Source organism: Micromonospora sp. ABR4_055, from assembly GCF_056160425.1.
Genome location: NZ_JBSWXD010000047.1, coordinates 1 through 40,600 on the forward strand (window position 1 = coordinate 1; position 40,600 = coordinate 40,600).

The following is a 40,600-nucleotide window of genomic DNA, read 5'->3' on the forward strand; positions in this document are numbered from 1 at the left end:
ATATAGAATCTACAACTCCCTCCCCCTCCACAACACTCTGCCCACCCCCCCCCCCCCCCCCCCCCCCCCCCCCCCCCCCCCCCCCCCCCCCCCCCCCCCCCCCCCCCCCCCGGACCCGTCAGGCCACCGAGATGGTCTCGCCGTCGACGGTAATGGTCTTCTCCTCCAGCGGCGCCGACGCCGGGCCGGAGAGCACCGAGCCGTCGGAAATGGAGAAGCTGCTGAAGTGGCAGGTGCAGTTGATGGTGCCACCGTCGAGGTTGGCCACCGGGCAGCCCTGGTGGGTGCAGACGTTGCTGAATGCCTTGAACTCTCCCTCGGCGGGCTGGGTGACCACGACCCCCTGGGCGGCGAGGATGACGCCGCTGCCGACCGGCACCTGGCCGGTGGTGAGCCCGTCGCCGCCGGACCCGGTGTCGCCGCCGCCGTCCGTTCCGCTGTCCGTACCGCCGTCCGTGCCGGCGGGCTGGCCCGCGTCGACCGGCGCGTTCGCACCGTCGCCCAGGTCGTCGTCGGTACCGGTGCCGCAGGCGGCGAGCGCCACGGTCGCTCCGACCCCGCTTGCGCCGATCAGCAGCGCCCGGCGGCTGGTCGGACCGGTGTCGGTCGTCGTCTGGTGCTCAGTCATTCAGCTTGCCTCCTGTCAGTTGCCACGGCTGGTCGTCCGTGGCCACGCCAGTAGAAACGGCGACGCGTCACGAACGGTTCATCCCGGTATGACGGTAGGACCATGATTCATACGCAGCCGTAGACGCCGCTGTACGGGAGCTGTGTCAATGCTGTGCGACGGCTTCGGCCGCCCGGCGCCCACCAGTGCCGCGCTTGGCTCTGGCCGTCGGGCTCTTCGTCCGGCCGGGCGTACCGTTGGCCTTCGCGGCCCGCGCGGACGCGGCGGCGGCTCCACCGGCGTCGCCGGCGCGGCCCAGGACCGGGCGCAGGAACGCCCCGGTGTGGCTCTCGGCGACCTCGGCGACCTCCTCCGGCGTGCCGGCGGCCACCACGGTGCCGCCCCGGTGCCCGCCCTCCGGCCCCATGTCGATCAGCCAGTCGGCGGTCTTGATCACGTCGAGGTTGTGCTCGATGACCACCACGGTGTTGCCCTTGTCGACCAGACCGGCCAGCACGGTCAGCAGCTTGCGGATGTCCTCGAAGTGCAGCCCGGTGGTCGGCTCGTCGAGCACGTAGACGGTCCGGCCCGTGGAGCGTTTCTGCAACTCGGAGGCGAGCTTGACGCGCTGTGCCTCGCCGCCGGACAGGGTCGGCGCCGGCTGGCCGAGCCGTACGTAGCCCAGGCCGACGTCGACCAGGGTCTTCAGGTGCCGGTGGATCGCCGGGATGGCCTCGAAGAAGTCGGCAGCCTCCTCGATCGGCATCTGCAGAATCTCGGCGATGGTGCGGCCCTTGTAGTGGACCTCGAGGGTCTCCCGGTTGTACCGGTCGCCCTTGCAGACCTCGCACGGCACGTAGACGTCCGGCAGGAAGTTCATCTCGATCTTGATGGTGCCGTCGCCCGAGCACGCCTCGCACCGGCCGCCCTTGACGTTGAACGAGAACCGCCCCGGACCGTAGCCGCGCACCTTGGCCTCGGTCGTCTCGGCGAACAACCGGCGGACGTGGTCGAACACCCCGGTGTAGGTCGCCGGATTCGACCGTGGGGTACGGCCGATCGGCGACTGGTCGACGCCGACGACCTTGTCCACGTGGTCCAGCCCGGTGATCCGGGTGTGCCGGCCGGGCACCAGCCGGGCGTTGTTGATCTGGTTGGCCAGTACGGTGTAGAGGATGTCGTTGACCAGCGTCGACTTGCCGGAGCCGCTGACCCCGGTGACCGCGATCAGCTGGCCGAGCGGGAACGTGACGGTCAGGTTGCGCAGGTTGTGCTCGCGGGCGCCGTGCACCACCAGCTCCCGGCCGGCCGTCGCCGGCCGCCGGGTGGCCGGCACCGGGATCGCCCTGCGACCGGACAGGTACGCCCCGGTCAGCGACTCGTCGCTGGTCAGTAGCTCGTCGACCGGCCCGCTGTGCACGATCCGGCCGCCGTGCTCACCGGCGCCCGGCCCGATGTCGACGATCCAGTCGGCGGTCCGGATGGTGTCCTCGTCGTGCTCGACCACGATCAGCGTGTTGCCCAGGCCGCGCAGCCGCACCAGGGTTTCGATCAGCCGGTGGTTGTCCCGCTGGTGCAACCCGATCGACGGCTCGTCCAGCACGTACAGCACCCCGACCAGGCCGGAGCCGATCTGGGTGGCGAGCCGGATCCGCTGCGCCTCGCCGCCGGACAGGGTGCCGGCCGGGCGGTCCAGCGACAGGTAGTCCAGTCCGACGTCGACCAGGAACCGCAGCCGGGCGTTGATCTCCTTGAGCACCCGCTCGGCGATCATCTTCTGCCGGTCGGTGAGCACCAGCCCGCCCAGCAGGTCGGCGCACTCGCCGACGGACAGCCCGGTCACCTCGGCGATGTTGCGCCCGGCCACGGTCACCGCGAGCACCTCGGGCTTGAGCCGGGCGCCGCCGCACGACCCGCACGGCACGTCCCGCATGTAGCCCTCGTACTTCTCCCGCGACCATTCCGACTCGGTGTCGGTGTGCCGCCGCTCGATCCACTGCACCACGCCCTCGAAGCCGGTGTAGTAGGACCGCTCCCGGCCGTACTTGTTGCGGTAGCGGACGTGCACCTGGTCGTCGGCGCCGTACAGGATGGTCTTCTGCGCCCGGCTGGGCAGTTTGCGCCACGGGGTGTCCAGGTCGAAGTGCTCCGCCTCGCCGAGCGCGGCCAGCAGCCGGGCGAAGTACTCCTGGGTCTGCCCGCCGGACCACGGCTGGATGGCGCCGTCGCGCAGGGAGCGCTCCACGTCCGGGACGACCAGCTCCGCGTCGACCTCTTTCTTGGTCCCCAGACCGACGCATTCCGGGCAGGCACCGTAGGGCGCGTTGAACGAGAAGACCCGCGGCTCCAGGTCCTCGATCGCCAGCGGATGATCGTTCGGGCAGGCCAGGTGCTCGGAGAAGCGTCGCTCGCGGGCCGGGTCGTCCTCGGCGAGGTCGACGAAGTCGAGCAGCACGATGCCACCGGTGAGGCCGAGCGCCGACTCCACCGAGTCGGTCAGCCGACGCCGGGCGCTGGCCTTGACGGTCAGCCGGTCGACGACCACCTCGATCGTGTGCTTCTCCTGCTTCTTGAGCTTCGGCGGCTCGGTCAACGGGTGGACCACGCCGTCGACCCGGGCCCGGGCGTACCCCTTGGCCTGCAGATCGGCGAAGAGGTCGAGGTACTCGCCCTTGCGCCCGCGCACCACCGGGGCGAGCACCATGAACCGGGTGCCCTCGGGCATGGCCAGCACCCGGTCGACGATCTGCTGCGGGGTCTGTCGGGAGATCCGCTCGCCGCAGACCGGGCAGTGCGGCTCGCCGACCCGGGCGAAGAGCAGCCGCAGGTAGTCGTAGACCTCGGTGATCGTGCCGACGGTGGACCGCGGGTTGCGCGAGGTGGACTTCTGGTCGATGGAGACCGCCGGAGACAGCCCTTCGATGAAGTCGACGTCCGGTTTGTCCATCTGGCCGAGAAACTGCCGGGCGTACGACGACAGCGACTCGACATAGCGCCGCTGTCCCTCGGCGAAGATGGTGTCGAACGCGAGGCTCGACTTGCCCGAGCCGGACAGCCCGGTGAACACGATGAGCGCGTCACGTGGCAGGTCAAGGCTGACGTCGCGGAGGTTGTGCTCACGCGCGCCACGGATGATCAATCGGTCGGCCACGGTCCGCCTGCTCCCGTAGAGGCTCACAAGATCTGCGTTGGTCGGGTGTCTGAATCGTCATTTTCGTCGCTTCTAGCCAGTGGTCTGTAGCTGACCTGGCCGACGCCCCGGCAACTGTAGCCCCAGGCTCCGACAACTCTGCCCGACACACGTCGTCACCCGATCGAGGTACCCCGGAACCAGTCCCGCCGATACCGCCCGGGCGGGCCGGATCGGCCGGCATACTGCACATACTGGTCAAGTCACCCATTGACCTGGCGTGGAGCAGGGGGTTCCTCCACGTGTCAGCGGGCCGGCCCGTCCGATCGGGGGGTGGGACGGGTCGGCCCCCGCTGCCACCCGGCCGGCAGGACCGACCAAGCCGGCAATGTCGGGCCGGTCAGCGGCACCGTATCCTCTGGTCCCATGTCCGACGCTGTCTCCGACGCCACGGTCGACGCGAACGCTACGCCCGATGCGAGAGTCATGCTCGATACGAATCTCAAACCCGACGCGGCCGTACCCGAAACCGACGGGTCGCCGCCCGGCACGACAGGGCAGCAGCCCTCCCGCCGCCGTGGCGGCCGCTGGCTGCGTCTCGCCCTGCTCGTCACAGGGCTGTCGCTGATCCTGGTGGTCGGCGGTACCGCCGCCGCCGGGTGGCTGTACGCCCGGTCCGTCGAGTCGCACGTCGACAAGGTGGAGATCTTCACCGCACTGCCCGAGGCGCAACGCCCGGTCAAGGCCGTCGAGCAGGCGAGGAACTTCTTGATCGTCGGCAGCGACTCGCGGGATCCGGACACCTCCGGTTCCCGCACCGACACGATCATCCTGGCGCACCTGCCGGCCGACCGCGGCGGCGTACAGATGATCTCCATCCCCCGGGACACCTGGGTCCGGGTGCCGGACCCGGACGGCGGCGACGGCCGCCAAGACAAGATCAACTCCGCGTACGCGACCGGCGGGACGCCGCTGCTGGTGCAGACCGTGGAGGGATTCACCGGGGTCCGGATCGACCACGTGGTGCTCATCGACTTCGCCGGCTTCGCCGAGATCATCGACGCCGTCGGCGGAATCGAACTCGCCGTCGACGAGTCGTTCACCTCGGTCCACCCGCCATACCGGCAGTTCACCGCCGGGCTGCAGCAGATGGACGGCGACACCGCGCTGGACTACGCCCGGCAGCGCAAGCAGTTCGCCGACGGCGACTTCACCCGGGTGCGGCACCAGCAGGAGATCATCGCGGCGGTGCTGGACCAGGCCAGCGGCAGTGGGCTGCTCACCAGCCCGGGCCGGCTCGACGACTTCCTGCGCGCCACCGCCGACGCGGTCACCGTGGACGAGGGCACCTCGGTGTTCGACACGGTGTGGGCGCTGCGGCAGCTGCGCAGCACCGACCTGACCATGCTCACCTCGCCGTCGGCGGGCACCGGTCAGCAGGCCGGGCAGAGTGTCGTGTTCCCCGACGACGCGGCCGCGGCCGACCTGTACGCGGCGGTCCGCGGCGACACCGTCGACGACTGGCTGCGCGAACACCCGACCGGCCGCTGACCCGGCGTCACCGCTGCCGGTTACGTGCCCGGTTCTCCTTCGAGATCCGCTTCCACCTGGCCCGCTCGGCGGCGGCCAGCCGCGCGTCCCGGCGACGCATCTCATGCGCGACCTCCCGCTGCAGGCGCTGCCAACTCTCCCAGCGGCGCACCGGCAGGTCGCCGGACTCGATCGCGGCACGCACCGCGCAGCCCGGCTCACCGCTGTGCGCGCAGTCGGCGAACCGGCAGGCGGCGGCGAGCTCGGCCACGTCGGAGAACGCCTCATCCAGGCCGTCGGCGGAGTCCAGCAGACCCACCGCCCGTACGCCCGGGGTGTCCAGCACCGCCCCGCCGCCGGGGATCGGGATCAGCGCCCGGTAGGTGGTGGTGTGTCGGCCCTTGCCGTCGACCCGACGGATGGCCTGCACCCCCATCACCTCGGTGCCGGCCAGCGCATTCACCAGCGTCGACTTGCCCGCCCCGGACGGCCCCAGCAGCCCCAGGGTGCGGCCGGGCGCCGCGAGCCGGGACACCTCGTCGATGCCGTCACCGCGCTGCGCGCTGACCGCGATGACCGGTACGCCCGGTGCCACGGCGGACACCTGGTCGCCCACCGCCGCCGGGTCGGCCACCGCGTCGCACTTGGTCAGCAGGACCACCGGCTCGGCGCCGGACTCCCAGGCCAACGCCAGGAAGCGTTCGATGCGGCCCAGGTCGGGTGCCGGGTGCATCGGTTCGACGACGGCGGCCGTGTCGACGTTGGCGGCGAGCACCTGCCCGGTGGAGTCCTTGTCGGCGGTACGGCGCACCAGCGCGGTCCGCCGGGGCAGCACCTGCTCGACGGTGGTCCGCTCGTCCGGCCAGGTCCGCACCAGCACCCAGTCGCCGGCGCAGGGCAGGGCCACCGGGTCGGACGCGGCGGCGGTGAGGACCGCGCCGGCGACACTGGCCCGCATCGGTCCGTCGGCCACCAGTACGGTGCACACCCCGCGGTCCACCCGGGCCACCCGGCCGGGCTGGTGGTCGGTGTCGGGAGCCGGCAGGGCACGGTCGTGGAAGGCGTCCCAGCCGAGGGACGCGAGATCGAACGTCATGGGAACCCTTGTCAGGTCGTGGGGTGCCCGCCGGCCGGACCGGCCGGACGACCCCGGTGGGAAGGAGAGGCGGACGGACCGCAGGGGACAGTCACGGTCACCACCACCTCCCTCCGGAGAGCTCTGCCTGACGCGTCACGGCAACGGTAGCCTTCTGACGGCAGCCGGGGAAAGCCAATTCCGCCCAGCCACGACCAGCAGGAGGTTCCGGTGCCCTACCAGGGAGATGTCACCGTCGGCGGCGCGCCGGACGTCCGGGAGCTGACCGGGCTCACCATCACCAAGATCGCGGTCGGGCCGATGGACAACAACTCCTACCTGCTGCGCTGCACCAGCACCGGCGAGCAGGTGCTGATCGACGCGGCGAACGAGGCACCCCGGCTGCTGGAGCTGATCGGGCCGGCCGGGCTCGCCGCCGTGGTCACCACCCACCAGCACATGGACCACTGGGTCGCGCTGGAGGAGGTGGCCGCCGCGACCGGGGCCGCCTCGCTCGCCCACCCGGCCGACGCCGACGGGCTGCCCCTGGTCACCGCCACCATCACCGACGGCGACCGGGTCGCGGTCGGCGACTGTGAACTGGAGGTCGTCCACCTGGTCGGGCACACGCCCGGCTCGGTCGCCCTGCTCTACCGGGATCCGCGCGGGGTGGCGCACCTGTTCACCGGCGACGCGTTGTTCCCCGGCGGGGTCGGCAACACCCGCGGCGACCGGCGCAACTTCCTGTCTCTGATCGACGACGTCGAGCGCAAGCTGTTCGACCGGCTGCCCGACGACACCTGGTTCTACCCCGGTCACGGGAAGGACTCCACGCTCGGTGCCGAGCGTCCGGCGCTGCCACAGTGGCGGACCCGCGGTTGGTGACCCGTCACCGGCGACGCGGCGACGCGGCGACGGTCAGATCGTGCGGCGACCGCCGGTCACGGCGAGCACCTCGCCGGTCGTGTAGCTGGACTCCTGCGAGGCGAAGAAGACGAACGACGGGGCCAGCTCCGCCGGCTGCGCCGGCCGACCGATCGGCGACGTGGTGCCGAACTTGCCCACCGCCTCCGGCGGCATGGTCGCCGGAATCAACGGCGTCCAGACCGGCCCGGGCGCCACCGAGTTCACCCGGATCCCCTGGTCGACCAGGTTCGCCGCCAGCCCTTTGGTGAAGTTCACGATGCCCGCCTTGGTGGTCGCGTAGTCCAACAACGACGGCGACGGATCGAACGCCTGGATCGACGACGTGTTGATGATGCTGGACCCCGGCGGCATGTGCGGCACGGCCGCCCTGCAGATCCAGAACAACGCGTACAGGTTGGTCTTCAGCACCCGGTCGAACTGCTCGGTGGAGATCTCCGCGATCCCCTTCTCCTGCGCCATCTGGTACCCGGCGTTGTTGACCAGAATGTCGATGCCGCCGAGCTCCTCGACGGCGCGTCGCACCAGCTCCACGCACTGATGCTCGGTGGTGATGTCGCCCGGTACCGGCACCGCCCGCCGGCCGGCCGACTCGACCAGCCGGACCGTCTCCCGGGCGTCGCGCTCCTCCTGCGGCAGGTACGACAGCACGACGTCGGCACCTTCCCGGGCGAACGCGAGCGCCACCGCGCGACCGATCCCCGAGTCCCCGCCGGTGATCACCGCCCGCCGGTCGGTCAACCTGCCGGAGCCGCGGTAACTCTCCTCGCCGTGGTCCGGCGGCGGGTCCATCCTGACCCCAGTGCCCGGTGGCGGCTGCTTCTGCACCGGCTGCCCCCGCCGCTGACCGTACTGCTCCGTCGGATCCTGCCGGCTGTGCTGGTCGGCCATGATCGTTCGCTCCTCACGGTACGGGCGCAACGGGTGTGAACACCGCAGCCGTACCCACACCACCCCGGACCGAAACCGCCTGCCGGTTCCCGAACCCAATCGCCGACCGCTCAGTTCTGCAGGAAGCCCTGGGCGACCCGGGCCTCGGCCAGCAACCGGGAGCAGGCCGCCGGGTCGGACTCGGTGATGGTGGGCACCTCGTCCTCGCCGCTGAGGCTGCGCAGGAACGCGAGTTCGGCGGGCCCGATGTGCCGGACCTTGCCGCTGTCGTGCACGACGTAGATCGGGTTCGGGGTCTGGATGGTGCACTGCACGAGGTACATGACGGTGTCTCCCGGGTCGTCGAGGTCGTCGATAATCCATCGTGGTCGGGGTGGTACCGGCGGTCGGATCGCGGTGACGATCTGCGCTGCTCGGGCGACGATCGTCGGTTTCTGAGCGACGATTGCCGGACCGGGACACTGGCTGTGTCCCCAGTCGAAGCCGTTCTCGGCACCCATGCTGTGGTGGCCCAGTCCGCGTTCGCGCGGGCTGTTCGCGTTGCGGACCGGCACGCCGTGTTCGAGGTGTGATCGGGCCAGCAGTTGGGCGTTCGCCTCCAGCTGGGGTGCGGTGAGCCGGTCCGGCAGGAACCCCTCGTTCTCGATACTGAGCCAGGTGCGGTTGCCCGCCCGCTGTGTCCACGCCCGGATCTCGGTGTCGACCATCTGCGCGATGCGCCCGTCCTTGGCCACGACGAAGTGCGACGACACCCGCGACGCGGGGTTGCGCTGCCAGGCGATGGTGCCCTCGAAGTATCCGGCGGCGATGTGCACCACGATGCCGTGGTGCGCGTCGAGGCGGTCCTCCGGCTCGTTCAACGCACCGGTGCCGTTGCCGCTGTTCACGGTGGGACCCCGCCAGGTAGCGAGATCGGTCCAGATTCCCATGTGGTGGTGCCTCCTTTCCCAGCCGGCGGATGGGTGGGTGGGTGGATCGATTCCGGTCGACGTCGGAGGAACGTGGGACCGTGGACCGGCTCGGCCGCCGCCTGCCGGGTGGCCCCGCTCACCGGGGCGGTTCCGCTCGCCGGTGCGGGCGCCGCCGCGACATCAGGTCCACTGTGCGCACCAGCTGGCCAGGCCGGTGACTCACCTCGACTGGCACGTCCGGCGACGACTCGACTCCGGTCCTCCCGGTGTCGTCAGTCCTGGTGACCGACGCCCTCCCGACGGTGCCATGTATCGAGAATAGCGTGACTAGCAAGCTCCTGACCAGGGCGAATAACTCTGAGTATTGGCAACGATGCGCAGGGTGTGAGTCGCTGCCGACTCTGGCCGGATGACACCGGCCCGCCGCCGGAAGATCCTCAGTCCTGTGTGACCGGCAACCAGACCACCGACGGCCGCTGCGGGTCGTGGAAGATCCACCGTTCGCTGCTCCGCAGCCGCGCGGCGGTACCCAGCGGCTCACCAGATCCCGGGTTCCTCGCCCACCGCGGATGCGCGCCACCGCTGACCTGCACCCGTAACCGCTCTCCTGCTGCCAGCCGGCAGGCGGTCGGCCAGAGGGTCACCGGCACCCGGACCACCTCGCCGCCCGCCTCGCCATCCACCCGGGACAGACCATCACAGATGTTCCAGGATCTACCGCGCAGGTCGACGCGGCACAGCCGGACGAACACGTCGAAGTACGCGACGCTGCAGCGGACGTACACCTCGGCCGTCACCGGGCCGATCAGCTCCACCGGCCGGTCCAACGGCCCGCTCGTGTAGGTCAGCACGTCCGGGCGGGCCTCCAGCCCCCGGTTGTCGCGCACCCCGGCGTGCTGGGCGATCAGCATCGGCCCGCCCACCGCCGGAGTCGGTGCGGCCGGGTCGTAGCGGTGCCGGTCCGGCGCCGACCGGGGCGGCACCGACCGGCCCAGCCGACCGCCCGGCCACAGGTACCACCCGGTGGTCGTCACCGGCGGCGGCCAGTCGGCGAGGTCACGCCACCCGGCCCCGGCGACGTGCACCCGCACCGGCCGGTGCCCGGACGCGGCGGGCCCCTCGCCGAAATGGGTCGCGAAGAACTCCGCCGCCTCCCGGTACGCCGTGACGAACAGTCCGGGACTGCCGTGCGTCCACGGCCCGACGATGAGCCGGGGCCGCCGGCCGGCCGCCCGCAACGCCGCGTAGTCGGCCAACTGGGCCGGCAGGAAGATGTCGTGCCAACCGGTCACCATCGACACCGGGGCCCGGACCTGGGCGACCTCGCGGTGGAAGGTGCGGGGCAGCCAGTACGGTGCCGCCGGACGGTGCTGGGTGAGCCACTCCTGGAAGAACGGCACGGTGGCGCCGGTCGCGACCCGGTCGGCCTCGGCCAGTGGCAGGTGCGCCAGACCTGCGGTCAGCCGGGGCAGGCCACGGCGTAGCTCACGCTGGCGGCTCAGCCACGGCACCTGCTGGGCCGACATCAGCTCCGCCCAGGTCAGCACCGTGTCCAGCGAGAAGCCCCCGCCGGCGTACGTGGAGTCGCGGGTCTGCGCGGCGGTGACCACCGCGACCATCGCCCGCAGGTCGTCGCCGGCGTGGGCGGCCGTGGCCCACTGCCCGAAGCCCTGGTAGGAGATGCCGAAGGTGCCGAGCCGGCCGTCGTACCAGGGTTGCCGGCGCAGCCACTCCAGGGTGTCCAGCCCGTCGGCCTGCTCGTGCAGCAGCGGCTCGAACAGCCCGTCGGACCCGAACGTGCCCCGGCAGGACTGGACGACGCAGTGCCAGCCACGGCGGGCGAACAGCAGACCGAGCAGCCGGACCGGACCGCCTCGACCGTACGGGGTCCGGATCAGCACGGTCGGCGCGGTGCCCGCACCCACCGGCCGATAGTGGTCGGTCCGCAGCCGCAACCCGTCGCGGGTCCGCACGGCGAGGTCGCGCCGGATCCGCACCCGCGACGGACCCCCGGTTCCGAACCGCCGCAGGCCCGGGATCCCGAACCGCCGCAGGCCGGCGACACCGTGCCGCCGATCGGGCCGGCCGCCGGCTACGCCGTCAGCGCCCACGGCCACCGTCCCGGGCGGCCGCGCGCACCTCGTCTCGGTGCTCCCGGGTTGACTCGCCCATCGCCGTCAGGAACCGGCGGACCGTCTCCAACTCGTCGTCGGTGAAGTCGGCCATCACGGCGTCGGTACGCCGGCCCAGCGGGGCGAAGAACTCGCGGGCCAGGGTGGCACCCTCGGCCGCGTACCGCAGCCGCACCTTGCGCCGGTCGTCCGGGTCCCGGTCGCGGTAGAGGTGTCCGGCCCGCTCCAGCCGGTCCACCAGTGCGGTGACCGAGCCGGAGGTCAAGTTGAGGTGTGCGCCCAGGCCGCCCGGGGTAATCGGTTCGCCGCTCTGTTCGGCGTCCATCACCGCGATCAGCGCCTGCAGGTCGGTGGCGTGCAGGTCGTGCAGCGCGGCGAAGGCATGACCGACGTGGCCGGCATCGACGGTGTAGCTGCGCAACCGGCGGATGATCTCCGCCACCACCGCTGGCCGACCGCTCGGCCGGGTCCCCCATACACCGGCGCCCACCGTGTGCCCTCCGATCCATGTCCTGACACGACCCTATCCCAGCCCGGCTATAGTCTTGATGAACGAGATACTGGATGGCCGTGAGATTTGGTACCCGCCCAATCGGCGACGAACGAGGTGCAAACATGCCCACACCGCTCGGCACCCGGCTCACCGGCATCATCTGCGGCCGGTGGACCGCCTGGCTGGTCCTGCTCACCGCAGCGGCCTTCTCCGCCGTGGTGATCGGCTTCGCCGGTGACCCCCGCACCGGTGACGACCCCACCGGGGCGCTGCCCGACTCCGCCGAGTCCGTCCAGGTCGCCGAACTGCGCCGGCAACTACCCGGCGGGCAGCTCAACCCGGCCCTCGTCGTCTACTCCCGCGGCGGTGCCCCGCTGACCGCCGACGACGACGCCGCGATCACCGCCGACCGCGCGGCCTTCGCCCGCGACGCCGTCGGCGACGTCGGCCCACCGGTGTACGCCCCCGACCGCACCGCCGCCCTGGTCGCCGTCCCACTACCCGCCGAGATCGACATCGAACGCCTCGGCGAAGTCGTCGACCGGCTCCGCGCCGAGGCCCGCGCCGGACTTCCCACCGGCGCCAAAGCCGAACTCACCGGCGGTGCCGGCTTCACCGCCGACGTCGCCGCCGCCTTCGACGGCGCCAACGTCACCCTGCTCGCCGCCACCGTCGCCGTCGTCGCCGCACTGCTGCTGATCACCTACCGCAGCCCTTGGCTGTGGCTGGTGCCGCTCGCCGTGGTCGGCACCGCCGATGTGGTCAGCAACGGACTCATCGCCATCGTCAGCCGCGCCGTCGACCTGCGGATCGACCCCTCCACCACCGGCATCGTCGACGTCCTCGTCTTCGGCGCCGGCACCAACTACGCCCTGCTGCTGATCGCCCGCTACCGCGAGGAACTGCGCCGCGAACCCGACCGCCGCCGAGCCCTGCGCCGCGCGCTGGGCTCCGCCGGGCCGGCGATCACCGCCAGCGCCCTGACCGTCGTGCTCAGCCTGCTCACCCTGCTCGCCGCCGTACTCGCCAACGACCGCGCGATCGGCGTCGCCGGCGCCGTCGGCATCACCACCGCCATGCTGTACGGCCTGATCGTGCTGCCCGCTGCCCTGTCCGTCTGCGGACGTGGCCTGTTCTGGCCGTTCGTCCCCCGCCCCGGCCAGCCCGACCCCACCCGCAGCGGCATCTGGGCCCGGGCCGGCGCCCTGGTCAGCCGCCGACCCCGCACCGTGCTCGCCGGGTCACTGCTGCTGCTCGCCGTGCTGGCCACCGGCCTGCTCGACGCCCGGATCGGGCTGAGCAAGACCGAACAGTTCCGGGTCAGCGCCGAATCCATCGACGGGCTGGCCACCCTGTCCCGGTCCTTCCCACCCGGGGCCGCCGACCCGGTGATCGTCGTCGCCAATGCCGCCCAGGCACCCGCGGTGCTCGCCGCCGCCGAAACGGTCGACGGAGTCACCAGCGCCCGACCGGCTGGCGGCACCGACGACCTCGCCGTCGTCGAGGTGGTGCTACGCGCCGAACCGGACAGCGCGGAAAGCTACCGCGCCATCCGGGACCTGCGGGCCACGCTCGACTCGGTACCAGCCGCCGACGCCCTCGTCGGCGGCTCGGTGGCCGCGAACCTGGACACCCGCGACGCCGCCCTGCGTGACCTGCGGGTCGTCGTCCCACTGGTGCTCGTGGTGGTGCTGGCGGTGCTGATCGTGCTGCTCCGGTCGATCGTCGCGCCGCTGATCCTGGTCGGTACGGTCGTCGCCACCTTCTTCGCCGCCGTCGGCGCGGCTACCACCCTGTTCACCCAGGTGCTCGGCTACCCGGCGCTGGACACCAGCGTGCCGCTGCTGGCGTTCCTGTTCCTGGTCGCCCTGGGTGTCGACTACAACATATTCCTCACCACCCGGGCCCGGGAGGAGGCGGCCGTCGACGGCACCCGGCAGGGCATGCGGACCGCGCTCGCCGTCACCGGCGGGGTGATCACCAGCGCCGGCATCCTGCTCGCCGCGGTCTTCACCGTCCTCGGCGTGCTGCCGCTGGTCACCCTGACCGAGATCGGGGTGATCGTCGGGTTCGGCGTACTGCTCGACACGTTGCTGGTCCGGACGCTGCTGGTGCCGGCGATCGCGATGGTGCTCGGCCGACGGTTCTGGTGGCCGAGCGCGCTCGGCCACCACCGCGTCCCGGAGCCGGTGCCGGTCAGGGCCGACCCGACGCCGAAGCCGGCCAGGGCCGACCCGATGCCGGGCCGGCGCGCCGATGCCGGAGGATAGGAGCATGCAGACCCGCTCCGATCTCCGTAACGTGGCCATCATCGCGCATGTCGACCACGGCAAGACCACGCTGGTTGACGCGATGCTGCGCCAAGGCGGCCAGCTGCACGCCCGCGCCGAACTGCCCGACCGGGCGCTGGACTCCATGGACCTGGAGCGCGAAAAGGGCATCACCATCCTGGCCAAGAACACCGCGATCAGCTACGTGCCCGACCAGGGCGACCCGGTCGTCATCAACATCATCGACACCCCGGGGCACGCCGACTTCGGCGGCGAGGTGGAACGCGGCCTCACCATGGTCGACGGCGTGGTGCTGCTGGTCGACGCCAGCGAAGGGCCGCTGCCGCAGACCCGGTTCGTGCTGCGCAAGGCACTGCAGGCCCGGCTACCGATCATCCTGGTGATCAACAAGGTGGACCGGCCGGACGCGCGGATCAAAGAGGTCGTCGACGACACCTACGAACTCTTCCTCGACCTCGACGCCGACGAGGCCCAGATCGACTTCCCGATCGTGTACGCCTGCGCCCGCGACGGCGTCGCCTCGCTGACCCAGCCGGCCGGCGGCGCGGTGCCGGACGACAGCGACAACCTGGAGCCACTGTTCCGTACCCTGTTGGAGACGATCCCGGCACCGGCCTTCGACCCGGAGGCGCCGTTGCAGGCGCACGTGACCAACCTCGACGCCTCGCCGTTCCTGGGCCGGCTGGCGCTGTGCCGGGTCCGGCAAGGCACCATCCGCAAGGGCCAGACCGTCGCCTGGTGCCGCACCGACGGCAGCCTGCAGAAGGTCCGCATCTCCGAACTGCTGATGACCGAGGGACTGGAACGCAAGCCCGCCGAGGCCGCCGGCCCGGGCGACATCATGGCGGTGGCCGGCATCCCGGACATCATGATCGGCGAGACCCTGGCCGACGCGGACGACCCCCGCCCGCTGCCGTTGATCACCGTCGACGAGCCGGCGATCTCGATGACCCTGGGCACCAACACCTCACCGTTGGCCGGCAAGGTCAAGGGGTCGAAGGTGACCGCCCGGCTGGTCAAGGACCGGCTGGACCGGGAACTGATCGGCAACGTGTCGCTGCGGGTGCTGCCCACCGAACGCCCGGACGCCTGGGAGGTGCAGGGCCGTGGTGAGCTGGCGCTGGCCATCCTGGTCGAGCAGATGCGCCGCGAGCAGTACGAGCTGACCGTCGGCAAGCCGCAGGTGGTCACCCGGGAGATCGACGGACGGGTCTGCGAGCCGGTGGAGCGGCTGACCATCGACGCCCCCGATGAGTACCTGGGCGCGATCACCCAGCTGCTGGCCACCCGGAAGGGCCGGATGGAGCAGCTGGTCAACCACGGCACCGGTTGGATCCGGATGGAGTGGCTGGTACCGGCCCGCGCGCTGATCGGGTTCCGGACCGAGTTCCTCACCGAGACCCGCGGCACCGGCATCCTGCACCACGTCTTCGAGTCCTACGAGCCGTGGTTCGGCGAGCTGCGGACCCGGCCCACCGGATCACTGGTCGCCGACCGGACCGGCGTGGCGACCAGCTTCGCCATGTTCAACCTGCAGGAACGCGGCTCGCTCTTCGTCGAACCGGGCACCCCGGTGTACGAGGGCATGCTGGTCGGCGAGAACTCCCGCGCCGACGACATGGACGTCAACATCACCAAAGAGAAGAAACTGACGAACATGCGTTCGTCGACCGCCGACGAGTTGGAGCGGCTGGTGCCGCCCCGCAAGCTCTCCCTGGAGCAGGCGCTGGAGTTCTGCCGCGAGGACGAGTGCGTCGAGGTCACCCCCGAGGCGGTACGGTTGCGCAAGGTGATCCTCGACCAGACCGCACGGGCCCGGGCGGCGGCCCGCCGCAAGCACCAGAGCTGAACCGCACTGCCGGTGGGAGCCCTCGGCACGGGGGTTCCACCGGCGGTGTCGGTCACTTGACGATGTCGGCGAGCTCCCGCTTACGGTCCCGGGACGTCTTGACCAGGCTGGCCACCGTGGTGACCAGCAGGGTCACGAAGATGACGGTCAGCGACAGCCAGATCGGGATGTGCGGTGCCCAGCCGACCGGATCGCCACCGTTGACGAAGAACAGGGTGTTGTCGGCCAACGCCTCCAGCACCAGCTTCACCCCGATGAAGCCCAGCACCACAGCCAGGCCGTAGCTGAGGTAGACCAGCCGTTCCAGCAGGCCGCCGAGCAGGAAGTAGAGCTGCCGCAGCCCCATCAACGCGAAGACGTTGGCGGTGAAGACCAGGTACGGCTCCTGGGTGATGCCGAAGATCGCCGGGATCGAGTCGAGCGCGAAGATCAGGTCGGTGACGCCGATCGCGATCATGACGATCAGCATCGGCGTGAACATCCGCCGGCCGGCCTCGGTCTCCGTGGTCAGCCGCCCACCGTCGTACGAGCCGGAGACCGGCAGCACCCGCCGGCTCCACCGGATCACCGCGTTCTCGGAGAACTCGTCGGTCGTCTCGGGCTGGCGTAGCTGACCGATCGCAGTGTAGATGAGGAAAGCGCCGAAGATGTAGAACACCCAGGAGAACTGGGAGATCAGCACGGCGCCTGCCGCGATGAACCCGCCTCGCAGCACCAGCGCCAGCACGACGCCGACCAGCAGCACCTTCTGCTGGTACTTCCGGGGCACCACGAACCGGCCCATGATGATCACGAAGACGAAGAGGTTGTCGACGGAAAGGCTCTTCTCCGTGACGTAGCCGGCGAAGAACTCGCCGGCGTACCGCCCGCCGGACGTGGCCCACACCCCGAGGCCGAAGATCACCGCGAGCACGATGTAGAAGACGGTCCAGCCGGCTGACTCGCGCATGCTCGGTTCATGCGGCCGCCGGACGATGATCAACAGGTCGGCGATCAGCACCGCGGTCAGTACGACCAGGCTGACCAGCCAAACCCAGGCTGGGATGTTCACTCGGACCTCCGGCAGACACAGGGCACCGCCGACCGGAACCGGGACGGGCTGCCCCGGTCTTCGTGGAGATGCGCACAGCAGTGACTGACGGAGGTCTCTTCCGCCACCATCCACCGAACTGTCTGCTTCGGGGACGACGACCGCAGGTGCCGGGTCGGTCCACCATGCGGTCCAACCGTGCTGACGACACCAGCGCGAGGGAATACTCCCCTCCTCCTGCGTCATTGTCGCGCAACTACCGGGCAAACGACACACCGGGCGGGTCACCGGTGACGACAAGCACAACTTCTGAAGGCGTCCTAGGAGGCTAGATGGTTCTCGAAGCGGTGGCACGCCGGCCTCAGCCGGCCCCTCGGGCCGGTCCGGGCGCAGCCGTGTGGCAGGCTGCCGCCATGGTGCTTGAGATCGCGCTGGTCGATGTCCAGCCCGGCCGGGAAGCCGACTTCGCCGCAGCGTACGCTGCCGGCCGCCACCTGCTGGCCACCACTGACGGCTGCCGGTCGGTGCGGATGACCCGGGGGGTGGAGAGTCCCAGCCGGTTCGTACTGCTGGTCGAATGGGACTCTGTCGACGCGCACGAGCAGAACTTCCGCGCCACCGACCGGTACCTGCGGTGGCGGGAACTGATCGGTCCGTACTTCGCCGCGCCGCCGGTGGTCGAACACTTCGTCGACCTGCCGGCGTGACCCGGACCCTGCCGGTGTCCGGCCGGTCCGGAGCACGTCGGAGCCCGCGGTGCGGATAGAGATCGTGACCGCTGGTAGCCGGGGCGACGTCGCACCGTACACCGGGCTGGGGCAGGCACTGCTCGCCGCCGGCCACCGGGTCACCGTGACGACCCACGGCACCTTCGACGCGCTGGTGACCGGCAGCGGCCTCGACTTCCGGCCGCTGCCGGGTGACCCGTACGCCGCCCAACTCACCCCCGGCGGGCGGCGGCTGCACCGGCTCGGCGGTGGGCTGCGCGGCACCGCCGAGTTCGTCCGGCAGGGCCGGCGCTACCTCGACGACCTCGCGACCGGGCTGGCCGACGTCGGCACCGACGCCGATGTGCTGCTGCTGGCCACCACGACCGCGCCGCTGGGCTACTCGGTGGCACAGCGACACGCGATCCCGAGCATCGGGGTCTTCCTGCAACCGGTCGCACCGACCGGCGACTTCCCGCCGGTGCTGCTCGGCGACCGGTCCTTCGGGCCGGTCGGCAACCGGGCGCTGGGGCGTGGCGCCGAGGCGGCCAGTGCCCGGGCGTACGACCACTCCTCGCGGCGGCTGCGCCACCGGCTCGGCCTGCCGCCGGTCCCGCTGGCCGCTCTGCTGCGGCAGGCCAGGCGCTCAGGCTGGCCGGTGCTGCACGGGTTCAGTCCGAGCGTGCTCCCCCGACCAGCCGACTGGCGCCCCGGGCTGGAGGTCGTCGGCTACTGGTGGCCGGCCACCGATCCGCACTGGACTCCCCCGCCGGAGCTGACCGGATTCCTGGACGCCGGCCCGCCGCCGGTGCTGATCACCTTCGGCAGCATGGCGGTGCTCGACGCGTCACTTCCGACACTGATCGGTACGGCGCTGCGCCGGGCCGGCGTACGCGCGATCGTGCAGGCCGGTTGGGGCGGGCTGCGGGTCGGCTACGACGGCGCCCGCCCAGTCAGCGACGACGGCGTCCTCGCGGTCGGCGACGTACCGCACGACTGGCTGCTGCCCCGGGTGGCGGCGGTGGTCCACCACGCGGGAGCCGGCACCACCGCCGCAGGGCTACGGGCCGGGGTGCCGGCGGTGACCGTGCCGCTCATCGCCGACCAGCCGTTCTGGGCCGCCCGGCTGACGCGTCTCGGAGTCGCCGCCGAGCCGCTGCCGGCCCGACGGCTCACCGCCGACCGGCTGGCCGACGCCATCCGCACGGTGCTCGACCGGCCCACGTACGCCGAACGGGCCCGGCACCTCGCGGCCCGGATTGCCGCCGAGGACGGGCACGCCGCGGTGCTGCACGCCGTCGACCGGGTCACCCGCCGCTGACCGGATCCGCAGCGGCGCCCGGCCCGGCCACCCCTGCGACCTCCGACGCCGTATCGGGGAGGCGTGCGGGATGCGTTCCAGGACGCCGCCGGCGAAGACGTCGTACAGCGGCAGCTCCCGCAGATGCACGTAGCCGATGTGACAGTCGCACGAGACCAGTGGGCAGGGGCGCGGGCGCAGTGCGGCCCGGTAGGAGCCGTCGTAGAGGTTGCCCAGCGGTTCGGCGACGAAGTGGCACCGGCGTACCGTGCCGGACCCGTCGACCGAGACCACCGACTCCCCGGTGCGGCACGACCGCCCGGCCGACGGGTGCGGGTGCACGCTGTAGCCGAACAGCGGGTCGAGCTCGGTCCACGCCCGCTGCTGGGCGGAGTCGTAGCGGTGCCCGTCGGCGGCGTTGACCCAGAGGTAGACCTCGGCCGGCAGCGCGGCCCGCAGCGACCGGGCGGCCGCCAGGTGCTCGGGCAGGCCGACGACCCCTACCGAGAACCGCACCCCGGCGGTACGCAGCGTGCCGCAGCGGCGCAGGAAGACCTCCCGGTCGACCTGGCCCGGGTGGTACGTGGCCCAGAACGCCAGCCGGCGACGCTGGTCGGTGTCGGCCTCGGCCAGAAAATCCAGCCGGGCGGCCAGGTTGGTCTGGATCGCCACCCGGCCCACCTGCGGCAGCCCGGCCAGCCGCAGCAGCGCCCGCCGGTACCAGGATCGGGTCAACGCCTCGCCCCACGGGGTGAACAGCACCGAGATCCGATCGTCGTGCGGATTACGCACGGCCCAGTCGACGAACCGGTCGAGCGCCACCCGGTCGGTGCGCAGCGTTGCCGGGTCGTCGCGGCGCTTGGCGAACGGACAGTACGGGCAGTCGTAGTTGCAGCTGGCCAGCGGACCCCGGTAGAGGATGCTCAGGTCCATCCGGCTCACCGGGCCGGCAGGCCGGCCATCGCCGCCCGCACCGGGGTCGAGACCAGCCACGGGCCGATCGCGTCACTGCGGGCCAGGCCCGCCGCGGTCAGCGCCAGCCTGTCCGGGGTCACCGTCAACCAGCCCCGGTCGACCAACGTCGCCAGCTGCGGGAAGTCGTCGACGGCCCGGGTGGCGAACCGCGCCGCGTACGCCGCCTGGTCGCATCCGTCGGCGCGCAGCAGCGAGGTGATCAGCCAGCGCCGACGCTGTTCGTCGCGGTCCAGCCGGAAACCCACCTCGGCGACGTCGAAGTCGGGCTCCGGCCGGCGCAGGTAGTCGACGATGATCGCCCGCACCTGCCCGACGGAGACCGCGTAGTCGAACGAGTAGTGCAGGTCGCTGGTGTAGGACCGGGCGCCGCAGCCGAGTCCGACCATCCCGTCCTCCTGGCAGGAGTACGCCGGGGCGTCGACGACCGGCAGCGCCGCGCGACGGAAGTGCCGCATCGACAGTTGCCGGTAGCCGGCGGCGCGCAGCCGGTCGACGCCGTGCCGGTACAGCGTCTGCCGTTGCGCGTCCCACTGTGGATCAGGCAGGTCGGCCGGGGCGCGGCGGGCCAGGCCGGTCAGTGGGCGGACATAGAGCGGGTAGAGGTAGATCTCCTCCGGCTCCCAGCGCAGCGCCGCGTCGAGCGACTGTGCCCAGGTGGTGTCGGTCTGGCCGGGGATGCCGTAGATCAGGTCGATGTTCAGCTCCGGGATCGGCTGGTCCCGGATAGCGGCCAGGGCGCGCTCGACCTCGACGCGACGCTGCGGCCGGCCGGCGGCCCGTGCCTCGGCGTCGAGGAAACTCTGCACCCCGATGCTGATCCGGGTGGTGCCGCGGGCGGCGAGCACCGCCAGCCGGTCCGGGGTGGCGGTGGCCGGTGAGGTCTCCACCGCCGTCGGCACGCCCGCCGGCCGGAACCTGTCGACCAGGTCGAACATCGTCGACAGCTCGTCCGCGTCCAGGTAGGTCGGCGTACCGCCGCCGACGGCGACCCGGGCGAACCGGGCGTCGTCGCCGAGCGCGGCGGCCACCCGTACCGCCTGGCGGCGCAGCTGGTCGAGGTAGGCGGCCACCTGCCCGGCCGGCGGGTTGGCCCGGGTGAACAGGTTGCAGAAGCCGCAGCGCATCTCGCAGAACGGCAGGTGCAGGTAGAGGAACAGCTCCGTGCGGCGCTGCCCGGACCAGACGTCGACCAGCGCGGGACGCGGCCGCAGCGGCCGGTACGCCGTCTTGTGCGGATACCCGTACAGGTAGCCCTGGTACGGCGAGGCGTCCAGGGCGGCGACGGTCACGCCGGGTCCGGTGTCGCGGCGTCGGACCAGGCGCCGGGGTCGATCACGAAATCGGCGTACGGGACCGTCCACACCACCTCGTGGCCGACCCGGTGTCCGCTGTGTCCGTCCTCGCCGTACGCGGTGCCGTGGTCGGCGCAGATGATCGTCAGACAGGGCCTGCCCCGTGAGCTGGCCATGGCGAACAACCGGCCGATGTGCCGGTCGACGTACTCCAGGGCGGCGGCGTGGCTGTCCCGGTTGTCGCGTTCGGTGCCCGGCAGGTAGTGCCGGTTCGGCTGGTGCATGGCGGCCACGTTGACGAACAGAAACAGCGGCTGGTCAGCGGGAACGGCCGGGACGACCTCGGCGATCCGGTCCAGCTGGGCCTCGAAGCAGCCGGGCGCGGTCACCCCGAACGCCGACTCCCAGTGCGACTCGGCGAACAGGCCCGGCAGGGTCGCGCCCAGCGGCGAGGAGCGGTTGAAGAACCCGACCCCGCCGACGCACACCGTGTGGTAGCCCTCCTTGCGCAGCGCGGTGACCAGGTCGGGTGCGTCGAAGACCCAGGTGTGCTCGTCGGTGGTGGCGCTGCCGGGGAAAGCCGCGGCGAACATCCGGGGGTGGCTGCCCGGTTCGGCCGGGGTGGGCAGGAAGCCGGTGAAGAACGCCTGATGTGCGGCGTACGTGAAGCTGGCCGGGCTGTGCCGGCGTTGCCACTGCCCGTCCGGTAGCGCGCGGGCCAGCTGCGGTGTCCGGCCGGCGGCGAGCAGCTCGACCGCCACGTCATAGCGCAACGTGTCAAGCGTGACGAACAGCAGGTCGTGGCTGCCGATCAGGTCCTTCATGCCGACCTCCCCATCGCGGCCGTGGTCCGCCAGGCGGCGAACCGGCCGGTACGTATGGCATGCAGCTGGGCAGCGTAGCTGTCCCGCCCGGCAGCGTCGCACACCGTGGGGAGCAGATCGCCGAAGGCGTTCACCTCCGCCACGGCGTGCCGCCGCCAGTCACTGCCGATCATCAGGTCCACTCCGACGTGCAGGCTGCCGGTGAAGCAGCGCGCCGCGCGTACACAGTCGGCCAGCGCCGCCGCCCACCGGCGGGGGCCGAACGCCGCCCGTACCGCCGCCGGGTCACCGCGCCGGTTGCCCAGGTGCAGGTTGGTCAGCGGACCGTCGCTGCTGCGCACCACCAGGTGGCCCGGCTCACCGGCGATCACCAGCACCCGCAGGTCGACGACCCGGCCGTGCAGGCCGGCCTTCGGGAACCAGCGCTGCACCAGCAACCCGTCCGGGGCCAACCGGTCCACGATAGAGGCGACCTCCCGCTCGGTACGGTAGGTCCGCACCCGCAGCGAGTTGAACAGCCGCCCGTCGTCGGTCAGCTCAACCGAGGTGACCGCCTGCGTCCGCCGGCCGTGCGCGTGCAGGGCGAGCACCCCGGACGCCGACGACCCGTGCACCGGTTTGACGAAGACCCGGGCCCAGCCGGCGTCGGACAGAGCGGTACGCAGCTGCGCCCAGTCACCGGGTGCGGTGTCCAGGATGGCCGGCTGGGCCACCCCGGCGGCGGCCAGCCGCCGGTGCCCGGCGCGTTTGTCGAACAGCACGGCGATGTCGGCCGGGTCGTTGAGCAGGGTCGCGCCGGCCCGCCGGGCGGCGTCGGTGAGCCGGCCCAGGGCGGCGCGCAGCCCGGCGTACCAGGCGGCACCGCCGCTGATCTCGCCGTGGTCGAGCGGTCGGCCGGCGCCGCGCAGCAGCCGATCCACCTCGGAGTCCTCGCCGGGCGAGTCGATCCGTACCGTCGCCCCGCCGGGCAGGGCGACATCCTCCCCGGCGGCGAGCTTCCGCCAGGGCAGCACCCGAACCCGCAGGCCAGCGGCGTGCGCGGCGGTGCGGAACGCCCCGACCCGCCGGTTGCCCGGGTTGCCGACCACGACCAGCGGCGTGGTGTGGCTCATCGGGTGAGGTTAACAACCGGTCATTCGCCGACCGAGACGTACCGCCCCCGGTGCGGGTCGACCTCCTGCTGATCGCTCAGGTCGACGTCGACGCCGGGCAGTGCGGCCGGCAGCCGGACCATCATCGCGTCGGACAGGTAGTGCCGGTGCAGGTCGAGACGGCGCAGATGGGTCAGCGGCTGCCCGGCGAGCAGGGCGGTGGCCCCGTCGTCGCCGAGGGTGCCCAACGACAGGTCGATGGTTTCCAGGCGGGGCACCACCGCCGCGGCGGTCAGCGCGGCGGCGACCGCGTCGGCGATCTCGGCGTTACGCAACCCGAGGGTACGCAGCGCGGGCAGCCGGGTGCCATCGAGGATCGACGCCAGGTCGTCCACTGAGGTGTCACCTTCGTAGTCGGGGGTGCCCAGCCACAGTTCCAGATGGGTGCAGGCCGGCAGGTCGCTGGCGGCGACGGCGCGGGTGAGGGCGGCCGGCAGCCCGCCGGACTCGATGGCGAACTCCCGCAGCCCGGTGTGCCGCACCGGCTGCAACAGCAGCGACATCGCACCGCGTACCCGCAGCACCTGCAGCGCCGGGTAGGCGGCCAGCAGCGGGGTGATGTCGGGCTGCAGGATCCAGGAGATCTCGCACTCGTCGAAGGTCATCTCGCCGAGGAAGACGGCCCGCAGGTTGGTCAGCCGGGGCGCGGCGTCGACCAGCAGCTCCAGCGGGAACGTGACGTCCCACGGTTCTCCCCAGTCGCCGGTCACCAGCGCCTCGACGCTCGCCGGGTCGACGGTGTCCAGCCAGGTGGCGAAGAGCTGGGCGAATTCGACCTCGTCCTCCTCCGACGCGCTGAGTCGCCAGGCGACCGGGGAGCCGGTGTGCTGCGCCGCCGTCTGCGGGTCGAAGTCGACCACCGGCAGTCCGGCGAAGTGGGTGATGTGCTCGTTGATGGTCATCGACGGTGCTCCGGGGGAGGGCGTGGGGCTGCGGACCCGGCACGATAGCAACCCGGTGCGACGCCGCGCTGCCCGTGCGGCCTACTGCGGCGACTGCAGTTCACTTGGTTGCCCGGAGTCGGCCACTGATGGAAGGGCCGCAGCGATGCAGTCGAAAACCCGCTGGAGTCCGTCTCGGAACTGGTCGTCGCGGCTCAGGTGTGGCTGACGCGCCTGCGTTACGATCTTGGTGAAGATCGGGTACTCGCCGCTTCTCACCAGCTGGTCGACGTACGGGTGGCTCCGCGCCATCCACTCCGACTCGCTGAGCCCACTGCGGCGCAGCTCCTTGGTTGAGCCGATCTCCTCGCGGACGGTGCCCTCGATGTAGCCGCTCAGCATGGCTATGAGGCCGAGGTTCTCGTCGATGGGGATGAGATCATCGAGCACGCCCATCAACCGTTCGATCAGGAGCAGCTGGTTAGGGCCGAAGCTGGGCAGTGACCGCTGCACGGCGGCCATCCAGGGATGCCTCAGCCACATGGCCCGAAGCCCGTCGGCATAGCGCGCCAGGTCCGTGCGCCAGTCGCCCGAGGGCATCCCCGCGACGTCGATCTCGCCTGTCACCTGGTCGGCCATGAGATCGACAAGGTTGTCGCGACTCGGGACGTACCGGTAGAGGGACATCGCACCGGCGCCGATCTCAGCGGCGATCCGTCGCATGGGTCGCCTGGGCTGGACGCTCACCGACGGGCTGACCCTGATTGGCCGCGAGCTCACACGGCTGCGGCAGGAGCCCGGGCAGATCATCGCCGCGCTGGTCTTCCCCGCCGTCATGGTGGTGCTGTTCGGCTACGTCCTCGGCAGCGCGATCCAGGTGCCGGGTGGCGGTGACTACCGCGAGTACCTCATGCCCGGCCTGTTCGCGATGGTGACCTTCTCCGCATGGTTGGGGGTCATGACGCGGACGGCCAGCGACGCCACTCGCGGCGTGATGGACCGATTCCGCTCCATGCCGATGGCGCGCTTGGCGGTGCCGTTCGGGCAGACCGGCACCGACCTGCTGACCGGCCTGTTGATGCTGACCATCATGGTGGGTGCGGGACTGCTGGTGGGCTGGCAGCCCCACCGTGGCCTGATCCCCACGATTCAGGCGTTCCTGTTGATGATCGTGCTGCGGTACGCGCTGAGCTGGGTGGGCGTCTATGTGGGCCTGGCGGTCAAGAACGACCAGGTCGCCGACGCGATGGTGCCGCTCGGCCTGCCGTTCACGATGCTGTCCAACGCGTTCGTCCCGACCGACGGCATGCCGGGCTGGTTGCGCTTCCTGGCGGACTGGAACCCGGTGAGCGCGCTCACCGCCGCCTCCCGGGAGCTGTTCGGCAATCCGGGCGCCCCCTCGGGAAACGTAGCCTGGCCACTCGCGCATCCGGTGACCGCCGTCCTGCTCTGGTCGGCCGTACTGTTGGTGATCTTCGTCCCGCTGTCGTTGCGCGCCTACACGCGCCGAGGACGCTGAAGGCTCCTGGTTTCCTACTCTTCTGACGCCAGGCGGGGCGGCTCGTCAGAGTGCGCCCAGCGGCGGTGCCAGCGGGCCGGCGGCGCGCTGCTGGAGCAGACGCCCGGCCTCGATCAGCAGGTCGACGAGGCTCACCGCGACGATGACGGCGACCCAGAACTTGGCGGTACGGTCGGCTTCGGGGCTCAGGTAGACCGGACCGGCGAACAGCACCCAGGTCAGCGCGGCGCAGATGGCCAGTCCGAGGAGCATCCCGACGGTACGGGTCACCGGCCGCCACCGGCCGTGGATGGTGACCAGGAGGTGGTGCACCAGTGTGGCGATCAGCAGGGCGAGCACGAGTGGGCCACGGAGCTGGGCGAACTCACGGTCGAAGGTGAGGGCCTGCACGGCCTGCGGCGCGGCCCCGAGCTGATCCAGCAGCCAGGCCGCGTTGACCAGCACGACCGTACCGGCGACGTAGAAGGCGAAGGCGACGATCCGGCCGGACCGGTTGACGAAGCCGGCGGCCGACCTGCGCGGCCGCCAGGCGAAGCGGTCCGGCCACCGACGTCGCGCCCAGCCGGCGAGGCCGAATCCCACGACGAGGAACCCGGGCCACCAGAACGCCGGTAGCCCGTACGTCCAGTACCAGTCGACCGCGTCGGTCGCGGCGGCCACGCCGAGCAGCCAGATCACCAGCACACCGGCGACGCTGAGCCGGACGAAGCGGCGGGTGTCGGCCGGGTCGACGGCGATCGGCGGCTGCCCGTACCGGGCGGCCACCTCGGCGGGGCGGCCGAAGGCCCGCAGCCGGGCCACCGGATCGTCGCTGTCGGCCAGTTCGTCGCGCAACAACGTCGTCAGTTCGAGAGCCACGTCCCTACGCTGCCGGCGGGGTAGCAACCGCGCCACGTCGGCGACGTACGCATCGATCAGTTCCTCGGTGGTCAGCACTTACCTGTCACCTTTCAGCAGCTGGCCCATGGCCTCGTTCATCCCATGCCACGAGTCCCTGAGCCGGTCGTACAGCTCTTCGCCGGCGGGGCTGCGGCGGTAGTAGCGGCGTGGCTGCCCTTCGGTCCGCCACTCGCTGACCAGGACGCCCTGGCTCTCCAGCCGCCGCAGCAGCGGGTAGAGCGTTCCCTCCTCGATCGGGAGGCCGTTGTCGGACAGCGACTGGCGCAGCTCGTAGCCGTAGCGGAACTCGCCCAGCTGTGACAGCACCGCCAGGACGACAACGCCCCGGCGCAGCTCAAGCTCCAGCCTGTCGCCAACCATGTGCCACACAGTACTGTGCAGCGCACAGTCCGTCCAGTGCCAGGGATACGGTTCGACTGCCCGGTCGACACCCCAGGCCCGGGTAGGGCGGGCCCTGGCCCGCAGTGATGGGTGTGCAGGCTCGCTGGCTCTGGGAGAATCGACGTCATCAGCCTGGAGGACCTGGAGCGGCGAATCTCGGCGATGGAGGCCGAGCTCGCGATCGTGCGGCAGGAAGCCGCCGCCGCGCGGGCCCTGGAAGGCCGCCGTCGCGCGAGGGCCGGCACTCGGCGATGACCTCGCCGGTGGCGAGGTTGAGCGCGGCGAACAGGTTGGTGGTGCCGTGCCGGAGGTTCCCCGGATACCTACTGCCGAAGGTCGGTCGTCGCGGGACCCGCTGGGACGGCGGAGGTTCGAGGCCATGTCCAGGCGGAGCCCAGGATGAAGGCCAGAAGCAGCACCTCGAGTCCGATCGAGAGGCCGTAGAAGAAGGCCCAGTCCCAGGACTCCCCTGCCGCGTTGAACACCGTGAGGGGGATGTAGAGCGATGCGGTGACGAGGTTCGTGGCGCGGTTCGCCCGGGCGGGCAGCGTCATGGAGAGAATCACCATCAGGGCCGGGATCGCCACGGACGCGAGGAAAATGGTCAACAACGTCGGACTGATCTCGAACTCGAAGATGACGCCACCCCGGATTCCGTCGATGACGCCGGGCTTGTAGAGGTGGAAGTAGTCGACGTAGATGTAGAGGAACATGCAGCTGGTCCATGCGGCGGCGAGCTTGGCCTGCACCGGGATCGGTAGGTTGTCGAGCTGGTTCGGGGTTTTCGTTCGGATGGTCATCGGTTCTTCCTTCGAGAGGAGCGGCCCCTCCGCCGCAGTGGTGGCAGGTTTGGGCGTGCATACGCACGGGTGGTCGAGATCGAGGCGGTCGCTGCCGTCCCCGGGCAGCCCTCCACGGGGGTCCTCGTGCGCGTGCGCGACCTCGGCACAGCCCTCATCTCGGTCACGACCGGACGAGGCGCACGCCGGTCGCGAGCAGCCAGACGAGCCAGGCGACGAACCCTAGGAGTCCGACGAAGATCAGCGGCGAGCCGTCGGCGATCGCGAGGTTGCCCAGCCCCGCAGCAAGCAGCAGGCTCCCGCCCACCATGCCCAGCAGGCGCTGCCAAGCCGGAGCCAGCCCGCTCGCGTGCGCGGCGAGGGCCGAGCCGATGCAGGTGGCGCCGAGCATCGGCAGCGCCAGCGCGAACGCCGCCGCGTGCATCTGCCAGACGAGCCCGAACGCGGGCGTCGGCTCGGCGAGCCCGCTGGCGGAGAGCACGAGCCCGATCTGCAGGACGTTGACAAGCACGAAGATTGCCGACAGCGTCGCGCCAGCGGCCACGGCGAGGCGCGCCCAGTCGGTGCCTGCTCTGCCCCGCCGCTCCACGAGGCCACGCAGGCCCGTCACGAACACGAGCAGCAGCGGCAGGTACACGGCTACAAGACCGGACACGATCGCGACCGCGTCACGGTTGGCCGCGTAGTAGGCCAGCACGTCCTCGATCGGAGCGCCGTAGGGCAGCGCGCCCGTCACCAAACAACACGTTCTCGATCACCACCAACACCGCGAACACGATCGCCGCTGCACCGACGAGCCGGCCCCCTCGAACGAACAAACTGCGGGCTGGCGTGGTGGCGGTGTCCTCCGGGGATCTCATCTCTTACTCCTTCATCACGGTCGGATGGCCGGCGGATTGTCGAGCGCGTTCGAGGTGCGGCCGGCTCGTACACCGTACGTCGTACACCGCACCAGGATTCGTACACTGTACTATCGCCGTACGCTGTACGATCGTCAAGCCGTTCGAGGGAGCGAGGAGGCCCGGGTCTGTGAGGAAGCAACGCCAGGTCGCGTCAGACGCGGGGCTGAGCAAGCAGCGGGTGGTGGCCGAGGCGATCCGGATCGCTGACCGCGAGGGGGTCAACGGGCTGAGCATGCGCCGGCTGGCTAGCGCGCTCGACGCGGGCGCGATGTCGCTCTACTACTACGTGGCGAGCAAGGACGAGTTGCTGGACGCCATGATTGATGTCGTGTTCGAGGAGATCGAGCTCCCGCCCGAGGGGACCGACTGGCAGTCTGCGATGCGACGGCGGTCGGTGTCCGCCCGCCAGGTTCTCGCACGCCACCCGTGGGCGATCGGCCTGATGGAGTCACGGACGTCGCCGGGGCCCGCGCACCTGCGCCACCGCGAGGCGGTCACCGCCTGCCTGCGCAGGGCCGGCTTCTCGGTTCTGATGGCGACGCACGCCAACTGGTTGCTCGACGTCTACGTCTACGGGTTCGCCCTGCAGGAAGCCAGCCTGCCGTTCGACACCGCCGACAAGTTCGCGGACATGGCCGAGGACGTCTACCTGCCCCAGCTTCCTGCTGACGAGTTCCCCTACCTCAACGAGTCCGCCGCTGCGCTCGTCGCGGCCGGCTACGACCCGGCCGAGGAGTTCATCTTCGGCCTCGACCTCGTCCTAGCCGCCCTCGATCCGCTGAGAGCCTCCGCGTAGCAGCGCTCACGGACCGTCACGCAGCCCGTTGGGCAGACCTCAAGACATGCTGATCCAAACTTCGTCACTGACGATCGCAAGGCACCGAAGCTGTTCGGTCAGGCGCGCAGGCCGTCCACGAAGGAACGCCACGCGGTGGCGGGGAAGGCCAGCCGTGGACCGGTCGGGTCGGTGGAGTCGCGGACCGCCACCACCCCGCCGGCCGGCGCGACCTCGACGCAGTTCCCGTTCGCGTTGCTGCGGCTGCTCTTGCGCCAACACAGCGACTCGGTTGGGGTCGACTGCATGCCGCACCCCCTTTCGGCAGGCGATTCAATCAACTCTCTGCCACCAGCTTAGCCAGCAGATCCCGGCTTTCATCGGCCGGCAGCGCCGCCTGCTGAAGCCAGCGACCGATCCGGGCGTACAGCATCACGTCCTCGTCGTCGGTGAGGTGAATGTCGCTGGTCAACGTCTCCAGCACCACGGTGCGGGGATCGGCCGGGTCGGGGAACGAGTAGAGCGAGAAGCTGGTGTGCGGCATGAACGAATCGTGCACGACCGCTTCGAGCGGCAGCACCTGGATGGTGACGTTGTCCAGCTCGCTGAGCGCGGTCAGGTGGCGCAGCTGGCCGCGCCGGGTCTCGGGTGGCACGCTGGCCCGCAGCAGCGCACTCTCGTCGATGACCGCCTCGTAGTGCGGCGGATGTTCGCGACGCAGCACTTCCTGTCGGGCGGTACGCGCCAAGGTGTCAGCGTTGATGTCGAGGTCACCGTAGACGTCGCGACCGGAGCGGACCCTCAGCCGGGCGTACTCCGGGGTCTGCAGCAGCCCAGGCACCAGCAGTTGCTGGTACTCGAAGATCGTGGCAGCGCTGGCTTCGAGCTCGGTGTAGCCACGCTGGCGCTGACCCATCGAGCCGAGCGCCTTCCACCAGCCACGGGTGGCGGCGGCGTCGCGGGCGATGATGACCAGCTTCTCCCGCTCGGCCGGCACGACGTGGTAGACGTCGAGCAGGTCCAGAATGTCGGCCAGGTCTGGTCTGCTCTGGCCCAGTTCGAGCCGGGACAGCTTCGATGTCGACGCCCAGCCGAGCTGGTCGCAGACCTGCTCCAAAGTCATTGCGGCCGCGCGGCGGAGCCGACGCAGCTCGCCGCCAAGCCGCTGCCGCCTGATCGTGGGACTTGCAGGCATCGCCACTTTCGGCTCCCTCCGTTCGCGACCGAGGGTAAGCAGAACGTAGCGAGATTTCAAGACTTGAATATCCACCAGTTGCGGCGAAGCATGGGATTCCCACGAGATACAACTTGGAGGAACAGTGAGCGACGCTTCGGTTCCGGTGCAGTTCCTGCTGATCGAGCCGGTCGACCCGGTGGACGGGGCGCCTGAGTTTCCAGCCGTCGGGTGGGGTCTGGAGTACGCCGACGAGGCACTGGTCTACTTCCGGCACCCGCAGCGGGAGATCCGCGAAGTCGGCATCTTCCGCACCGTCGAGGACGCCTGGACGTTCTACCTGCAATGGGGTGAGCTGGAGCTGGTCCGCCCCGGCGAGCCGGGCTGGCCTGCCACGCCTGCCCAACCGACACCACAGCCCGGCCAGACCGCGCCCGACAGACAAGGCGACGACGAGGCAGGACTCGACGACACGTGGGGGCTACTGTGGCGGGCCAGCCAGCGCCCCGGTGCCGAGCTGGCCCAGCTCTACCCCGGCGATCGGCTCAGCTGACGCCGGCGACGTCCATCGCCCGCAGCTCCTTCTTCAGCTCGGAGATCTCGTCGCGGATCCGGGCGGCCAACTCGAACTGCAGCTCGCGGGCAGCATTGAGCATCTGGTCGTTGAGCTCCTGGATCAGCTGGGCCAGGTCGGCGCGCGCCATGCCGGCGCTGGACGGGGTGGTGGTGCCCCGGCCCTTGCTGCGGGTCTCCGGCACCGGGCCCTTGCCGCGCGACATCTGCCGGCCGGAGCCGCCGACCGACCGACCGGCGAGCGCGCCGTCGGTGTCGTCGGCCTCCCGGTAGATGTCGTCGAGGATGTCGTGGATCTTCTTGCGCAGCGGCTCCGGCGAGATGCCGTTGGCCTCGTTGTACGCCACCTGCTTGGCCCGACGCCGGTTCGTCTCGTCGATCGCGTCGGTCATCGACGGGGTCATCTTGTCGGCGTACATGTGGACCTCGCCGGAAACGTTACGGGCGGCCCGGCCGATGGTCTGGATCAGCGACCGGCCGCTGCGCAGGAAGCCCTCCTTGTCGGCGTCGAGGATCGCCACGAGCGACACCTCGGGCAGGTCCAGGCCCTCGCGGAGCAGGTTGATGCCGACCAGTACGTCGTAGTCGCCCTTGCGCAGCTCACGCAGCAGCTCGACCCGGCGCAGCGTGTCGACCTCGGAGTGCAGGTAGCGCACCCGGATGCCGTGCTCCAGCAGGTAGTCGGTGAGGTCCTCGGCCATCTTCTTGGTCAGCGTGGTGACCAGCACCCGCTCGTCGCGGTCGGTGCGCAGCCGGATCTCGTGCATCAGGTCGTCGATCTGACCCTTGGTCGGCTTGACCTTGACCTGCGGGTCGACCAGACCGGTGGGGCGGATCACCTGCTCGACGAACTCGCCGGCCGCCTGTTCCAGCTCCCATGGCCCGGGGGTGGCGGACAGGAACACCATCTGGCCGACCCGCTCCAGGAACTCGTCGAAGCGCAGCGGCCGGTTGTCGGCGGCGCTGGGCAGCCGGAACCCGTGGTCGATCAGCATCCGCTTGCGGGAGGCGTCGCCCTCGAACATGCCGCCGATCTGCGGGATCGTCACGTGCGACTCGTCGACGACGGTGACGAAGTCGTCCGGGAAGTAGTCGAGCAGGGTGTGCGGCGGACTGCCGTAGTCGCGGCCGTCGATGTGCATCGAGTAGTTCTCAATGCCGGAGCAGAAGCCGACCTGGCGCATCATCTCGATGTCGTACGTGGTGCGCATCCGCAGCCGCTGCGCCTCGAGGAGCTTGCCCTGCCGGTCCAGCTCGGCGAGCCGGTCGGTCAGCTCGGCCTCGATGTCGCGGATCGCCCGCTCCATCCGCGCCGGCCCGGCGGCGTAGTGCGTGGCCGGGAAGATCAGCAGCTGGTCGACCTCGCGCACCACGTCACCGGTCAACGGGTGCAGGTAGTAGAGCCGCTCGATCTCGTCACCGAAGAACTCGATCCGGACCGCCAGCTCCTCGTACGCCGGGATGATCTCCAGAGTGTCGCCGCGGACCCGGAAGGTGCCCCGGCTGAACGACAGGTCGTTGCGGGCGTACTGGATGTCGACCAGGCGGCGCAGCAGCGAGTCGCGGTCCTGCTCGGCGCCGGCGGTCACCTTGACCGCGCGCTCGAGATACTCCTGCGGGGTGCCCAGGCCGTAGATCGCCGAGACGGTGGCGACCACGATCACGTCGCGGCGGGTCAGCAGCGACATGGTCGCCGAGTGGCGCAGCCGCTCCACCTCCTCGTTGATCGAGGAGTCCTTCTCGATGTAGGTGTCGGTCTGTGGGATGTACGCCTCGGGCTGGTAGTAGTCGTAGTAGGAGACGAAGTACTCCACCGCGTTGTGCGGCATCAGCTCGCGGAACTCCTTGGCCAGCTGGGCGCAGAGCGTCTTGTTGGGGGCCATCACCAGGGTGGGCCGCTGCAGCCGCTCGACCAGCCAGGCGGTGGTGGCGCTCTTGCCGGTGCCGGTCGCGCCGAGCAGCACCGAATGTCGGTCGCCACGACGCACCCGGCGCTCAAGCTCGTCGATGGCTGCCGGCTGGTCGCCGGCCGGCGAGTAGTCGCTGACGACCTGGAAGCGGCCGTCCAGTCGCGGGATGTCGAGCGCCATGGCCCCAACCTACGCCGTGGGTCCGACAGAGTGCCGCCGGTCGCGGATCGGCATCGATATTGTCATTGTGTGGGTTGCCTCACCCGCGATACCGTGACAGGGTAGGCCGCTCGCGGCGGCCGCGCGGACCACCGGCAGCGCCCATCGCGGCGCGCCACGGGTCCGGGTGTTCGGGTAGCTGCCCTGGCGCCAGCCGGTGAGCGCACCCGAAGTTGTCACGCCCCGCGTGACCCGGCCGCCGCGAGCGCCCCACCTACTCATCCCGCGCTGGCTGGTCCGTCGTCACGGCTGCCAGCCGGTCTCCTCGATCCACCGCAGCAGGCGTGGCCAGACCTGGTCGAACCACGGCTCCTTGGCTCCGGCGTACTCCCGGGTGGTCGGCGCGGTCGCCGCGATCCGCCGCTTGACGGCCAGGTAGTCGGCCCGCACGCCCGCATCGGCGCGCAGCAGGTCCCGGAACGCCAGCGCGTAGCGCCAGCCAGGTGAGCCGCCGACCCGCACGTGCAGGTTGACCGGTCGGCCCGGGTCGGCGTTGCCGTGCAGCCGCTTCGGCCAGTGTTCGCCCGGCCGGCCGGTGGCCGGGTCAGGTTTCGGGTTGTCCCACCGTCCGCCGGGGAACCGGGGGAACCCGGCTGCGGCGAGGGCGGCGGCGCACCGGTCCGCGTCGTCCAGCGACTCGACGGTGAGCTGAATGTCGATGACGTCCTTGGCCGGCAGACCGGGCACCGAGGTGGAGCCGATGTGGTCGACCCGCTGTCCGACGCCGACCGCCCGCCGTATCCGGGCGGCCAGCCGGTCGAACTGCTCCGGCCAGGTCGGGTCGGGTTCGGCGAGGACCGCCCGCGGCGGGCGCGGCACGGTCCGGCCGGCCCGCAGGTTCGCCTCGTAGGGCACCAGCCGGTCCCGCCAGAGCCGGTCGACGGTGACGGTGAGGTCGTCGCGACTACCGTCGTTGGCCAGCAGGACGTCAGCGGCGGCCCGGCGTTGCGCGTCGTCGGCCTGGGCGCGGATCCGGGCCCGCGCGTCGTCGGGTGCCATCCCCCGGTCGCGGGTCAGCCGTTCGACGCGCAGCTGCTCGGCCGCGGACACCACGACCACCAGGTGGTACGTGGCGGCCAGCCCGGTCTCCACCAGCAGCGGTACGTCGTTGATCACGACCGCGTCGGGCGGGGCGGCGGCGGTCAGCTCGGCGGTCCGGGCCCGGACCAGCGGGTGCACGATCTCCTCCAGCCGGCGCCGCGCGGCCGGGTCGGCGAAGACCCGGGCGCCCAGGGCGGGCCGGTCCAGGGCACCGTCGTCGGCGACGACGTCCGGCCCGAAGGCCGCGACGACCCGGGCCAGCCCGTCGGTGCCGGGCGCCACCACCTCCCGGGCCAGCCGGTCGGCGTCGACGATCACCGCGCCGTGTGTGGCGAGCCGGTTGGCGACGGCGCTCTTGCCGGCGCCGATGCCGCCGGTGAGACCTACCCTCAGCATGTCGCCCAGTGAACCGGATCGGCTGCCCGGCCGGTCCGCCGGGGCTCGTGTCCGCCGGATCGGGTCAGTGGATGGTCCCACAGGGGCGGGGCCGCTGTCTGTGTCAACCGGTGTTGCTATGCCTCAGCTCTTGCCACCGGCCAGCTTCTCCCGCAGCGCGGCGAGCGCCTCGTCGGTGGCGAGGGTGCCGGCCGGCTCCTCGCTGGCCCGCGACGGAGTCGAGCTGGAGGTGGCCCCACCACCGCCGCCACCGCCACCGCCCGCGGGGGCGGCGACCGGCGGAGCCGGGTTGGCGGCGGCGTCCGCGTCGGCGGCCCGGGCGGTCTGCACCTGCCGGGTGTGCGCTTCCCAGCGGTTGCGGGCCTCGGCGTACTGCTGCTCCCAGGTCTCCCGCTGCTTGTCGAAGCCTTCCAGCCACTCCCCGGTCTCCGGGTCGAAGCCTTCGGGGTAGATGTAGTTGCCCTCGTTGTCGTACGTGGCGGCCATGCCGTACAGCGTCGGGTCGAAGTGCTCCTCGCCCTCGACGAAGCCCTCGTTGGCCTGCTTGAGCGACAGCGAGATCCGGCGACGCTCCAGGTCGATGTCGATGACCTTGACCATGACGTCGGAGCCGACCTGGACGACCTGCTCGGGGATCTCGACGTGCCGCTCGGCGAGCTCGGAGATGTGCACCAGGCCCTCGATGCCGTCGTCGACGCGGACGAACGCACCGAACGGCACCAGCTTGGTCACCTTGCCGGGCACGATCTGCTGGATCGCGTGGGTCCGGGCGAACTGACGCCACGGGTCTTCCTGGGTGGCCTTCAGCGACAGCGAGACCCGCTCGCGGTCCAGGTCGACGTCGAGCACCTCGACCTCGACCTCCTGGCCGACCTCGACCACCTCGGACGGGTGGTCGATGTGCTTCCAGGACAGCTCGGAGACGTGCACCAGACCGTCCACCCCGCCGAGGTCGACGAAGGCGCCGAAGTTGACGATCGAGGAGACGACGCCCTTGCGGACCTGCCCCTTCTGCAGCTTGTTGAGGAACTCGGTGCGCACCTCGGACTGCGTCTGCTCCAGCCAGGCCCGGCGGGACAGGACCACGTTGTTGCGGTTCTTGTCCAGCTCGATGATCTTGGCCTCGAGCTCCCGGCCGACGTACGGCTGCAGGTCACGGACCCGGCGCATCTCCACCAGCGACGCGGGCAGGAAGCCACGCAGCCCGATGTCCAGGATCAGACCGCCCTTGACCACCTCGATGACCGAGCCACGGACGACCCCGTCCTCGTCCTTGATCTTCTCGATCGTGCCCCACGCGCGCTCGTACTGGGCGCGCTTCTTCGACAGGATCAGCCGGCCTTCCTTGTCCTCCTTCTGCAGGACAAGGGCTTCGATGTGGTCGCCCACCGAGACAACGTCGGCTGGGTCCACGTCGTGCTTGATCGACAACTCGCGCGAGGGGATGACGCCCTCGGTCTTGTAGCCGATGTCGAGCAGGACCTCGTCCCGGTCGACCTTGACGACGGTACCTTCCACGATGTCGCCGTCGTTGAAGTACTTGATGGTCTCGTCGATCGCCGCGAGGAAGGCTTCCTCGGTGCCGAGGTCGTCGACGGTGACCTTGGGGGCGCTCGAGGTGGCCTCGATGCTGCTCGTCATGTGGGCGGTTGCTCCGGATCGGATGGGTGTCACTGCTGGCTTGTCGTTGCGGTGACCTGGCGTGGCTCACGGATCCGCCGGCGGGCACACCGCGACGATGACGTCTTCGTCACCGACCGTGACCGAGGGGATCATCGACCGCCGCTGCCATCATCGGATGTAACCGCCGACCGCGGACCTGCTCCCTGCCGAGGCACACGATCCGCGAGCGCATCGTCTAGCCTACCGGTTGCATTACCACAGCGTGCAAGCCCTCCCGGGAGCTATCCGGGCGCACATGTCGGTGGTTGGGAAAAATCGGACCCACAGGCGGGGATTCCCGCGCTTTCGGGGACTCGCTGTGACCGAGATCACACCCGTTTCGCGGGCCGTCAAGCGTAGCACGCCGAGCCGGTAACGCTCCCACGCGACGCTACCCGTACCGTCTGCGCCGTGACCACCGCGACACCCACGCCCGGCGGCGGACCCGACGGCGGGCCGGATTCCGACCTCCTCCCGGATTCCGACCAACTCAGAGTGACCAGGCGCGAGGTCACCGACCAGCAGGCCCGGCAGGCCAACCGGCGCTGGTGGGACGCCGACGCCGACGACTACCAGGCCGAGCACGGCGAGTTCCTCGGCGACGCCGACCTGCGCTGGTGCCCGGAAGGCCTGCGGGAGGCCGACGCCGGGCTGCTCGGCGCCGTCGCCGGGCGGCGGGTGCTCGAACTGGGCTGCGGGGCGGCCGCCGGCAGCCGGTGGCTCGCCGGACAGGGTGCCCGCGCCGTCGCGCTGGACCTGTCGGCGGGCATGCTGCGCCAGGCCGTCGCCGGCGCCGACCGCACCGGCGTACGGGTGTCGCTGGTGCAGGCCGACGCGCTGACGCTGCCGTTCGTCGACGCCGCGTTCGACACCGTCTGGACCGCGTTCGGCGCGGTGCCGTTCGTCGCCGACTCGGCGACCGTGATGCGCGAGGTGCACCGGGTGCTGCGCCCCGGCGGGCGCTGGGTCTTCGCCGTCACCCACCCGATGCGCTGGATCTTCCTCGACGACCCTGGCGAGCGCGGCCTGGTCGCGGTGCACTCCTACTTCGACCGGCGGCCGTACGTGGAGACCGACGACGACGGCACCCCCAGCTACGTCGAGCAGCACCGTACGCTCGGCGACCGGGTCCGCGAACTCGTCGCCGCCGGGTTCCGGCTGCTCGACGTCGTCGAACCGCCGTGGCCGGACGGGCACGAGCAGATCTGGGGGCAGTGGAGTCCGCTGCGCGGGCGGCTCTTCCCCGGCACCGCGATCTTCGTCGCGGACCGGCCGCCAACGACCGGCTGAGACGGCCGTCGCGCACCGCGCCGCACCGGTCGCCGGCCCTCGCCAGCACCCCGACGACCGTACGCTGACCGGGTGAGCGCCGAGCCGATCCATCCTGCCGCAGCGTCCGGCGGGGCGCGGACCGCACCGTGGCAGCCGGACCCGGTCCGGCAGCAGCTGGCTGACTACAGCATCGAAGACGTCCTCGCCCTGCCCGCCGACGCCCCCCGCGTCGAACTCCTCGACGGAGTCCTCACCGTGGTTCCCTCCCCCACTCTCGACCACCAGGACATCTCGTCCCTGCTCTGCGCCTGGCTGCGCCGGCACGCGCCGGACGGCTACCGGGCCACCCAGGCGGTCGGGGTCGCCGTCGGGCCACGCAACACCTACGAGCCCGACGTGCTGCTGCACCGCGCCGAAGGCAGCCGCGACCGGCACTACCTGACCCCCGACGAGGTGCTGCTGGTCGTCGAGGTGGTCTCCCCGGCCACCCGCCGCCGGGACCGGTTCCACCGGCCCGCCGGGTACGCCGCCGTCGGCATCGGCCACTACTGGCGGGTCGAGCAGGATCCGGTGCGGATCTACGTCTACCAGCTCGGCGACCGGCCGGGCGCCAGCGGCGAGCGGGAGTACGCCCTCGTCGCCGAGTCCGCCGACCTGCTTGAACTCGACGCCCCGTTCCCGGTGAAGCTGCCGATCTCCGAGATCACCCCGTAGACCTTGCGCCGGCGGGATTGCCGGCCCGGCCGGCGGGTACCCGGCCGCCATGGCGAGGAACAAACGCCCCCGCGAGGGCGACCGGCCCGACCAGCGGCCCGGCCGACCGGTTGAGCATCCCCGACCCGGTGACCGGGTCAACTGGCGCAGCCACGGGGTGACCGTGCCGGGCACCGTCGAAGAGGAGATCACCACCCGGCGGGAGGCAGCCGGCCGTACGGTGGTCGCCGACCAGGAGCACCCGCAGTACCGGGTCCGCAGCGACAAGTCCGGCCGCGACGCGGTGCACAAGCCGGAGGCGTTGCGCCGTGCCGAGTGACCGCACCCGCACCGCCGGGCACCGCCCGACCCGGACCGACGCGTCCGACGGCGCGGCGGCGTACCGGGCGTTCGTCGAAGCGGTCAACATGAGCCCGGGTGAGCTGGAGAAGTGGCTGCGTACCCCGGAGTCGACCGCCGCCGGGCAGCACCACGACGGCGGCGAGTCGGTGGGGCACGCCTCCGGCCGCCGGATCGTCGACCTGCTGCGGACCAAGCGGGAGGCATTGTCCGACGACGACTACGCGCACATGCGCAAGGTGGTCGGGTACGTGCACCGGCACCTGGCCCAGCGTCCGTCCGGCGACGTCAGCGACACCCGGTGGCGGCACTCGCTGATGAACTGGGGGCACGACCCGCTGAAGGCGTGACCGGCGGCAGGTCAGTGCCCGGCGGTGTGCCAGTCGGTGCCGACCCCGACGGAGACCTCCAGCGGCACCGACAGCGGGTGGGCGCCGCCCATCTCGCGGCGGACCAGGCTCTCCAGCTCGGCCCGCTCCCCCGGCGCCACCTCGAAGACCAGCTCGTCGTGCACCTGCAGCAGCATCCGCGACCGCAGCGACGAGGTGCGCAGTGCGGTGTCGACGTGCAGCATCGCCACCTTGATCAGGTCGGCGGCGGAGCCCTGGATCGGGGCGTTGAGCGCCATTCGCTCGGCCATCTCCCGGCGCTGCCGGTTGTCGCTGACCAGATCCGGCAGGTAACGACGGCGGCCGAGGATGGTGGAGGTGTAGCCGTCCTGGCGGGCCTGGCCGACCAGCGCCTGCAGGTAGTCACGGACCCCACCGAACCGGCGGAAGTACTCCTCCATCAGCGCCTTCGCCTCGTCGGTGGCGATGCCGAGCTGCTGGGACAGGCCGAAGGCGCTCAGCCCGTACGCCAGCCCGTAGTTCATCGCCTTGATCCGCCGGCGCTGCTCGGCGTCGACCGACTCCAGCGGCACCTGGAACACCGACGCCGCGGTGACGGCGTGGAAGTCCTCGCCGGAGTTGAACGCGTCGATCAGCGCCTCGTCGCCGGACAGGTGCGCCATGATCCGCATCTCGATCTGGCTGTAGTCGGCGGTCAGCAACGACTCGTAGCCGGCCCCGACCACGAACGCCCGCCGGATCCGGCGGCCCTCCTCGGTGCGGATCGGGATGTTCTGCAGGTTGGGGTCGGTGGAGGAGAGCCGGCCGGTGGCGGCCACCGTCTGGTTGAAGGTGGTGTGGATCCGGCCGTCGTCGGAGATCGACTTGAGCAGCCCGTCGACCGTCGACTTGAGCCGGGCCACGTCGCGGTGGCGCAGCAGGTGGGCCAGCAGCGGATGCTCGGTCTGGGCGAACAACCACTGCAGCGCGTCGGCGTCGGTGGTGTAACCGGTCTTGATCTTCTTCGTCTTGGGCAGCCCCAGGTCGGTGAAGAGGATCTCCTGCAGCTGCTTGGGCGAGCCGAGGTTGAACTCACGGCCGATCACCCCGTACGCGGCCTGGGCGGCGGCCTTGACCTCGGCGGCGAACTGCGCCTCCAGCTCGGTCAGGTACTCGGTGTCGGCGCCGATGCCGGCCTGCTCCATGCCGGCGAGGACCTCGACCAGCGGCAGCTCGACGTCGGCGAGCAGCCGGGTCGAGGCGTCCCCGTCGCGGGCCAGCTCGGCGTCGATCGCCGCCGCCAGGTCGAGGGTGGCCCGGGCACGCAGCATCAGGTTCTGCTCGACCTCGCTCTGCGGGCCGAGCCCGTCGAGGGTCAGCTGGCCGTCGTCCGGGGCGTCGACCCGCAGCTCCCGGTGCAGGTAGCGCAGCGCCAGGTCGACCAGGTCGTAGGAACGCTGGTCCGGCCGGGCCAGGTAGGCGGCGAGCGCGGTGTCCCGGTCGATGCCGTCCAGCGACCAACCGTGCGCGGCGAACGCCAGCCGGGCCGGTTTGCTGTCGTGCAGCACCTTGCGCCGACCGTCGTCGGCGAGCCAGCCGGCGACCGCCGCCTCGTCGGCCGGGTCCAGCGCGGCCGGGTCGAACCAACCGGCGGCCCCGGCGGCGGTGGCCACCGCGATCGCGGTCAGGGCGCCGGTGCCC

Annotated in this window: 35 protein-coding genes and 2 pseudogenes; 13 read left to right on the top strand and 24 right to left on the bottom strand. The window is 71.2% G+C overall.

All coding sequences use genetic code 11. The features are described 5' to 3' along the window. Positions 1-118 precede the first annotated feature (118 nt). Positions 119-628 (bottom strand): Rieske (2Fe-2S) protein, encoded by a 510-nt coding sequence (locus tag ACXAHD_RS13400; protein WP_289213106.1) that lies wholly within the window; start codon positions 626-628, stop codon positions 119-121. 145 nt (positions 629-773) lie between these two features. After that, positions 774-3,758 carry an excinuclease ABC subunit UvrA gene (gene uvrA, locus ACXAHD_RS13405; protein WP_281550428.1) on the bottom strand — a complete coding sequence of 995 codons (2,985 nt, stop codon included), beginning with the start codon at positions 3,756-3,758 and terminating at the stop codon, positions 774-776. Positions 3,759-4,163: 405 nt separating this feature from the next. Between uvrA and ACXAHD_RS13410 the strand changes: the two genes are divergently transcribed. Then, positions 4,164-5,288 (top strand): LCP family protein, encoded by a 1,125-nt coding sequence (locus ACXAHD_RS13410; protein ID WP_281550429.1) that lies wholly within the window; start codon positions 4,164-4,166, stop codon positions 5,286-5,288. Here ACXAHD_RS13410 and rsgA read toward each other — a convergent pair. Then, a pseudogene (rsgA, locus tag ACXAHD_RS13415) lies at positions 5,283-6,363 on the bottom strand (ribosome small subunit-dependent GTPase A); the annotation flags it as partial. The gene ACXAHD_RS13410 and the pseudogene rsgA sit on opposite strands and share 6 nt — an antisense overlap. A 210-nt stretch (positions 6,364-6,573) precedes the next feature. Between rsgA and ACXAHD_RS13420 the strand changes: the two are divergent. Then, positions 6,574-7,227 (top strand): MBL fold metallo-hydrolase, encoded by a 654-nt coding sequence (locus tag ACXAHD_RS13420; protein WP_281550431.1) that lies wholly within the window; start codon positions 6,574-6,576, stop codon positions 7,225-7,227. Between the two features lie 33 nt (positions 7,228-7,260). Here the strand turns inward: ACXAHD_RS13420 and ACXAHD_RS13425 are convergent, their stop codons facing one another. The 4 genes from ACXAHD_RS13425 to ACXAHD_RS13440 form a co-directional block, all read right to left on the bottom strand. Next, positions 7,261-8,157, bottom strand: coding sequence for an SDR family oxidoreductase (locus ACXAHD_RS13425; RefSeq protein ID WP_475050865.1), 897 nt, complete (start codon positions 8,155-8,157; stop codon positions 7,261-7,263). 110 nt (positions 8,158-8,267) lie between these two features. Then, a complete protein-coding gene (locus ACXAHD_RS13430) occupies positions 8,268-9,086 on the bottom strand; it encodes an N-acetylmuramoyl-L-alanine amidase (protein ID WP_281550432.1) in 819 nt (272 codons plus the stop codon). Positions 9,087-9,505: 419 nt separating this feature from the next. After that, on the bottom strand, positions 9,506-11,122 hold the full coding sequence (locus ACXAHD_RS13435; RefSeq protein WP_281555622.1) for a CocE/NonD family hydrolase: 1,617 nt from the start codon (positions 11,120-11,122) through the stop codon (positions 9,506-9,508). A gap of 46 nt (positions 11,123-11,168) precedes the next feature. Beyond that, a complete protein-coding gene (locus ACXAHD_RS13440) occupies positions 11,169-11,690 on the bottom strand; it encodes a MarR family winged helix-turn-helix transcriptional regulator (protein WP_281550433.1) in 522 nt (173 codons plus the stop codon). 125 nt (positions 11,691-11,815) lie between these two features. Here ACXAHD_RS13440 and ACXAHD_RS13445 point away from each other — a divergent pair, with 125 nt between their 5' ends. Together ACXAHD_RS13445 and typA are read left to right on the top strand one after the other, a co-directional pair. Beyond that, a complete protein-coding gene (locus ACXAHD_RS13445; protein WP_281550434.1) occupies positions 11,816-13,963 on the top strand; it encodes an MMPL family transporter in 2,148 nt (715 codons plus the stop codon). A gap of 4 nt (positions 13,964-13,967) precedes the next feature. Then, on the top strand, positions 13,968-15,833 hold the full coding sequence (typA, locus tag ACXAHD_RS13450; RefSeq protein ID WP_281550435.1) for a translational GTPase TypA: 1,866 nt from the start codon (positions 13,968-13,970) through the stop codon (positions 15,831-15,833). Positions 15,834-15,885: 52 nt separating this feature from the next. On the opposite strand, the gene ACXAHD_RS13455 is transcribed toward typA, so the two are convergent. Continuing rightward, on the bottom strand, positions 15,886-16,884 hold the full coding sequence (locus ACXAHD_RS13455; RefSeq protein WP_281550436.1) for a TerC family protein: 999 nt from the start codon (positions 16,882-16,884) through the stop codon (positions 15,886-15,888). Positions 16,885-17,276: 392 nt separating this feature from the next. Here ACXAHD_RS13455 and ACXAHD_RS13460 point away from each other — a divergent pair, with 392 nt between their 5' ends. After that, a complete protein-coding gene (locus tag ACXAHD_RS13460) occupies positions 17,277-17,570 on the top strand; it encodes an antibiotic biosynthesis monooxygenase family protein (RefSeq protein WP_278169981.1) in 294 nt (97 codons plus the stop codon). 49 nt (positions 17,571-17,619) lie between these two features. Beyond that, the gene (locus ACXAHD_RS13465) at positions 17,620-18,891 is read left to right on the top strand and encodes a glycosyltransferase (protein WP_281550437.1); all 1,272 of its coding nucleotides are present in this window, start codon (positions 17,620-17,622) and stop codon (positions 18,889-18,891) included. 78 nt (positions 18,892-18,969) lie between these two features. On the opposite strand, the pseudogene ACXAHD_RS13470 reads toward ACXAHD_RS13465, so the two are convergent. The 6 genes and pseudogenes from ACXAHD_RS13470 to ACXAHD_RS13495 form a co-directional block, all read right to left on the bottom strand. Then, a pseudogene (locus ACXAHD_RS13470) lies at positions 18,970-19,803 on the bottom strand (STM4011 family radical SAM protein); the annotation flags it as partial. 5 nt (positions 19,804-19,808) lie between these two features. After that, positions 19,809-21,134 (bottom strand): STM4012 family radical SAM protein, encoded by a 1,326-nt coding sequence (locus tag ACXAHD_RS13475; RefSeq protein ID WP_281550438.1) that lies wholly within the window; start codon positions 21,132-21,134, stop codon positions 19,809-19,811. Continuing rightward, positions 21,131-21,961, bottom strand: a complete 831-nt coding sequence (locus ACXAHD_RS13480) for an STM4013/SEN3800 family hydrolase (protein WP_281550439.1) — start codon at positions 21,959-21,961, stop codon at positions 21,131-21,133. The genes ACXAHD_RS13475 and ACXAHD_RS13480 overlap by 4 nt, the downstream gene beginning before the upstream one ends. Further along, the gene (locus ACXAHD_RS13485) at positions 21,958-23,073 is read right to left on the bottom strand and encodes an STM4014 family protein (RefSeq protein WP_281550440.1); all 1,116 of its coding nucleotides are present in this window, start codon (positions 23,071-23,073) and stop codon (positions 21,958-21,960) included. Before ACXAHD_RS13485 ends, ACXAHD_RS13480 begins: the two co-directional genes overlap by 4 nt. A 20-nt stretch (positions 23,074-23,093) precedes the next feature. Further along, positions 23,094-24,014, bottom strand: coding sequence for an STM4015 family protein (locus ACXAHD_RS13490; RefSeq protein WP_281550441.1), 921 nt, complete (start codon positions 24,012-24,014; stop codon positions 23,094-23,096). An 81-nt stretch (positions 24,015-24,095) separates the two neighbouring features. After that, the gene (locus ACXAHD_RS13495; RefSeq protein ID WP_281550442.1) at positions 24,096-24,716 is read right to left on the bottom strand and encodes a TetR/AcrR family transcriptional regulator C-terminal domain-containing protein; all 621 of its coding nucleotides are present in this window, start codon (positions 24,714-24,716) and stop codon (positions 24,096-24,098) included. On the opposite strand from ACXAHD_RS13495, the gene ACXAHD_RS13500 reads away from it, so the two are divergent. Further along, positions 24,715-25,512: an ABC transporter permease gene (locus tag ACXAHD_RS13500; protein ID WP_289213107.1), complete on the top strand. Its 798-nt coding sequence runs from the start codon at positions 24,715-24,717 to the stop codon at positions 25,510-25,512. The genes ACXAHD_RS13495 and ACXAHD_RS13500 overlap by 2 nt on opposite strands. A gap of 45 nt (positions 25,513-25,557) precedes the next feature. Here the strand turns inward: ACXAHD_RS13500 and ACXAHD_RS13505 are convergent, their stop codons facing one another. From ACXAHD_RS13505 to ACXAHD_RS13520, 4 genes are all read right to left on the bottom strand, one after another. Next, entirely contained in the window at positions 25,558-26,448 is an 891-nt protein-coding gene (locus tag ACXAHD_RS13505; protein ID WP_475050872.1) for a hypothetical protein, read from the bottom strand. After that, entirely contained in the window at positions 26,449-26,772 is a 324-nt protein-coding gene (locus tag ACXAHD_RS13510; protein ID WP_281550445.1) for a PadR family transcriptional regulator, read from the bottom strand. A gap of 344 nt (positions 26,773-27,116) precedes the next feature. Continuing rightward, positions 27,117-27,593 (bottom strand): DUF6326 family protein, encoded by a 477-nt coding sequence (locus ACXAHD_RS13515; protein ID WP_281550446.1) that lies wholly within the window; start codon positions 27,591-27,593, stop codon positions 27,117-27,119. Positions 27,594-27,756: 163 nt separating this feature from the next. Beyond that, complete coding sequence (locus ACXAHD_RS13520; protein WP_281550447.1) at positions 27,757-28,329, bottom strand: DUF4386 family protein; 573 nt, start codon at positions 28,327-28,329, stop codon at positions 27,757-27,759. Positions 28,330-28,622: 293 nt separating this feature from the next. On the opposite strand from ACXAHD_RS13520, the gene ACXAHD_RS13525 reads away from it, so the two are divergent. Next, positions 28,623-29,291, top strand: a complete 669-nt coding sequence (locus ACXAHD_RS13525; RefSeq protein WP_281550448.1) for a TetR/AcrR family transcriptional regulator C-terminal domain-containing protein — start codon at positions 28,623-28,625, stop codon at positions 29,289-29,291. Positions 29,292-29,389: 98 nt separating this feature from the next. Here ACXAHD_RS13525 and ACXAHD_RS13530 read toward each other — a convergent pair whose 3' ends face one another. Both ACXAHD_RS13530 and ACXAHD_RS13535 read right to left on the bottom strand, forming a co-directional pair. Continuing rightward, positions 29,390-29,578 carry a DUF397 domain-containing protein gene (locus tag ACXAHD_RS13530; RefSeq protein WP_281550449.1) on the bottom strand — a complete coding sequence of 63 codons (189 nt, stop codon included), beginning with the start codon at positions 29,576-29,578 and terminating at the stop codon, positions 29,390-29,392. Positions 29,579-29,607: 29 nt separating this feature from the next. Further along, positions 29,608-30,471: a helix-turn-helix domain-containing protein gene (locus ACXAHD_RS13535; RefSeq protein WP_475050875.1), complete on the bottom strand. Its 864-nt coding sequence runs from the start codon at positions 30,469-30,471 to the stop codon at positions 29,608-29,610. 118 nt (positions 30,472-30,589) lie between these two features. Between ACXAHD_RS13535 and ACXAHD_RS13540 the strand changes: the two genes are divergently transcribed. Further along, on the top strand, positions 30,590-30,997 hold the full coding sequence (locus ACXAHD_RS13540; protein ID WP_289213109.1) for a hypothetical protein: 408 nt from the start codon (positions 30,590-30,592) through the stop codon (positions 30,995-30,997). Here ACXAHD_RS13540 and uvrB read toward each other — a convergent pair. The 3 genes from uvrB to rpsA form a co-directional block, all read right to left on the bottom strand. Then, positions 30,990-33,107 carry an excinuclease ABC subunit UvrB gene (gene uvrB / locus ACXAHD_RS13545; RefSeq protein WP_289213110.1) on the bottom strand — a complete coding sequence of 706 codons (2,118 nt, stop codon included), beginning with the start codon at positions 33,105-33,107 and terminating at the stop codon, positions 30,990-30,992. The genes ACXAHD_RS13540 and uvrB overlap by 8 nt on opposite strands. Before the next feature lie 282 nt (positions 33,108-33,389). After that, positions 33,390-34,583 carry a dephospho-CoA kinase gene (gene coaE / locus ACXAHD_RS13550; protein ID WP_475050877.1) on the bottom strand — a complete coding sequence of 398 codons (1,194 nt, stop codon included), beginning with the start codon at positions 34,581-34,583 and terminating at the stop codon, positions 33,390-33,392. 123 nt (positions 34,584-34,706) lie between these two features. After that, positions 34,707-36,224, bottom strand: coding sequence for a 30S ribosomal protein S1 (gene rpsA / locus ACXAHD_RS13555; protein WP_278170007.1), 1,518 nt, complete (start codon positions 36,222-36,224; stop codon positions 34,707-34,709). 516 nt (positions 36,225-36,740) lie between these two features. On the opposite strand from rpsA, the gene ACXAHD_RS13560 reads away from it, so the two are divergent. The 4 genes from ACXAHD_RS13560 to ACXAHD_RS13575 all read left to right on the top strand — a co-directional run bounded on the left by ACXAHD_RS13560 (position 36,741) and on the right by ACXAHD_RS13575 (position 38,920). After that, positions 36,741-37,535, top strand: a complete 795-nt coding sequence (locus tag ACXAHD_RS13560) for a class I SAM-dependent methyltransferase (protein WP_475050879.1) — start codon at positions 36,741-36,743, stop codon at positions 37,533-37,535. A gap of 72 nt (positions 37,536-37,607) precedes the next feature. Then, positions 37,608-38,231, top strand: a complete 624-nt coding sequence (locus ACXAHD_RS13565; protein WP_281550454.1) for a Uma2 family endonuclease — start codon at positions 37,608-37,610, stop codon at positions 38,229-38,231. Between the two features lie 49 nt (positions 38,232-38,280). Then, the gene (locus ACXAHD_RS13570) at positions 38,281-38,550 is read left to right on the top strand and encodes a hypervirulence associated TUDOR domain-containing protein (protein ID WP_281550455.1); all 270 of its coding nucleotides are present in this window, start codon (positions 38,281-38,283) and stop codon (positions 38,548-38,550) included. Continuing rightward, entirely contained in the window at positions 38,540-38,920 is a 381-nt protein-coding gene (locus ACXAHD_RS13575) for a DUF3140 domain-containing protein (protein WP_278170011.1), read from the top strand. The genes ACXAHD_RS13570 and ACXAHD_RS13575 overlap by 11 nt, the downstream gene beginning before the upstream one ends. 11 nt (positions 38,921-38,931) lie before the next feature. Here the strand turns inward: ACXAHD_RS13575 and polA are convergent. Next, positions 38,932-40,600: DNA polymerase I (gene polA / locus ACXAHD_RS13580; protein WP_475050881.1), on the bottom strand; the 1,669-nt coding region annotated here is incomplete at its 5' end.

Coding starts and splice junctions, on each gene's coding strand:
- ACXAHD_RS13570 (WP_281550455.1), top strand. CDS start 38,281: ATGGCGAGGAACAAACGCCCCCGCGAGGGCGACCGGCCCGACCAGCGG.
- ACXAHD_RS13495 (WP_281550442.1), bottom strand. CDS start 24,716: ATGCGACGGATCGCCGCTGAGATCGGCGCCGGTGCGATGTCCCTCTAC.
- ACXAHD_RS13515 (WP_281550446.1), bottom strand. CDS start 27,593: ATGACCATCCGAACGAAAACCCCGAACCAGCTCGACAACCTACCGATC.
- ACXAHD_RS13430 (WP_281550432.1), bottom strand. CDS start 9,086: ATGGGAATCTGGACCGATCTCGCTACCTGGCGGGGTCCCACCGTGAAC.
- ACXAHD_RS13400 (WP_289213106.1), bottom strand. CDS start 628: ATGACTGAGCACCAGACGACGACCGACACCGGTCCGACCAGCCGCCGG.
- ACXAHD_RS13445 (WP_281550434.1), top strand. CDS start 11,816: ATGCCCACACCGCTCGGCACCCGGCTCACCGGCATCATCTGCGGCCGG.
- ACXAHD_RS13490 (WP_281550441.1), bottom strand. CDS start 24,014: ATGACCATCAACGAGCACATCACCCACTTCGCCGGACTGCCGGTGGTC.
- rpsA (WP_278170007.1), bottom strand. CDS start 36,224: ATGACGAGCAGCATCGAGGCCACCTCGAGCGCCCCCAAGGTCACCGTC.
- ACXAHD_RS13460 (WP_278169981.1), top strand. CDS start 17,277: ATGGTGCTTGAGATCGCGCTGGTCGATGTCCAGCCCGGCCGGGAAGCC.
- ACXAHD_RS13500 (WP_289213107.1), top strand. CDS start 24,715: ATGGGTCGCCTGGGCTGGACGCTCACCGACGGGCTGACCCTGATTGGC.
- ACXAHD_RS13510 (WP_281550445.1), bottom strand. CDS start 26,772: ATGGTTGGCGACAGGCTGGAGCTTGAGCTGCGCCGGGGCGTTGTCGTC.
- typA (WP_281550435.1), top strand. CDS start 13,968: ATGCAGACCCGCTCCGATCTCCGTAACGTGGCCATCATCGCGCATGTC.
- uvrB (WP_289213110.1), bottom strand. CDS start 33,107: ATGGCGCTCGACATCCCGCGACTGGACGGCCGCTTCCAGGTCGTCAGC.
- ACXAHD_RS13480 (WP_281550439.1), bottom strand. CDS start 21,961: ATGAAGGACCTGATCGGCAGCCACGACCTGCTGTTCGTCACGCTTGAC.
- ACXAHD_RS13530 (WP_281550449.1), bottom strand. CDS start 29,578: ATGCAGTCGACCCCAACCGAGTCGCTGTGTTGGCGCAAGAGCAGCCGC.
- ACXAHD_RS13485 (WP_281550440.1), bottom strand. CDS start 23,073: ATGAGCCACACCACGCCGCTGGTCGTGGTCGGCAACCCGGGCAACCGG.
- ACXAHD_RS13425 (WP_475050865.1), bottom strand. CDS start 8,157: ATGGCCGACCAGCACAGCCGGCAGGATCCGACGGAGCAGTACGGTCAG.
- coaE (WP_475050877.1), bottom strand. CDS start 34,583: ATGCTGAGGGTAGGTCTCACCGGCGGCATCGGCGCCGGCAAGAGCGCC.
- ACXAHD_RS13410 (WP_281550429.1), top strand. CDS start 4,164: ATGTCCGACGCTGTCTCCGACGCCACGGTCGACGCGAACGCTACGCCC.